The organism is Shivajiella indica (assembly GCF_042683085.1).
In the GTDB taxonomy this organism is placed as follows: Bacteria; Bacteroidota; Bacteroidia; order Cytophagales; family Cyclobacteriaceae; genus Shivajiella; species Shivajiella indica.
In genome coordinates this window covers 1-57,671 of sequence record NZ_JBHUIV010000003.1, presented here as the reverse complement: position 1 = coordinate 57,671, position 57,671 = coordinate 1, and the positions used below count along the sequence as shown (strand labels likewise).

Genomic DNA, 57,671 nt, shown 5'->3' with positions numbered 1-57,671 from the left:
AACCTTCCTTTCAAACAGGTATGCCCCTGATTTACCTCTGCATCGTAGGGTGCCTGTATGGACTTGATTTTCCTATCTTTCACCGCTACTTCCAGATTACATCCCACTCCGCAATAGGTACAGACAGTCCTGACTTTTTTCTGCGCTCCAACACTCTTGGATTCAAAAACATCGGATATGGCTGAGGTGGGGCAGGCTTGGGCACAGGCACCACAACTCACACAATCGGAATCAAAAAAGGTGGTGTTATCACTTTTGATAATATGGCTATCAAAACCACGGCCGGCCATGCTTAGTACAAATTCGCCCTGAACCTCATCACAGGCCCTGACGCAACGGAAGCAGTTGATGCATTTGGAAAAATCAGAAGTCATATAAGGATGACTGAGGTCCTTTTCCCTGTCCAGATGATTTTTGCCCTCCGGGTAACGTACCGATCTTATGCCTACCTGCGCAGCAACTGTCTGTAGCTCACAGTTGTTGTTTACTTCACAGGTCAGACAGTCCAAAGGATGGTCGGTTAGGACCAGTTCAATGATATTTTTGCGAAGTCTGGAGATTTTTTCTGTATCGGTATAGATATAGGAATCGCCAAGGGCAGGCGTATGACAGGAAGCTACTGTTTTGGTATTCCCGTTTGGCTGCAAGGCAACCTCCACACTGCAAACCCTACAGGAACCAAATGGCTCCAAATTGGGTGCATCACATAGGGTAGGCACATGGCTTCTTCCCAAATGCCTACGGACAAATGACAAGACAGTCTCTCCTTCCTGAAGGACATATGCCTTATCGTTAATGTAGGCTATTTTATTCTTCACCCCACCGTTTCCATTCAACCTGTGGCCCATACCAGTATCATTCTGTAACTTCTCCATGGTCCCCATTTTTAATTTTGATCATTTGTGAAATACACCCTTAACTCATCTTCAAAATACTCCAGCGCATTCTTTACCGGCAGAGGCAATCCTCCGCCCAACATACACAATGAACCTATTTCCAAGGTCTCCAGCAAATCATCCATAAGTTTCCTATCGATGGTATAATCTGAAGTCCTGGCTTTATGTAGCATTTCTTTCCCTCTGGTAGAACCCAATCTACAGGGGAAGCATTTCCCGCAACTTTCATGTGCCGTAAATTCAAACAAATGCTCGATGTACAAAATCATCGGGAAATTTTCCGGAATACAAATAATGGAAGCATGCCCCAAAAGAAAGCCCTCCTGACTGAAAGATTCAAAATCAATGCTGAGATCCTCTATCTTAGAAACAGGAACAAGACCTCCCAAAGGTCCACCGATATGCATGGCTTTCACCGCTTGCTTAAAACCACCTCCGAGTTCATGAACCAACACGGATAAAGGAGTCCCCATATCCACTTCATAAATTCCCGGATTTCTGAAATGCCCATCCAAGGACACCAACTTGGTTCCTTTGGATTTTTCTGTTCCGATAACCCCATAAGCATTTCCTCCTTTTGAAATGATAAAAGGCAGGTTGGCCAAAGTTTCCACATTATTAACCACCGTCGGCAAATTGAACAGACCTTTTTGCGCAGGATAAGGCGGTCTTACCCTGACTTCCGGCCGCTGACCTTCAATGGAGGAAAGTAAGGCAGTCTCTTCCCCACAGATGTAAGCCCCTTGGGCTTTGATGATTTTAAAGTGAAAAGAAAATCCAGAACCGAGAATATCTTCCCCTATCAATTGATGCTTTTCCATCTCGGAAATGGCACTTTCGATTATAGCAATGGATTCTGGATATTCACCCCTGATATACAAAACCCCAACTGTGGCATCTGCTATATATCCGGCGATGACCATACCCAGCAAAACTGAATTGGGGCGTTTTTCCAATAAATACCTATCCGAATAAGCTCCGGGATCCCCTTCATCTGCATTACAGACAATAAAACGTTGTTCTGCAGGAGTGTTGCGGCAGGAGTCCAACTTGATGGCTATCGGGAATCCTGCTCCTCCCCTTCCTCGCAAACCGGATTTTTTTAACTCTTCGGACAACTCAGCAATAGGTTTCTGAAAACAGGATTTCAAGATCTCTTCATAAGACGAAAAACCCTGAAATTGCAGGGTCAATACAGGAGTTCCATATACCCCAACTTGATAATTGTCCTCTAAACTGATCTCTTCATCCAGGATTCCCTCAATTTGATCAATGGCCTTTCCTGAAAAATTTTTACCTCCATAATGAAAAGCAGCATTTTCATGACATCTTCCCAGGCAGCACATTTCTCCGATTTCATGGGCTTCAAAATACCGGGATAACTTTTCCTTCAACTCAGGCTGCGTTCCTGCACAAAGACAGGCGCTTCCATTGCAGACATACACTTTTTTATGCTGATTTTCTGGTTTGAGAAAATCATAAAAAGAAACAGTGCCATGCAGTGTTGCCTTGCCCACCAGAAATTCCTGCCTGATGCGTTCCATATCCGTATCCTGTAGCAGACCTGTTTTTTGAACAGCATTACCCAATTCTTCAAAGAGATTGGTGGAAAGCCCTTTTCGGCCTGATAAATAACTTAAGTTTTTTGACATAAGCTGCTTTCTTTAACCCTGCCAGAAGCCACCAATTCGTTTGGATTAGGTATAACAAGCTGATGGGGATTGGAGTAAATGGTGAGTTTTTGATCACGGCAAAATGCCATGAGGGTGATACCTGCTTCTATGGCCATATCAACCGCCAGCGTGGATGGTGCAGATACTGAGGCCAAAAACGGAATACCTGCAGACCTCGCTTTATTCACGATTTCGTAGGAAATCCTGCCGCTTACGGTAAGGCACTTGGCATTTTCCAAAAGACCTATATTGAGCAGTTCTCCGATCACTTTATCTACGGCGTTATGCCTTCCTATATCTTCCTGAACACTTAACAATACCCCGTCAATCCCAAATGCTCCCGCAGCATGTGTACCTCCACTTTGTTTGAAATCCTTCTGATGTTGGTTCAATTTCAGGAACATCTCATTGACAAAATCAACATTTAATAAGTCCTGATTTTGAACCTTACCACAATCTAAATCTTCCAATGTCGTCTTACCGCAAAGCCCGCACGATGAGGAAGAAATCACATTCCTTTTTCCTGAAAAATCCGTCAAAACCAATTCCGGGGAAACGCAGACATTTACTGAAGTAATGCATCCTGATGTGTTTTTCTCAATGATTTCCAATTCCGGCTTACAGGAAATATCCCTGATGACATTTTCTGTAAAAAGCAGTCCACGAACCAGGTTCTTTTCATTACCTGGAGTTTGCATGGTAACTGTAAAAGGAATCCTGTTTATTGATATGCTCAAGGGAACTTCAACGGCAAGTGTGTCCTCAACCTGAGAAAAGCTGTTGTCCTGATAGAAAATACCGTGATATTTTTGAACACTCATAGCAAATTAGGATAATTTTCAGGTTACAGATTCTGGCTTCCAATTTTTTCATTCAATTATTATTGAATAAAACATAGAAATAGATCGAGTATAATCTGACCTACCTTTATATTCTGAACCTTAAGATAAGCAATTATGAGTGGTTTTGCAGGATAAAACTCAGCCCAAGGTCCATATTCTCAAAACTAGTTGCTCGAAACCAATTCAGCTGGTCTCAAGTTCACCTTCGCTTTTCCTTCCTTTGAAAGTATCAAAAAGGCCATGAGGAGTGAAGCTGCGAGATAAATACCCACTACTACTGTAGCTCCAGGAATATACTCCTGTAAACCAAACCAACCTCCATTCCAATAAATCAATCCCAAGCCTACCACAAATCGAATGATTTCTGCAGGAAGGGCTACTCTGGCCTTATCCATTAGACTGGTATAAGCAAAAATCGAAACCATCATAAAAATGGCATACAGCATCACTTCCAGGTATTGAAAATTGACAAAGGCTACCAAGACGTGGAATACCATTGCAAAATTTACTACCAATTGCAGCCATGACCAAGCAAATAATACTTTGGAAGGTTTGCTGTCATACTTGACCTGTTCATAAGCGTTTTTCCAATAATTCCAAGGATACTTTTCAGCTACATCCGCAGGCCTCCAACCAGTTGGCATAAACCAAATTCTCAGCTTGTCCCACCAACTTTGTGTTCTCCAGGCATCCTGAATCAAAGACCAGAGATGCACGTAATTTATGATCAAAGGATTCCAGGTATTGACAGGTTTTTTTACCCCATACACAGGTGGCTCTTCATCCAATTCCTCCTGAAATGTTCCAAACAGCTTGTCCCAGAAGATAAAAATCTGTGAAAGGTTTTTATCCAAATAGATATCATTGATGGCATGGTGTACCCTATGATGGGATGGCGTCACCAGGATATGCTCTAGGAAACCCATTTTACCAATCAGGCGGGTATGATACCAAAACTGGGCGAATAAATGAATTGGGGCAACTATGGCTACCACTTCTCCGGGTACACCCAAAAATGCTATAGGGATATAAAGGAAAAAATAAATACCCACAATAGCAGACACCGACTGCCTTAGCGCACAACTCAAATTAAACTCTTCACTGCTGTGGTGTACAATGTGCCTGTTCCAAAAGGCATTGATCTTATGGTCAAAACGATGACTCCAATATCCAACAAAGTCCATCCCAATAAATGCCACCACATATACTAACCAAGTACTTTCTATATGAAAAAGTGCCACTTTATCTACCATCCAGCCATAAGATACAATAGCTATTGAAAGGCCCATCAGATTTTTCAAAGTATTGGTCATCCCCGAACTTAGACTGGATATGGTGTCCATTCCATAGTTGATGTGTCGCTTCATCCTTCGCGCAGCGATTTCTTCAATGATAATCAAGATCAAAAAAAAGGGGATAGCGAAGGTTAGGGCTTTGGCATACAATTCCATAGACTCGGGGTTTATTGCTAATACAGATGTAAATTACGCTTGTTTGGCCTTTTTCACAAATTAATTAAAATTTGTATTACCAGTACAATCGGCAACAGGATTCCAAGGAATCTAATGCCTTTGTTGCCTGATTTTCTAAACTAATCCAGTTGGCTTCTATGGAAATATTTCCAGCATAATTTAATTCTATCAATTTTTTGATATAGGTACTATAACCTCCATCTGAGAATCCAGGAGGTTTCCTACCCTGTTTTTCGGACACATGGATATGTTTGATCAAATGGGCATGTTCCGAAAGTTCTTCTTCAGACTCATCTTCCATCATCATATGATAAATATCTGCCATTAATTGAAAATTCGGATGGTTGACCTTTTTAACAATTTCAGCACCTTCATGCAAGGTATTAATGAAATTGCATTCAGTTCTATTAAACGGTTCCAAAACAAGCATCATATGGTACTTTGAAGCCAATTTCCCCAAATCATGGCATAAAATTACCATTTGGTCCTCAGCTTCAGACTTTGAAAATCCTTCCGGTATTGATCTTGACCCCCTACTACCAAATGCTATCATTTCCACTTTGGCTTTCTTGGCCCTACCGAAAACCAAATCGGCATATTCCAGTATTTCATCATGATGGATAATAGGACCTACGGATTTCAGTTTGTCAGGTAAAAACCCTATACAATTCCTGACCGGAATCCTATTATGACTTATCCGGTCCAATAATTCATCGAATTCTCCCTCACTTCTATGGGGAATTAAAAGGTTTTTTACAGCCTCTTCAATAAAACTATAGCCATGTCCAGCCAAGAGATCTGCGTGGACAAAACTTGTACAAATACCAAATTGTGTTTTGAATTTCATATCCAAAAATAATAACCAGGGGCAAAAAAATAACCAAAGAATAATCCCCCGTAGGTATAAAAAAATAAGATTTCAAAAAGTTGCTTAATCACCCGCATGCTAAAGTATGGCAATAAACAACTTCTGGAAATACCTATTTTTAGGTATTTTTAAAGGGAATATTCAATTTATTCTTTTCATTTTTCTGTTAAAACCTCTAATTCACTGACATTCAGGGGAAGCCAATTCTATGAAGTAAAAGGGAAATCAGGTATCCTTTACACACCTAAACCCAACATTTGAAGTTCCACTGTCATATGCATGTCCTTGCCTGGCAGAAGGCCTGTAATTGATACAATAATCGTCAGCACAGAGAAAAGACCCCCCTTTGATCACTTTTTCCATAGCATATGGGTTGGTTGGATTATAGCATTTATTGATGGCACTGTCCAGAGCAGGTGCTTTTCCTGCAATCCTGCTGAACTTAATGGCATCAAACCAATCGTTGGTCAATTCCCAGACATTCCCAATAATATCATATAGGCCAAAAGCATTGGGGGGGAAATTTTTCACGGGAGCAGTTCCCAAAAATCCATCCATTCCTACATTATTATGGGGAAATTCTCCCTGAAAAGTATTGGCCATAATCATTCCATTGGGTTGAAATTCATTTCCCCAGGCATACCTTTGATGCTCTTTCCCTCCTTTTGCGGCAAATTCCCATTCGGCTTCAGTAGGTAATCTTTTGCCTGCCCATTTGGCAAAAGCCTCTGCATCTTCGAAAGCAATATGGACGACGGGATGGTTCTCTTTTCCTTTGATATCACTTTCTGGCCCCTCCGGATGTCTCCAGTTGGCACCATCCACCCATTTCCACCATTGGCTTATGTCATGATTGTGGGTAGGTACAGCATGAGATGGTGGAGAAAACACCAAAGAGCCCGGTTGCAACTCTTCTTCGGATAGCTGTGGGGTTCCCGGAGGCAACTGCTTTTTTATTTCTTCCCAGTCAATTTTTCTTTCAGCCACAGTGATGTAACCGGTTTCTTCCACAAATACCGCGAACTGGGCATTGGTCACTTCGGTCTCATCCATCCAGAAACCCTTGACTTGCATTTTAACGGCCGGTCTTTCAACAGGATAGGCTTCTGTTTCATCTGTACCCATGAAAAAAGAGCCTCCCGGTATCCAAACCATACCCTCAATTTTTTCAGATGGCACTTCTTCAGCTATTTCCTTAGCAGAATTTTCAGTATTTGAATTGCAAGCCAACAAGCTTAGAAGAAAAAATAATTGAATAATTGAAATAAAGGATAAATTTTTCATGATATTTTAAGACATTCCTAAAGGTAATTAGCTTATAAAAGAAGAACAAAATTATTTTATATGAAATCCAGAATGAATTCGGTCGACCGCCTTAGATTACTTTTTGAAGAACAAATTAATGTCATGCCCATTGCAGAAAATCTGGTTCTTCTTGATCTTTCCAATTACAGAGAGGAAATGGAAAAAAGGAACTTCCATACTGCTATTGTGAATGTGGATGGAAATTGGATGAAATATGACGCTGGGGATACAAATCCCACTCCACTGACCGAAGAGGACTTTATGGATGCTGAAACACCCTTATTAAAGGCGTTTCGCATGTTGGTGGAGAAGAGAAGGTATTTTATCAAAGATGATGAAGGACATCCCGCCTATATTGTTACTCGGACAGATCTGGATAAAATCCCTTTACGAATTGGTTTTTTTGGGGTAATCAGCCTTTTTGAAACCCATCTTAAAAATCTGATCCGAAAATACCTTCCCAATTGGGAAGAAAGCCTTTCTGAAAACAGGTTAAACCAGGCAAAAAGTCTTTATGAATGGAAAAAAGGCAGAAAAGAGGAAATTGACCTGGTCCAATGCCTACAATTCGGTGATCTCGGATCGGTTTTTTCAAAGAACAAGAGATTTAAAAAGTTTGACCCCTCCCTTAGCAGGGATAATTTTATCCAACAAATGAATGCCCTTGGGAAATTAAGGGATGCCTTGGCGCATTCCCAGTCCCACTTAGGTTTTAGCTGGAAAGAAATTGACGATCTGATCATTTTTGTCCGAACCATCATCGATAGAGAGGACCCTGTTTTTGAAGATTGATTATTCCCAGGCAACCCTTTTGGTTGATTCTGCATTTTTTAAATAAAAGCCCAAAAAAGATTGGTAGATAAAAGAATCATAGACAAAGCAGTCAAAGGCGACCATAAATCAGAAAGACAGATTTATGAGCTTCTAAGTAAACCTTTGTTTATGATGTGTTTGCGGTATCTCAAAAATCAAGAAGATGCTGAGGATGTGCTAACTCTTGCTTTTGTAAAGGTTTTTCAATCGCTTTCAGGCTTTGAATTTCAAGGTCCGGGTTCATTGGTAGCCTGGGCAAGGAAAGTAACCCTTAACGAGTGCCTGATGTACCTACGGAAACAAAAAAGGAGTCCAATGATGGTTGAGCCTGATGAGCATGTCAGGTCAATTGAAGAAGGTGTAATAGACAAATTATCGGCTGATGAGCTTTTTATTTTGATTCTACAGTTGCCGGAAGGATACAGGACGGTATTCAACCTTTACGAGATAGAAGGTTATGCTCATCATGAAATCGCGGAAAAACTAAATATCAGTCTGGGTACTTCAAAATCCCAATTGAGCAAATCAAAGGCCTATCTAAGGGAATTGATCAGAAAAAACGGAGGGGAAAATGCTACGAAAATCATTTGAAAATATAGACCAGAGAGCCAATATTCCGGAAGGTATTGAGTTCAGAAAGGAACTGATCTGGGAAAATATCCAAAAGAGTTCTTCAAAGAAACGTTCATGGAGATGGATTTGGTTGGCTGCCTCCTTGTTTCCTCTGCTGCTTTTGGGAATCTGGATGGTAATACCTTCACAAAAAATCGAAACTAATTATCTTTTGAGCCGGGTAATGCCGGAGAATTATATGGAAGTACCGGTTTATAAACCAACTTTCAAAGAGAAAAAACAGGGAGAAATAAGTATCGTCGCTAAAATCACCCTTAAGGATTCCATTCATATCCGGGAAAATAACCCAGTCGCCTTAGACAGTTCTGAAGCCATTCAGTCAAAGGAGAACTCCACAACATCAAGACCATCGATTGTATTTGAATACTCTTCAAATGAACCGGAAGTCAAAAAGTTAAGTCCTGCGGCTGAGGCACTCAAAAATGCTTTGGCAAAAACCAAGGTAGAAGGAAAAACCGAAGAAAGGATCGTGGTTGAAAAGTTAACTTTTGAACAACAGATTCAGGCAAGGAAACATTACCAACAAGAAAATGCTTCCAAACATAAAACCAAGCAATCCGATGAAAACTAGAATAATTTTGTTTTTTATAACTTTAGCTATGGGGGTATGCCATAAAAACTTTGGTCAAATTCCTTCGGATTTGTTGTCACTTCACCCTAATTCATGGAAGTTCCCCCATAAAGACCTTTCCTTTTTTTATGACCAGGAAAATTTAAGTTTGAAATATGGTCATGACACTTTGGAAGTGTTTATACTTGGTAACAAAAAAATTGCTTACAGGTGGCATGATATCCAAAGGCAGAAGGATTTTAATGGGTGGTACGGGTTTGAGGCTGACATTGATCTTTTAATGGAAATGTTAGAGAAATTAGAACTGAATTTCACGGCCAACAATTATGAAATTGTTTTCAGCCCAGAATCAGAAAGAATAAAGACTCGGGTCCTTCCTGAAGCAAGATATGCCATAGTCGGAGAAGAAATGCTTCCTGTTTTTCGGCATAAGATTACCCTTACTTATTATTCCTACTTGATGGAAATTGATTTTTTCCTTGGGGAAATTGATGAACTATTAATTCTAAAAAGTTCTGGTATTAATGATGTAATCAAATCCCATGCATCAGAAAATTATTGGTATAAAGAATATGTCAGAAAAAACTTCAACAAAGCTTTGATAATAGATGAGGAAGGTAATTTCAGGATAGACACTTTCCGTTCTCGGGAAAACCCCTACTATCCCCGAACAAACCTTGAACTTGGTGCAGGGTATGTTTTTGGGTATAGTGTAGGAATGAACTTTCAGCCAAGGGTCAATTTCAGGTTAAGGACAAAAAAGACAAATATAAATAAACACACTCTCTTTTTGGCATTCAATGGTCTTCTGTCCCATATTCCGGATGGCGAAAAACCATTTGAAATAGCCCAGGATTATTTTTTGGGTGTAGGGCAAGAGTCTGACCTGATAGGCAACAATGTTGCAGTCATGCTAGGTTTTCGGATTTTTGGGTATAATGGAATATTGGAGAATAATAATGTTATGTTCAAAATTGATTTTTCGGTGACACCAAAATTAAAGATTTTTTGGTCCCTTTACCAATCTCCCAATTTCTCTCAGGATATCCCAAGCGCTAATTTTTTAGGCCTCAATTATGTGATTTTTTAACTTACAAATCCTCCAATGAAAGACATCTGTATTCAATTTCAAAACCTTGGAATTTAAAAAGTAAATGCTCCGATTTTTTCATCAAGGAAGGTAAATTAAACTTTTCTTTGTTCAACTTCACTTCTGCAATCATTAGTTTCTTTTCAAACTCATTGACGGCAACAATATCGATCTCATTTTGGTTACCTTTTTCCCAATAGGTTCCAATCTTGGAATATGCTTTAGTTTCTTTAAGTTTTTGATAAAAATATTTCTCCAATACAAAGCCAGAATAACCTGAAAAATCTCTTTTTACAATCTGCTTGATCAAATCGAAATTCTCTATTTCAACGATACTTCTGTACTTGTAAATAAACCTGAACCAAAAATTCAGAAAATTATCCTCAATCCTGTATTTAATCCGGCGACTAGAAGGTTTGGATAGAATCGGCTTTATTTTTTTGATGATCCCAAATTCATTTTCAAGTCTTTCCAAATAGCCTCCTATGCTCATTTCCAAAATGGATTCGATTTCAGGTCTAGAGGTTTTGGAAGAAGCTATTAAACTCAGTATAGAGAAATAGGTAGAATAATCTCTCCCAAATTCCTCAATAAGGACATGCTTACCTTCTTCCACCATTAATGAATTGGATTGAAAAATTTCATCCAGCATATCATCTAAATTAAAGGCTGAAGCATTAACCATATTTTCAAGATATTTTGCAACTCCTCCAGTTAGCGTAAATAATGCAAATAAATCGGATGGGCTGTAACCAGGTTTGTGATCAGCTAAAATTTCTTTGATAGTTTTTGTACCAAATGGCTGAAGTCGAATTTTCCCTGTTGCACGGGAAAAAAGAGGTTCTTTGGCATCCTCAAATATTCTCTTCATCATAGAATAAATGGACCCACAGATAATTAAATTAATCTTTGACTCCTCCTTTTTACTGTCCCAGATATTTTGCATATCACTAAAAATTGTGGAATTGATATTCAAAAATTCCTGGAATTCATCAATGACTAAAGTAAATGGATCTTTTACAGCATGATCCATCAAAATCCCAAAGATGTCTTTGAAGGATTTCAACTCCCCATACCATGAAATATTCAAATTGGTCCTTATTATTTCTGAAAACTCCTCTACCAAAAGGGACTCTGATTTTTTGGCAACAAAAAAATACAAAGCTTTCTTCCCTTCTATACTTTTTTTGAGAAGTGAAGTCTTGCCAATTCTTCTCCTTCCAATGACTAAGGTAAGCTGAGCTGTAACTCTTGACCTTTGTTCCTGTTTTTCCAAGAAAACTAATTCTTCTTCTCTATCATAAAATCTCATAATTCAATATATTGCAATTTTCATTACTGTAATGCAAATTACAGTAATATTCTTTACAATAAAAAATTATCAATGAATCAGAGAAGTATTGGATTAAAATCTCCCCACCTCAAAAGCCTTGATATCCATAGGAGAAGTGTTGCCTTCATGAAGGTCGGCAAGGATTTTCCCGGTGGCAGGTGCCATACTTACCCCCATCATGCCATGACCGGTACCAAACCAAAGATTTTGGTAACCAGGCGCAGCTCCGATGTAAGGAATACCATCCGGTGAACAGGGTCTTAAACCTTTCCAGATCTGGTCTTTTTCAGGAAATTTTGATTCAAAATCAGGATAGTACCGGTTGATGGATTCAAAGATTCCTTTTACCCTGTTGATATTTATGGACTCATCGGTCCCAGCAATTTCCATAGTACCTCCAAATCTTACCTGCTTACCATAGGGACTGACAGCTACTTTCATTTCAGTAAGAATCGCTGCCTGTTTGATTTCAGGTTGGTTTTCCTGCATAAAGCTGTAGCCCTTTCCCCCCATCATGGGCAAATTAAATCCAAGTTTTTGGGCAAGTTCCGCAGACCAGGCACCACCACAAAGTATGAACTTTTCCGCAGGCATGCTCCCCTCTTCCGTGAGTACAGCGGTCACTTTACCAGCATTTTTCTCAAAGCCAAGTACTTTCCTGTTGGGCAGGAATTGTACACCTTTTTCCAGAAGGTATTTTTTTAGGAAATTATATAAGTTGGCAGGAGAAAGATGGGCATCTCCAGGAAACATCACTGCACCTCTGGCTTTCACTTCTAGATTGGGTTCAATTTTGGAAATATCAGATGGGCTGAGTACTTCTGCTTCCAGTCCATGCTTTTGGGCTAAATGGGCAAATTCTATTTCCTCCTTTTCTACCTCAGCTGTTTGGTAGAGCATCATCAATCCTTTTTCTGCCATTTCCAGGTCTACGGCATCGGAATGTTGCAACCTAAACTCCTGGTACAAAGCCTTACTGAGTAAGGAAATATTTTTTAAATAAGGAATGGATTTTTCAACGTGTCCGGCATTGGCAGAACGGTAAAAGAGCCAAGACCATTCTAAGAGCTTTCGGTCTAATTTCGGATGAATGTAAAAAGGACTTTTTGAGGAAAACATCCAGGCAATCCCCTTGGCAATCATACCAGGAGCAGAAAGTGGAATGATATGACTGGGCACAATCATACCGGCATTGCCCGTAGAAGTTGTAACTTTCATATCGCTTTGGTCGACAATGATGACTTCAACCCCTTGTTCAATTAGATAATATGCAGTAAAGAGGCCGATAATGCCCCCGCCGATGATGATGGTTGGTTTCATTTGATGTGATGTACCATGTGTCCAATACAAGGTCCAAATATAATCCGATAAGACAGACAATATGTACAATGTACCTAGTAAAATAAGAACCTGATTAACGGGAATAAGTTGTCCAAATTAGCAATTTGTTCATTGCTATTTTGGACTGTAAAGATAATATTTAGTGGGTAAGAAAAGTTAAGAAAAATTGACAGGTACTGATACTTTATTGACGCCTAATTACTTAACCAAAACTTTCTGATGGACAATGGTTTATTTCAAAAAAATTATTGGATGTTGTAAGGAGTACACTTGGCAATAATCTGATTATTAAATTCCCGATCGTTTTTTAAAATGTCAAAAAAGCTATTCAGGTAATTCTTCGCAATTTTGAAATCATTTGAACTTATTTCTTTTTGAAAAGAATTGAGGGTTTCCGTAAAAATCTGTTCATTCATTAAAAATTGGTTTTTAACATATTGAATGAGATCTGATTCCCGGCAAATCCCTCTATAAAGTCTTTCCGTAACCGACTTGATAGGAAGATAATCATAAGGTAGGGCATAAGGTGCATTAACAAAACCTGAAAGGTCAAAGTCATAGGGAACAGGCACTTTTTTTCCTCCTTTAATATCCATGATTTTGACGTTGTGCTGACTGGTATTTGACCAATCTGTATTCCCAATCATAAAAGCGAAAAAATCCTGCTGTAAAGATAAGGTGTCATTAATTGCGTTGGGCAAGGTCAACTTGGCTTTGGATATTTTTGCATCGAATCTTTTAGCCAAATTGTCATCATCCTCAATAATAAATGCCTTAAGATTATATGTTTTGCTTTTCCTGTTTTTATTGTCAGTCAAGGTGAGGTTAACCAATCTGGTCTTGAAATGATAGGGTGTGACTGACTCATAAAACTTATAACAAACATATTCCTTCATGATTAAGTCATTGAATGCAAAGCTGTATTGACAGGGAATCACAAGTTTCAAAGCCTTATCTTCCCTGAAAATTGTATGATTAGAATCTTTCTTTTTGATTTTCATCCTTATGGGAGGAAACTGACATTTTTCCCTTCTTGAATTTCCCCTTGCCCTGAGGCTTACTTCCAAAGAATCCCATTCCCCTTCTTCTGTTAGGTACCTGAGAAGAGTGGAAAAAAAAACCGTGTCTGACTTTGATAACTTTAATTCTTCAAGGGATGTTACCAATTCCAATTCCAAAGGCTTCTCACTTGAAAAAAGTGGCGAATCCTGAAAGGCGAAACCAATGAAAGTCTTACCGGACAAAAAAAATACCAGAGTAAAAACAAGGTAAAATCTATAATTCATAGAAACAGCATTAAATAATTAATCCTTTTTTTTACTGGCTACATTTCAATAATCTTTTTAGCTGAAATCATTTTTTCCACATTCGTGAAGTTTGTAGAGCAATTATCAATTGGTTCTACATTTTGACAAAATTTGTTCTGAAAATAATTTATCACTTTTGAGAATCGCGAAAAAATCCTCCATGTATTTCTTAATATCGGAAACCTCTTTAGGACCAAGTTCGGATTCAAATCCATTGACCACTTGCATGATATTGGATTCAGCTGCAAGGTATTCCTGTCTCACCTGTTGCATGGCTGCCTCTGACCTGCAAAATCCACGATATAGGCGTTCTCTGACACTTGATATATTTAACATTTCGCTTGTGGTTGAATAATAGGAATTCACAATCCCACTCATATCAAAATCATAAGCAACAGGAACAAAATCATTGGTTGGCATTTGTATAATCTTGATGTTATGCTGTGCAACAGCAGACCAATCTGTATTGGCAATCATAAACTGGAAAAAATCTACCTGGACTGCAGCAATTTCCTGTAACCTCCCTGGAAGGATTTGTCTTCCTCCTGCTATTTTCCCTCCAGCTCTTTCCGCTACCAGATCATCATCCTCAATTAAAAAAGCCTTTACTTCATAAGATTTTGGATTCTTTGTGCTTTCATCTGTCAAAATCAGATTTACCGCTCTTGTACTGAAAAAGAAAGGAGAAACCTGCTCGTTCATTTTATAGCACATGTATTCCTTGACAATCTGATCATTGTCAGCTTTGGCATTTTTACATGGAACCACAAGCTTGAGTGCCTTATTACCCTCAAAAACCGTCCCATTGCCATCTTTCTTTTTGATCTTGACCCTAATCGGAGGAAAAAAACATTGATTCCTTCTGAAATTTCCCCTAGCCCTAATATCTACCTTAATAGAGTCCCAGGATCCTCCAGGAATCTTATAATGCATGATTGAGGGAAAATAAACTGAATCTGCTTTTTCTTTTTTCAAATCCTTACTCGAAAAACTTAACCGCATTTCCAAAGGCTGACTCTCGGAAAATAAGGGCAATTCACTTTTTCCTTGCCCATTTGCATATCCCTGAAAAATCAATAACAGGAATAATATGAGGTTAATTCTGAGATGGTATTTCATAGAGGTGGTTTTTCTATTAAATATCGTAATTCGATCTTTATGAACCAACTCTAACCCGTAAAATTCAGTGACTAATTGAAAGAAAATGTGACACTTATAGTAAAAAGTTTGATCTTAATCTAACCTGCATTTTTTTAAAATATTCATTTCAAAAAGTCTTTCATTTTTAATGATAGCATAGAATTCTTCTAAGTATTGATGGGAATCTTTAAAGTGGCTTGGGGAAAGTCCCGAACTGAAATTATCAATTTCCTTTTTCAGTATATCCTCTTTCTCCAAAAATTCATTTCTTACCTTTTCAAAGAGTCCTTTATCCCTGCAATAACCTAGATAATACCTTTCTTGTACAGTTTTAACAGGTATTCTATCATTGGGAACGGCATAGGGAGCACTCACAAAACCTGAATTATCAAAATCATAAGGCAAAGGATAATATTTATTTCTTCCTATCTGTAAAATTTTAACATTATGCTGCACCCTGTTGGACCAATCGGTATTTCCAATCATAAACGCAAAAAAATCCTGCCTAACAGCGGTAGTATCTTCAACAGATTCCGGAAGTATTTCCCTGGGAGTCACAATATGACCCTGAAATCTTTTTGCCAAGTCATCATCATCTTCCAATAAAAATGCTTTCAAATGATAAGTATTGGTTTTTCTTTTCCCAACATCTATCAATGTCAGATCAACCATTCTTGTTCGGAAATGATAAGGACTGATATGTTCATATATTTTATAACATACATATTCTTTAACTATCAATTCGTTATACAATTCCATTGCCCGGCAGGGAAGAACGAGTTTTAAACTTTTATTCTGTTGAAAAATTGTGCCAAGGGCGGCTTCTTTATTTGTTTTTAATCTAATTGGAGGAACCGTACAGTTTTTTCTTCTAAAGTTCCCCCGAGCTCTGACTTCCACTGGTATGGAATCCCAAGGGAGTTGATTATTGAATCGGTAAAGGAGCATCGAACCAAAAAAGACGGTATCTGACTTTGAATTTTTCAGTTCGCTAATATTTATAGCCAAGGAAATCTGAATCGGATCTTCAGACTCAAATAAGGCCTGATTTTGAAAACCAAATGCGCCATGGCAAATAACTACCCATAAAAGAAACAGCCGATATATGGCATGCAATACCATCACATATGGTTTTTATCCAATTGAAATCCTTTCAACTGTATATCGTCTACCCCTATTTGGTCAAAAGGGTTTTCCAACTGTTCCTGAATATTAAACAAGGAAATAAGGATAAATGAGGTCAAAAAAGCCAGGGTATAAACTAAAATAGGCTCATGGAAATCATTTGATTGGTTCAGATTATAGTAAATAGCAGGAGTGTAAATCAAAGGAAAGATAAAGATAAAAATCAGGGTATAGGCCCTGATAACCAATGGCGTTCCATGAAGCTTTACTGCTGCTAAAAACTCAATGGACTGATGGACATCATTGAGATATCCATGACATCTCATGGCACTGGAATAACTGAATTTATCCGATCTGTTGTCTATAAATCTGAAAATTTTGACAATCTCTTCTTTTGTCCTATCCAAATTTAAAGATTCAGGTCCGAGGTACCCTAGAAAATAGGTATTGATATTATGGATCACCTGGAAAATTTCATCTTTTTCAGCTACCTCTAATTTACTGTTTTCATAAAAACTTGAATTCAGGGAAATCAACCCTGCTTTAAATTTGGCCAAATATTCCAAAGCCCTTTCTCTTCTTCTGAAAGCACCCCTTATGGTAAAAACCAAAGGAAAAACAATGGCAATACTGATAACAGTTAAATCAAAATTGTAGGAAAAATCATACTTCAGGGTGACGAAACTGACAATTATGGTAATCAGAACTACCAAATAAGTTCTATGATCAATAATTGATAAGTATTTTTTCATGAATTACATTCATTTCTTTATAGAAATTTAGGCTATTTCCTCTAATAAAAAAAAGGCCCTTTTTGTAATCTTTTAAATAATTCAGAGTCAAAAAAAGTGATTTGGCAGTGGAATGAGAGGAAAAAAAAATAATTTACCTGACCGATCAATTCATTTATTAAATAATATTTTGAAAAGGTATGAAGTAAATCAAAACGAGATAGAGATCTTGAAATTCAAAATTTCCAACCTCTTTAATCCACTACCTTTCTTTCATCATTTTGTCAAATTTTGTTTTCTCTCGTATCTAATCTCTTGCTTCTCTAAATAACCTGAAAACCATGCACATAAGGATCTTCATCATCTAAAAAAATTGTGTTATAACCCGTAATGATAGCCCATCCTTCAATACTTGGAATGATAGCAGGTTTTCCGCCAATCTCAGTTACCGCTTCAATCCTTCCAGTAAACTTGGAACCAATAAAACTTTCGTGAATAAAATCCTGTCCCGGTTTTAACCAACCTTTGGCATACCATTGGGCCATTCTGGCCGAGGTGCCGGTTCCACAAGGTGAACGGTCAATTGCCTTATCTCCATAAAACACCGCATTTCTTGCTGTACTGCCCTCGTCAATTATTTTCCCTGTCCACATCACATGGGAAAGGCCTCGAATTTTAGCATATTCCGGATGAACAAAATCGTATTTTTCATTCATTTTATTCCGGAGGTTCCTGGCCATTGAAATGAGTTGCTCTGCCCTAAAATGCTCTAATCCAGGAAAATTTACCTGTGGATCGACAATACAATAAAAATTTCCCCCATAGGCTACATCTACAGTCAGTCTGCCTAATTCTTCAATTTCTATCTCAAGGTTTTCAGCTGCCAAATAACTTTTGACATTGGTTAATTTGACAGATTTCACTCTCTTGCCTTCTTGTTTATATTCCACTAATACCAAACCAGCAGGTGCTTCCATCCTTAGAAAACCGGGCGTTTTGGGTTCTATGAGTCCCTCTTCTATGGCAATAGTTATCGTTCCGATGGTCCCATGTCCACACATAGGAAGACATCCTGACGTCTCTATAAAGAGTACTGCAAAATCATTTTGCGGATCATGGGGCGGAAACAACATGGAACCCGACATCATATCATGACCTCTGGGCTCAAACATTAGACCTGTCCTAATCCAGTCCAAATTATCCAAAAAATACTGACGCTTTTCCAACATATTGGTCCCCTTCAAAAAGGGAACACCTCCGGACACTAAGCGAACCGGGTTGCCACATGTATGGGCATCTATACATTGAAATGTTTTTTTCATGTCTAATTGATATTTGTAGATATTGGGATATTATGATATTGGCCTACTACAATTGAAAAATATCCGAAAATATCAATGAATATCCACCAATATCAATTTGTGATTAAGGTTAGGGCAGGTTTCTACATTAATTTTGAAAATTCCCATCAACAGTCCTCCAAATCCCAAGTGGATTTTCTTCCCTCAATGCATCAGGCAATAAGCTATTGGGCATATCCTGAAAGGCAATGGGCCGGGCAAAACGTTTGATTGCATAGACACCAACGGAAGTACTGCGGCTGTCAGTGGTAGAGGGATAAGGTCCTCCATGTTGCATGGCATAACCCACTTCAACACCGGTAGGTACTCCTTTAAAAAGCAATCTTCCACATTTCTCCTCCAGTTGGTTGATAAGGTCAACTTTCTTGGCCAATTCTTCCTCCTCACCCCATAAGGTAATGGTCAATTGGCCATGCAGTCTTTGGGCAATGGCATATAACTCATTGAAATGCTCATACACTACCATCAAAGCAAATGAACCAAATACTTCTTGTTGAAAATGGTCATCTTCCAACCAGTCTATGGCTTTGATTTTTGCCAAGGCCGGAAATGCTTTGATCAGATCCTTGGCTTCCACGATCTGAACCCACTCCAACTCCCTTCTTTCCTGCAAAATAGCAATGGCATTGTAGTATGCCGAAGCAATACCCTCATGCAGCATAGGTGCGGCAACGATTTGCTGAAGTTCCTGCTTCACAGCTTTGGCGAATTCTTCTGCATGAACCCCTGGAACCATTATCAAACCAGGATTGGTACAGAACTGCCCTGCCCCTAAGGTCAAAGAAGCAACAAATTGCTTGGCCAGTCCAGAGATATCTGATCCCAATTTTTCTTTCAAAGCAATGATGGGATTAACTGAACCCATTTCGGCAAATACAGGAATTGGTTCTGTCCTTTGATTTGCCGCATCAAATAGGGCTTTACCACCCGCAAAGGAACCTGTAAATGCCACAGCCTTAGCCAATGGATGCCTGACCAATGCCTGACCGGTATCTATGCCACCTTCTACATGGGTGAATATTCCTATTGGAAGGGAGGAATCTATTACTGCTTTATGGATGACCTGCCCTACCAATTTCGAGGTCTCTGGATGAGCCGGATGAGCTTTATATATCACAGGACATCCGGCAGCGAGAGCAGAAATCGTATCCCCTCCGGCTGTTGAAAATGCCAATGGAAAGTTACTTGCTCCAAAAACAACCACTGGGCCGAGCGGCGTCAGAAATCTTCTGATGTCCGGCTTTGGAACAGGTACACGTTCTGGATCCGCATGATCAATGGTAGCCTCCAACCAACTTCCTTCTTCAACCAAATGGGCAAATAGTCTAACCTGCCCTACTGTTCTTCCCAATTCACCGGTGATTCTTCCTTCAGGTAAATTGGATTCTTGAGAAGCAAGGCCAATCAATTCTACTTTTTCTGCTTCCAACCCATCTGCAATTCTCCTTAAAAAAGCTCCTTTTTCTTTGCCAGGAAGATTTTTATAGAATAGAAAGGCAGATTGGGCAGATTCAAATATTTGGTCAAAATTCATGGTTTTTGGTTATTAATGATTTAGAGCTTAAATGAAAAGAAAGCAGAAATATAAGAGAAATATAAACTGTGGGCTAGTCCTAATTATTTTTATTTCGCTATCCGGTCTTTAGGATAAGAGTATTTTTGCTTTCCTGCGACATGTAATAATTTCATTCATTTAATACACCATGGTATTTACAATATTTGGCCTATGTTCCAAACCCCTTTTGATAATATTCTCTATCTTTACCCTTTCTTCGCCAACCAATGTCAATCTTGGGGCACGTACCCATTCGGTACCAATACCTGCCATTTGTTCGGCCAATTTGATATACTGAACCAATTTCGGGTGAATATCCAGTTCCAATAAAGGCAAAAACCAACGGTAAATTTTTAAGGCTTCTTCGTAATTACCTTCCTTCACTAGATTATATACTGCAACAGTTTCTTTGGGAAATGCACAAACCAAGCCGGCCACCCAGCCATCAGCTCCCATGACCAGTTCTTCCATCGCCAGGGTGTCCACACCGCAAAGAATTTTGAATCGGTCCCCAAAGCGGTTCCTCATTCTGGTCACATTGGAAATATCACGGGTAGATTCTTTAATTGCTTGAATGTTGGGGCATTCGGCCAATTCCTCAAACATGGCCAAGGTCACCAAAGTCTTGTAATCTACTGGATTATTATAAATCATAATGGGAAGGTCCGTGCTATTGGCTACTGTTTTAAAATAAGTGACTACCTCTCTGTGATCTGCTGAATAGCGCATCGGAGGAAGCAACATTAAACCTGATGCCCCCATTTCTTTGGCCTTTTCTGCCCAGAAAACAGCATCCCTAGTGGCTCCTTCAGCTATATTTAAAATAACCGGGACCCTACCATTTATGTGCCTAACTGTTCCGCAGGTCAATTGGATTTTTTCTTCCAAAGAAAGCACCGATGATTCCCCTAAAGTCCCACCAAGAATTATCCCATGAACTCCGGATTCCAATTGAAAGTCCAGATTCTTAAAAAACATGTCCATATCCAAGCTGCCATCAGGATGAAACTTGGTAGTTACTGCCGGAAATACGCCTTGCCAATTCATAGTTATTGATTTTTCCCAAAGGTAAAGTTAAGACTAACTTTTTTCTTCCACACAATTAGTCTTTACTAATACTATATTGATTTTTTTGAAAATTATTTGCTCTCAAATTAATAATATTATATCAAATTAGCACTTAATAAAATCGCCAAAAGGCTATAAGAACAACAATTTATTCAAATTTCTGCATTCTATTTATGAAACGAAAAGTCATCCCCTTTAAAATCCCTAAGTCAAACAAAGAATTTGTCCGATTTCAAGTGGATGCAGCCAAGTATTTTTATGACAAATTGCACCAACATCCTGAGTGGCAGTTGACTCTAATTAAAAAAGGTAAAGGCCATCTTATGGTAGGAGATTATCTGGGCAGGTTTGAGCCAGGAGATATGTTTCTTTTTTCAGCCAACATGCCCCATGTGTTTAGGTCTGATCCTGAATTCTTTGACCTTACTTCTGATAAATTCTCTTTGGGATTTTCACTTTATTTTGATTTTCAGGTTTTGGGGAAAAGTCTACTGGAGGTAGAAGAATTTTCAGGATTACTCCAATGGAAGCAACATACCAAAGGATGCTTCAGGGTAGTAGGGGAAACCAAATCAAAAATCCTTGATTCCCTTAACGATATTGGTGAAAAAGAAGGTTTAAAAAGGATTTTATTGGCTCTTCAGATCCTCAATTATTTGCAAAAAAGGGAAGATATGCTATTACTCAATAAACTTATCCCATACAAAGATTATTCAGAAACCGAAGGAAAAAGAATGGGGAGAGTGATGTCATATATTCTTTCAGAAAGTCGCCAAAACATTTCATTACAGGAAGTCGCAGATATTGGCAACCTGAGTAAAGAGGCATTTTGCAGGTTTTTCAAAGAAAGAACAGGTAAGACTTTTACCGAATTCCTTACCCAGGTCCGTATCCATCAGTCATGCCAGTTATTACAGGACTCTGACCTTTCCGTTTCCCAGATAGCATTCCAATGCGGATTTCAGAATCTATCATATTTCAACAGGGCATTTAAGAAAGTACAAGGGGAAACTCCAAAGGAGTATAGATCAAAGTTATTATAGTGATTATGATGAGTTTGCCTTTGACATAACTTTTATGAAATTTATTTCTACATTATATCCTCCTAAATGTATTCAACACGTTTCAGTCATGAAAAAAAGTTTAGTTTCCTTACTACTTAGTATTTTAATTTTCGGAACTTCATTTGCCACAGAGCTCTATCCGGCTATCAGCAGCTATCTGGCAGACAAAGGAGCATTGGCCAGAAAGTACAGTAACCCACTATCCGATGAATATTTTCAGCGCTTAGACAAACTCTATAAAGACTGGTTAAAAGCCCTGGAAAACATGCCCTATGAGTCTTATTCTTTGGATGGAAAAATGGATTACCAACTTTTCAAAAACCATCTGGAAAAAGAACTTTTCTTCCATGGACTGGCCTATGAGGATTTCATGCAAGTAAGTCACGTAGTGGATTTCAAGGCTGATCTGGAAAAGTTCTACCAAAGCAGGAGGATGGCCATTAAGCCAAATGCCCAAGAACTTGCTGCTTCCTTCACTAAAACCGAAGATACAATTAAATCCAATTGGGAATCTTTAAAAAAGTCAAAGCCTTATGATTCCTGGCAAAAGGCTGATCTGGCCTCCCAAACCGTGGATGCTTTACGGAAAAGTACAGAGGAAGCCTACAATTTTTATAATGACTATGATCCGGAATTCACCTGGTGGATGAAAAAACCCATGGAAAGCATGAATGAAACACTTCAGGGATATGCAGCCTTTTTGAAAAATCACTTTGAAAATACTGTGGTGAAGGACGATGGATCTGGAATCATCGGAAAACCAGTTGGCAAACTGGCTATTGAAAAAGAATTGGCCTATAATATGATTCCATACACTGCAGAAGAATTACTCAAAGAAGGGGAAAAGCAATATGCCTGGTGCGAAGCGGAAATGATCAAAGCTTCAGAAGAACTAGGATTTGGCAAGGATTGGAAAGCAGCCCTCGAATATGTGAAAAACACGTATGTGCCAGCCGGGGAATGGCCCCAAATGGTCGCAGAGATGGCAGAGGAAGCCATTGAGTTTTTGGAGTCAAGAGATCTTTTGACCATTCCGGATATGGCCAAGGAAACCTGGAGAACGACCATGATGTCTGCTGAAAGGCAAAAGGTAAGTCCTTTCTTCCTTGGCGGGGAAACCATCATCATCTCCTATCCCACCTCCACCATGACGCATGAAGAAAAGATGATGAGTATGCGTGGCAACAACCCGCATTTTTCCAGGGCAACCGTTCAACATGAACTGATACCTGGACATCATATGCAACAATTTATGAATCAACGCCACTTTCCGCACAGAAGGGTATTCAATACGCCATTTTGGGTGGAGGGCTGGACCTTATATTGGGAATTCAATCTTTGGGATAAAAATTTTCCTAGAAACGCCGAAGATAGGGTTGGAATGTTATTCTGGAGAATGCACCGGGCTGCCAGGATCGTATTCTCGCTCAATTACCATCTTGGCAAATGGACACCTCAGCAATGCATAGACTTCCTGGTGGACAGGGTTGGTCATGAACGTGCCAATGCAGAAGCTGAAGTCAGAAGGTCCTTTGAAGGAAGCTATGGTCCCTTATACCAATTGGCATACATGATTGGAGGCTTACAGGTGTATGGATTAAGAAAGGAAATGGTAGAAGGTGGCAATATGAGCGAAAAAGAATTTCACGATTTCTTTATTACCCAAAATTATACCCCTATAGAGCTGCTCAGGGCAAGAATGAAGGGTGATATTCCAAAGGATTTCAAAAGTAGTTGGAGGTTTTTGGATTGATAATCATTTATTAAACTACAAGAGCCTTTTCTCATGTATAAGAAAAGGCTCTTCTCTTTTTGTCCAGATCATTACTCAAAAATGTTCGGTTTTTTCCAAACCAGTTTCAATTACCTCATCTTTCATGACGTACCTTTGCAAACTTTCTCTAAGCTTCTGATATTCATCAATTCTTCCCTTAATGAGATAGCTGTCTTTTCCCGAACTCTGCATAGCCCCATAAGCAGCAAGAATAGCCGTAAGGCCTACAGTTGCAGCAATAAAGCCACCAATTTCACTGCCGGCATCTTCCGATTTTTCACCACTGAATAGATAAACTACCCCTCCTATAACAGCTCCTGCCAAACCTAGCGCTCCTCCCCTCATCGCCCCTTTCTTAGCTGCGTCCTTTTCATTAAACTTAAGAGTTCGAATTTCCTTAACCGGAATTACAAGGTAAGTACCTCCTTCAGTCCGCATAATAATTTGATCTTCTCCCAAATCCAGCAAATTACCCATTATGGTTTCACTTTTGTCCATTTTATTAACCCATACTAAATAAATATCCTTCGGTTTTTGCTTTGCTTTTTGGGAAAAAGCAAGGGAAGGAGAAGTGAGCATAATGATTAAAAGGATTATAAATTTGTCCATTCTTTATATAGTTGAAAATGCCAGCTAAATAAAAAATCTAGTTTTCTTATCACCTTAATTTTTCAAGGTTGAACCTCCCAACTCCTAGCAGGAATCAACCTAAATTTAAAAAAATTACCACCTTCATATTTAGAATATTATCTCCTATAGAGATGATTTTTATCACAAAAAAAGACCATACCAAAACAAAGTCCAATTAATCAAAACACAATTACCAAATGTCAAAATTTCAATGTTTTGAACTTTGCAAGTTGGATTTTGAAAATTGAAAATTAGAAATTGGTAATTGGTAATTGGTAATTTATCAAACCCCAAACTGCCTTAAGTGGTGGTCTAAATGCATCCAGACAAACTTGCCCCAATACTTGTGGTTCAGAGGGCCCAATCTTGGATGTACAGCTTCCATTTGGCTTTCCAGGTTGGAGAATTTTTTGACAATATGAAAAAACTTGGATTTTTCTTCTTCAAATAATAGAGCATCCACTTTACCCCTCATATCAAACTTTTCAGGTCCTTTTGCATAGCGGGGGAATTCTTTTTTGTAATAGAAAAAATATAGCTTCGCAAGCTTTTGTTTGAATGTTGCTTTAACAGAGGCTTTGGGGGCTTTTAAAATCGATTGATGCGCCAAATTACAATGGGACAGCATCTCTGTTACATTCATTTTGCCCCACAATGCCTGACTTTGTGGCTGAAGTTGATCTGCCCTTTCAAGGATTTCCCTTACCACTAAAGGGTTTAAAATAGTTTTCTTCATTGTTAAAAATTATTCACATCGCGAATAAACCTCCAACATAGCAAAAGATAGGCCAACTTCAACACTGAATTCCGTATTAAATTATCCCATTTGCTATAAAATATCTTAACTTTGCGCCTGCATTTCTGAGAAAGAGCCACTTGTCCCATAGAGAGGCAATCTTTATCTGATCTGCTTGTTTTTGAAAAGGTAAGTTGCCTGTTCAAAATTTAAAAAAAGCAAGGAATACCGTGAAAAAATACCAGGAGTACAAACAAGTTGATTATCCACAGATAGGAGAAAGCATCCTGCAATACTGGAAAGAAAACGATATTTTCAATAAATCCGTAGCCAACAGGGAAGGAGCGGAAACATTTACCTTTTTTGAGGGTCCCCCGTCGGCAAACGGAACACCGGGTATCCACCATGTAATGGCAAGGACTTTGAAAGATATTTTCTGCCGGTATAAAACCCTAAAAGGTTTTCAGGTGAAAAGAAAAGGAGGATGGGATACCCATGGACTTCCTGTGGAGCTGCAGGTTGAAAAGGAGCTGGGAATTACTAAAGAGGATATCGGAAAAAAAATCTCTGTTGAAGAATACAACCAAAAATGCCGGGAGACAGTAATGCGGTTCAAAAACGAGTGGGATGACCTTACTGAAAAAATCGGCTATTGGGTTGATTTGGATGATCCCTATATCACTTTTGACTCTAATTACATTGAAAGTCTTTGGTATTTATTGAAGAAGCTCTACGAAAAAGGGTTGCTCTATAAAGGTTACACCATTCAGCCATACTCCCCGGCAGCCGGTACGGGATTAAGTTCCCATGAACTTAACCAACCTGGTTGTTACAGAGATGTCAAAGACACTTCCATCACCGCTCAATTCAAGCTTAAAGGGCAGGAAAACACCTATATTTTGGCTTGGACAACTACTCCATGGACATTACCTTCCAACTCTGCCTTGGCTATAGGGGAAAATCTGGATTATGTAAAAGTGAAAACTTTTAATCCTTACACCTATGAACCAATGACAGCTATTCTTGCCAAAGCAAGAATGGGGGCTTACTTTAATCCAAAAGCAAAAGATCTCACCCTGGAAGATTTCAAAGCCGGAGATAAATTAATCCCTTATGAAATAATTTCTGAATTCAAAGGAAAAGATATGTTGGGTTGGGAATACGAACAATTGTTCCCAATTCAAGGAATCGCTTTGCCCTATCCGGCTTTCACTGTTGTTTCGGGAGATTATGTCACTACTGAGGATGGTACGGGGATTGTTCATTTGGCGAAGGCCTTTGGTGCAGATGATTTTAGAACTTTGGTGCAGAATAACGTCCCCGGAGTTTTTGTAAAGGATGAACTGGGCAATGAGGTACCAGTGGTGGATAAACAGGGAAAATTCCTCCCTGTAGTAGGAGAATATCTCGCCGCCAAAATGAAGGAACATGGTATACATGCCCACAAGAATTTTGGTGAAAATGATTTTTATGTTAAAAATTACACCGATGATGATGAGCAGGCTGCTGAATATAAAAACACAGACATCATCATATCCATCATCCTGAAAAATGAAAACAAGGCCTTTAAGGTTGAAAAATACGAACACAGCTATCCACATTGCTGGAGAACAGATAAACCTATCCTTTACTATCCTTTAGAAAGCTGGTTTATAAAAACCACTGCTTACAAAGACCGGTTGGTGGAACTCAATAAAACCATCAACTGGAAACCGGAGGCAACCGGTACAGGAAGATTTGGCAATTGGTTGGAAAATCTGGTTGATTGGAACCTGAGCCGATCGAGATTCTGGGGTACACCTTTACCAATTTGGAGAACCGAGGATAGTTCAGAAGAAAAATGCATAGGGTCAATTGCAGAACTAAATGAAGAAATTTCCAAGTCAATTTCAAAAGGTTTTATGAAGGACTCTCCTTTTGAAGGAAAAGAAGTTGATCTTCACAGGCCTTATGTGGATGAGGTGGTTTTGGTGTCCAGCAAAGGAGAAAAGATGTTCAGAGAATCTGACCTCATAGATGTTTGGTTTGATTCCGGGGCCATGCCCTATGCCCAATGGCACTATCCTTTTGAAAATGAGGATATTTTCAAAGCGAACTATCCTGCAGATTATATAGCAGAAGGAGTAGACCAGACCAGAGGTTGGTTTTTTACACTTCACGCCATAGCGGGAATGCTGTTCGATTCTGTCGCTTTTAAAAATGTCATTGCCAACGGCCTGGTATTGGATAAAAATGGCAATAAGATGTCCAAAAGGCTGGGCAATGCCATTGATCCTTTTAAGACGCTGAAAGAATATGGCCCGGATGCCCTGAGGTGGTATATGTTAAGCAATGCCAATCCATGGGACAACCTGAAATTCAACCTGGAAGGAGTGGCTGAAGTGCAGAGAAGGTTTTTCGGAACTTTACAAAACACTTATAATTTCTTCGCCCTATATGCCAATTTGGATGCTTTTGTTTATGCCATGGACAAATCGGTTCCAGTGGCAGAAAGAGCTGAATTGGACCAATGGATCATTTCCAAGCTTCAATCTTTGATTGCAGAGGTGGAATCTGCTATGGACAACTACGATGCCACCAAGGCAACCAGAGCGATCATGAATTTTACGGTGGATCAATTGTCCAATTGGTATGTTCGCTTGGCAAGGAAACGATTCTGGAGAGGAGATATGAGTCTGGACAAACAGGCCGCTTACGAAACATTGTATGAATGTTTGCTGAGCCTGACCCAATTGATGTCCTCGTTTGCACCATTCTACGCTGACTGGTTATATAAAAGCCTGACGGCATCCTCTAAAAATCACAAAGAATCTATCCACCTTACGGATTGGAGAAAGGCTGATTATAGCCTCATCAATAAAGATCTGGAAGAAAGCATGGATTTGGCCCAAAGGATTTCCTCTTTGGTGCATTCCTTGAGGAAAAATCCAAAAATCGGTATCAAGGTGCGTCAACCACTTCAACGCATTTTAATCCCGGTGTTGAATGAAAAGACAAAGAAGCAAATCCAACACGTGGAAGAGCTTATCAAATCAGAAGTGAATATCAAAGCGGTCGAATATATCGATGACGCTTCTGATATATTGGTCAAAAGTGTGAAGCCAAATCTACCGGTTTTGGGAAAAAAATTGGGCCCGAAAATGCGCTTTGTAGTTGCGGCTATCAATAGTTGGGGCAAGAAAGAAATTGCTGAAATAGAAAGAAACGGGAAGATTTCAGTAAATGTGGAAGGTGAAAATATTGATCTGCTTTTAGATGAGGTTTTGATCAGTTCCCAGGATATCCCGGGATGGTCCGTGGCCTCAGATCAGGGGGTGACTGTCGCATTGGATGTGACATTGACTGAAAATCTGAAGCAGGAAGGCATTGCCAGGGATCTGGTCAACAGGATTCAAAATCTCCGTAAAGACATGGGGCTCGAAGTACAGGACAAAATAAATATCAAAGTTGCCAGACATGATGATTTGGTCGATGCAGCTCTGAAAAATTTTGCCTCCTATATCCAAACTGAAACCCAGGCACTGACATTGGAGGTCAATGGTACCCTCAGCGAGGGAACGGTTTTAGATATGGATGATTTTGAACTGACCGTTAAAGTCGAAAAAGTATAATAAATAAAATAATCAGCCACAATTGGGGAATTTGACGTAAAAAATCCTTAATCTGTGGCTTTGAATTGAAATCAATGAAATATTTCAGATATTTTGGAATTGCCCTTTTGGTCATCATCATTGACCAAGCTGTGAAAATGGTCGTTCATTACCAAATGGATTTCGGTACACCCGGGCAAATAAAAGTCTTTGGTGAATGGTTTAAACTGCATTACACCACCAATCCAGGAATGGCTTTTGGCATGCAGCTGGGTACTGAATATGGCAAACTGATCCTGACTACCTTCCGTTTGGTAGCCATGGTTGGAATAGGATACTACCTGTACCATATTATCAATAAAAAAATGTCCAAAGGGTATATCATTTGCATTTCCATGATTCTGGGAGGTGCCATTGGTAATTTAATTGACAGTATTTTTTATGGGGTTTGGCTGAATAACGCTCCTTTCAATGCCCCTACGCCTTGGTTTCACGGTCAGGTAATAGATATGTTTTATATTGATATATGGGAGGGTTTTCTTCCTGAATGGATACCAATATGGGGGGGAAGTTATACAGCCCTTTGGCCGATTTTCAATATTGCGGATGCATCCATTTTTGTTGGGGTGGCTATCATTCTTATATTTCAGGGAAGGTTTTTCAATGAAGGGCTGAAACAGGAAAAACCCGAGGAAATTGATGAAATCCAAAGACAATTTATAGAGGGTGAGGAAAATGCTTCTTCATCCAATTCATAAATTATCCACTAATTTCATAATAATGAGTATCTTGGTGAGATGAAGCCCACTTCCTGGTTTATCTTTTTGTTTTGCCTCTTGCTTTCCTGTAGTATTAGGGAAGAGGAACCATCAATTCAGGAAGAGATTATCACGCCTCCTCCAGTAAATAGGTTTAATGTATGCGCATTCGACCTAAGCGATAAGGAAGGAGAATTCCCTTTTATAAGTTCCTGGGAATATATCGGTTTCTGGGATTCAGAATTACGACATATGGATAATGGCACCTGCTTAGGAAGATTTGCTTCATTTTACTTCATGGGCGAAGATCCTGAAAATCCGCCCAAAATGATGCTTGAATTCCTTCCCAAATCATCTGACCCAAATCAATATGGTTGCGAAAATGGGATGAATTTTAATGCCTATGGTCTCCTTTCTAAAGTTACAGGATGCTATTCAGTGGAGATGCCTTCGATTGACATGGCAATAATAGAAAAAGAGGACTACCATCCAGGGGCCGCCATTACTTTAGAAGAAGCATATGCCGATAAGTATTATTTTGAGGGATTGGAAAAAGCTACACATTTTGAAATCCATTCCAATAAACTCTTTATTTTTACTACAGGCCCCACTTCAAGAATGGTGTTTTTGGCAGTGGAAGATTAAAGCTGTTCCCCGCAATATTTGCAATAATTGGAATCTTCATCGAGATTACTGGTTTTACAGGTTTTGCAGAATTTTTTTGTGATTTGTTTAGACTCTCTTTTCACAGCAGTTAATTCTGAGGAAACTATTCCTGTTGGAACAGCAATGATTGCATAGCCCAACAACATGATGACAGCAGAAAGAAATTTTCCGATAGGGGTAAGAGGAGTGATATCACCGTATCCGACAGTAGTCAATGTTACTATTGCCCAATACATGGAAACCCCGATACTGGTAAATCCACTTTCAGGCCCTTCCACAATAAACATGACTGTTCCCGTTATTAACACTACAGTCAAAATAGTCCCAACGAAAAGCTGGATTTTGGTTCGGCTATTTATAAGTGCTTTTTTGAGCGTATCGGCCTCCCTCATATAACGGGCCAGCTTAAATATCCTTACCACCCGCAATAATCTCAAGCCTCTTATAACAACTAAAAATTGGGTGTTGATTAGAAATAAACTCAAGTAGGTTGGGATAATTGCCAATAAATCAACCATTCCATAAAAACTAAAAACATAGCCTAATTTCCTATTGCTCAGCCATAATCTCAAAAAGTACTCTATTGTAAATAAAAGAGTGAAAATCCATTCTAGAAGATAAAATTCCTGATGATACTTCTCATTAAGGGAAGGTTCTGAATCTAAAATAACCACCAACAAGGAGGCTAAGATCAAAACAAGTACCCATAAATCGAAATTCTTTGATGCCTTATCATCATGCTCAAATACAATATGGGCAAGGCGGGATTTGGAAGGAATTAATGACATTTTTTTTCAAGTGATTTAAAATGTAATTTAACAAAAACCATTTAATCCTCATCCCCAAAAACCCATTCATTCCAAAGTAAATCAAGGTTGTCATTGATGGCATCTATATCTACATAATCAAAATCAATCTTCTTTCTTCCTTTGATTCCCAGCCATTCCCTGAAATTTTTGTATTCCGGATGTTTTGGCTCATTAATAGCTTCTGCCAATTGGGCAAAACCCCAGGGACCTCCACAGTCCTCAGGTGGACAAAGTCCTGCCGCTTCAGTACATAAAGGGGTATCGTCAAAATCAGCCAATTCCTTTTTTGTGACTTTTTGAATGGAAATTTTGTGCCACCAATCATCTCCGAAGTCATACCAATACCAGAAGGTTTTTCCATCTGTATAGTTAAGAAACTCCATAAGAGACAACTCCTCTGCTTCAAATGAATCGGAATGATGCCCCGATAAATCGTCTTCATCTATATCATGTTGGACCCTAATTTTAGGTTTCTTTTTCTTGTCACCAAACTGAAATAAATGACAATTTTCCCAGCCCATAGCTACCTGAATGATCAGATGAAGTTCATACATGTCTATATCAGTTGGTACCAAAACCTTTCTGTGAATATTGAAAGGCATATTTTCAAGGTTGATCTTGAGCTTGAATAGTTTTGGGAATAATGGAATTATTTTCGACATATACCTTTAATTTAGGAACAAACAAAAGTAAAAATTAAATCAAGGGAAAGGTTGAATTAAATCCAACCCTTATATTCATTGTAATCGTGGAAATATTAATCATCTCCCTTTCAGCTTTTCTTGTCGCCACCCTGACATTTTTCTCAGGTTTTGGCTTGGGAACGATATTGACGCCTGTTTTTATGGTTTTTTTCCCTGTGGATTTGGCCATCGCATTGACAGGAGTGGTTCATTTTTTCAATAACCTGTTCAAACTGGCCTTAGTGGGTAAAAATGCAAACAAAGATGTACTGATCCGTTTTGGCATTCCTGCGGTAATTTCCGCATTTGCGGGCTCTTGGGTATTGCTCAACATCACGGATTTGGATCCCCTTTTTAGTTATGATATGTTCGGAAAAACTTTTATTGTCGAACCGGTAAAATTTCTCATTTCCATTCTCCTGATCATTTTTGCTTTGATGGACTTGATCCCTTATTTCCAAAAGTTGCAATTCGGTAAAGAAAAACTCCCGATTGGAGGTGCATTGAGCGGTTTCTTCGGGGGCCTCTCAGGCAATCAGGGGGCTTTGCGTTCTGCATTTTTGATCAAGGCAGGACTTTCAAAGGAAGCTTTTATCGGTACAGCAGTAGTGGTTTCCACTTTTGTAGACTTCACCCGTTTGAGTGTATATGCTACAAGATTTCTATCAACCGATCTGATCGATAATATCCAATTGGTTTTGATTACCACTTTATCGGCTATAGCTGGCGCCTATATCGGCAATAAATTATTGAAAAAAGTCACGCTCAAATTTCTCCAAATCACTGTGGCCACTATGTTGATTTTAATTTCAATTGCTTTAGGGGCTGGTTGGATTTAAAATACTTATCTTATTTTTATGTGCTTATTAAAACTTGAATCTAATGAAAATAGAAAAAAATAAAGTTGTTGCCCTTTCCTATGAACTTCATATAGACGACGGGGAAAATGGTAAGGAATTTTTTGAAAAGGTGACCAAAGACCATCCCTTTTATTTCCTTTTTGGTACAGGGCATATATTGCCTGCTTTGGAAGCGGCCTTGGAAGGAAAAGAAGTTGGGGATAAATTTGAGGTATTTATCGATTATGAAAATGCCTATGGTGATTATGATGAAAGTAAAAAAGTAATCCTCCCAAAGGCCAATTTCAAGGAAGACGGTAAAAAACAAAAAGACTTATTAAAGGTGGGAAAGGTTATACCCATGCAGGATGATCGGGGAAATCAATTAAGAGGAGAAATCATAAAAATTGACTACAAGGGAGTTCATATGGATTTCAATTCCCCTTTGGCGGGTTTAGACCTTTATTTTTCAGGAGAAGTAGTATCCATCAGGGATGCAGAACCAGAGGAGATTGACCATGGGCACGTTCATGGTCCTGGCGGGCATCACCATTAATGAAGAATGAAAAATTAAGAATGAAATGATGAAAAAAATCAGAACAGCATTGGTGGGGTACGGATCAGTGGGAGAAAAAATTCATGCACCTTTAATCAGCGCATGTGAGGACCTGGATTTGGTGGCAGTAGTGGAAAGGAAACAGGAAAAGTCAAAAGAAAAATATCCCAAAATCCGCATCTTCAGAAGTCTGGAAGAATTGCTGAAGGCCAACTTTGCTGATCTGATTGTTATCGTTACACCAAATGAGTTTCATTTCCCCTATGCAAAAATGGCCTTAGAAGCCGGAAAGCATGTGGTGGTGGACAAACCTGTGACAATCCATTCTCACGAAGCTGAAGAACTCAAACGCTTGGCAGAAGATAAAAATCTGGTGCTATCAGTTTTTCAAAACAGGCGTTGGGATGGGGACATCCAGACCATCAAAAAGATTCTGCATGAGGGTATTCTTGGCAGGATTGTCCACTTTGAGTCTCATTTTGATAGATTCAGACCTTCCTTGACAGATAATTGGAGGGAAAAGGATGTCCCTGGAAACGGGATAACCTATGATCTTGGTACCCATTTGATTGACCAAACCGTCATGTTATTTGGAAAACCCAAATGGGTCTATGCCGAAATACTCAAACAAAGAACAGGAGCCATTGCAGATGATTTTTTTGACATTTCACTGATGTATGAAAATGTCAAAGTCAGATTGACTGCAAGTGTACTGGTGAATGCTCCTTTACCTAAATTTTTGGTTTTAGGTGAAAAGGGATCTTATGTCAAATACGGTTTGGATGTTCAGGAAAAAGCTTTTAAAGCTGGCCAAAAACCTGAAGGGGCAAATTGGGGATTGGAAAATTCTGATGCCTGGGGAATCATACATTTGGAAAATGCATCAACTTCCTATCCAACAGAACGTGGGGATTATCGGAATTTTTACAGCAATATTGCAGAAACTATACTCGGTCAATCGGAATTGGAAGTTAAAATGGAAGAAGCAATTTTGGTCTTAAAAATCATAGAAGCTGCCTTTTTAAGTAATGAGGCGGGTAGAAGAATAGAACTTTAAATTTTCATTTTTAAGTTCCAGGCAATGAAATCCCTTTAACCCTTCTATACAAAGAAAGGGCAGATTTGTCGGTCATCCCGGAAATAAAATCCACTAAGGCCCTAAGTAAAGGATAAGGATTGACCTGTTCGCCCCAGCCTTCCAAAGGGAAATCCTCAGGAAGTAACCTTAATATGCTCTTATCTTTCCCTGAATATAATTCTGTTTGATAGAATTTGTGGTTCAAAGCTTTTGAAAAGACTTCCAGTAATCCTTCCAAAACCTGGAATCCTGCAGCTTCTTTTTCCAAAACCGGCTTGGAACGGTAAATTTTTTGAATGGATATATTTGAAATCTGGGAAAGCGCTGCGGCTGAAGGTATAATATCCGTCAGGGCCTGATCGAATTCACCTATCAACATTTCTTCCTCTTTATCCTGGAATGCCACGACACATTCCTCTACCAGTTTCCCGATGGCCAAAGCCCTTAAAATAGCCAGCTTCTGTGAATTGGAATTATATTTTTCAAGTTTTCCTGGTTGAAAGGTATCTCCAAGTATTTCAGCCAATAAGGCTATCGTTTCCTCTAAACTTACAAGGCCTAAAGTACATCCATCCTCCAGATCAATGATGCTATAACAAATATCATCTGCTGCCTCCACCAAAAAGGCCAGAGGATGCCTTAACCAGCATTCAGAATTGATCTTGGTAATACCTAGCACCATGGCCAGATGTGAATAATCTATAATCTGATCGGAAAAAAAACCATATTTTTTTTGACTTCTTCTACCTTTAATTCTTTCAAAAATATGGGCTGGTCTTGGGTATTTGGTAAATGCTGCCAAAGTAGCATATGAAAGCTGCAGTCCATTGTCCTGTGAAACAAGCATTCTAAATCCCTGGGCATTCCCTTCAAAATTACAGAGGTCATCCCATTCATTTATTTTAACATGGGGTTGCCAAACATGTCCATATTCATGGTATCTAAAAAAATCTGATATTGCTTCCTCACCGGCATGCCCGAATGGCGGGTTGCCGATGTCATGGGTCAGAGCGGCTGCCGCAACAATTGCCCCAATGTCAGAACTTTGGATTCCACTCTCCTTGATTTCAGGGTACTTTTCCAACAGAAATTCCCCTGCTGATTTTCCTAATGACCTTCCCACACTGGATACTTCCAAACTATGAGTCAGCCTAGTATGAACAAAATGGTGCTCAGGAAGTGGAAAAACCTGCGTTTTATCCTGAAGATTTCTGAAAGGCGATGAAAAAATTATTCTATCATAGTCTTTTTCAAATTCCGATCTAAGAGATTTTTTAACATCCAAATGTTTCTTGGATGGATCAAAACGGCCAGAAGCCAATAACTTTTCCCAATGCATCATAGTCAAAATTACTAAAGCTCTGAGTAATCTTTCCAAAAAATGGTAAAAAAAGAATATTGTGAATTTTTTGGCATAAGCCTTGCTAAACCTTCCCTGTTAAATCATCGCCCTAATTTTATGAAAAATTTAATTAAATCTGCTCTTTTAGCCCTAGTTTCTGTGTTTTTGATTACTGCTTGTGATATGGAAAAGAATTCTGATTCCTCCATAAAAGCAGGTCATGCAAAAGTGAATTTTTATCTTATCGATGCTCCGGCAAATTACGATGAGGTATGGATAGAAGTCCTAAGTGTGGAAGTCCTAATGAAAGGTAACAATGAGGACAATGGAAGCGCTTGGATCAATTTACCTTATGAAAGTCAAGATCAAAAAATTAATTTACTTTCACTTACCGGAGGAACATCTGAATATTTAGGTGAAATGGAAATACCTGCTGGAGAAATTTCCCAGATCCGTTTAATCCTTGGGGATGATAATTACATCATGCAGGGAGGAGAAAGGCTTGACCTGAAAACACCTAGTGCGCAACAAAGTGGATTGAAACTTAAAGTTGACAAACCTTTAAATGAAGGCATTTCCTACGATTTGGTCATTGACTTTGATGCATCCAGATCAATTGTAAAAGCAGGAAATTCAGGTCAGTATATCCTAAAACCTGTTTTAAGGGTTATTGCTGAAGAGTCTGCCACAATCGAAGGTACAGTTTTACCGCTTGAAGCTAGTCCGGTTGCCGTTTCGGCTTTGATTGATGAAGATTCCGTTGGAACTTTTGCAGACGAAAATGGCAAATTTGTAATCAGAGGATTGAAAGGTGGAAATTATACCTTAATTTTCACGCCTAACGAAGGATATCAAGAAAAAGAATTGAAAGACATTATAACAGAACTAGGAAAGGTCACCAATATTGGGTCTGTCGAACTTGAAGAAGTTGTAGAAGAAGTCCCTGCAGAAAGTGAAGAAGGGGAATAAAAAAATCCAGCCCGGTTTTTAAGCCGGGCTTTTTTATTCCTTTTCTTTTAACTCATTTTTGATTGATCTTTTCTATTTTTGGGAGTGAAAAAATCCTTACTGCTTACAATCCTCACACTTTTCATATCCTTTTCCTGTACTGAGGATAATCCTTCAAACCGGGCATTGGTAAATATCTTCATAATTGGCTCTCCGGGGGAATTTGATGAAGTCTGGTTGGAAATTTTGGGTGCTGAGGTCAAAACTACCGGTACCAGAGGCTCTGATAATGCTTCACCGGTGTTTCTTCCGAATATCCAGGGTGACAAAAGAGTGAATGTTGGTAGCTTGGTCAACACCTCACAGTATTTAGTAGGAAGAGGTGAATTTTCTGAAGGCGCCGTTATTGAAATGACATTGAAGTTGGGTAATGACAATTTTGTCATTGTTGGAGGAGAACGTTTCCCATTGACCTTTGCCTCCCAAGAGTCTTCGAGTCCCACTTTTGAAGTTAGCTTTCCATTGATAGGAGGAATCAGCCATGACCTTTTTTTTGACTTTAATACCTTCCAATCAATACAAATCAATCAGGGTCCTGAGATCAGATTAACTCTTGACCCGGTTTTACGAACTTTCACTTCCTTAACCAGAGGAAATATTTCAGGAAACCTCTTACCTGTAGGGCAACGTGCCACTATTCTTGCTGTTCTTGATGACCAAATCAAGGCCTCTACCGAAACACTGCCCAGTTCCGGAAATTTCTCCCTACGTGGACTGGAGGAAGATTCATTATATACGGTTTTTATTTTCCCATTTAACGAATCTTATTTACAGGATACCTTGGACAGTATTCCAGTTTCTGTTTGGCAGACCACGCCATTGGGAAACATCAACTTAAGGCTTAGAGAATAATCAAATGGGAAAGGAAGAACGGTTTATGTTGAGAGCAATAGAGCTTGCTGAATTCGGAAGAGGAAAGGTAAGCCCGAATCCAATGGTTGGCTGTGTCATTGTCCATAATGGACAGATTATTGGGGAAGGATACCATGAAATCTATGGAGGGCCACACGCAGAACCCAACGCGATTTCATCAGTAAAAAATAAAGATTTGATCTCCGAATCAACTGCCTATGTCAGCCTGGAACCCTGTGCCCATTGGGGAAAAACTCCCCCCTGTGCCGATCTGCTTGTCGAAAAAGGGATCAAAAAAGTAGTAATAGGAGCAGTGGATTCTAACCCTTTGGTGGGAGGTAAAGGGATAGAAATCCTAAAAAATGCAGGTGTTGAAGTAATTGCTCATATATTGGAATCAAAGGTAAGGGCCCAAAATAGCAGATTTTTTACCTTCATGGAGAAAAATAGACCCTATATAATCCTTAAATGGGCTCAAACTCAGGATAATTTTATAGCAAGAGAGAATTACGATTCAAAATGGATCAGCAATGTGTATAGTAGACAGTTGGTTCACAAATGGAGGACGCAGGAAGATGCGATTATGGTGGGAACCCAAACTGCTAAATATGATAATCCAAAGCTCAATGTAAGGGATTGGATTGGAAAGAACCCTATCAGAATTGTGGTCGACAGAGAATTAATTCTTGACAGCAATCTTCATTTATTTGATAAAAGCCAAGCCACGCTCCGTTATAACCAGATAAAATCCGGTAATCAAAATAATTTAGAATGGATAAAACTACGGGAAGGCTTTGAAATATCGGATATTTTGGAGGACCTCCACGTGAGAAAAATCCAAAGTATTATTATTGAAGGGGGCGCTCAGTTACTCAATAAATTTATCCAATTGGAACTTTGGGATGAAGCTAGGGTTTTTATTGGGAAGAAGAAATTTGGTGCCGGAATTCAGGCTCCTAACATTAATGGTATTATTAAAGAAGAAATTGACATTCAGGGAGATCTATTAAGGCTAATCTCCCCACATTAAAAAATAATCGTCAATCCGAAAAACTTTATGGCAGAATCAATTTTTATCCCTGAGGGAGCAACAAAAAAAGAAAAATATGAATCCATATTGCCCCAAATTGAATCTCTGATTTCCTCTGAAACGGACAGTTATGCCAATCTTGCCAATGTAACTGCTGTGCTAAAAGAGGCTTTTGATTTCTTTTGGGTTGGATTTTATTTGGTTAAAAAAGACCAGTTGGTATTAGGCCCTTTCCAGGGTCCCTTGGCATGTACAAGAATTGGGCTTGGAAAAGGTGTTTGTGGAACCGCTTGGAAGGAGGGTAAGACCCAACTGGTCCCCGATGTTGATGCTTTTCCCGGACACATTGCCTGTAGTTCCGCCTCCAAATCAGAAATCGTAGTTCCTGGGTTTAAAAATGGTCTTGTCTGGATAGTGTTGGATGTGGACAGTGACCAACTGGATGATTTTGATTTAGAAGACGCTTATTTTCTTGAAAAACTCATGGAATTGGTCAGCAAACACTGTTGAAATCCTAAAAATACATTCTTTTAATCAGACCAATTGGTAATTGGCAATTGGTAATTGGCAATTGGTAATTGGCAATTGGTAATTCCACTTGAATTTTGGAGCTTGAAGTTTGTATTTTTCCAATTCACTTGACTTCCCATTTATCAATATGTTTGGGTTCAAAAGCTATCATTTTGTCCAAAATGTCAGCAGGATTATCCCCAACAATCAATAAATCCAATTGTGCCTGGTGTAAAAACCCTTCTTTCGCAGCATGCTTTAAAAATAATAATAGACCATCATAATAGCCATTCACATTATACAGGGCCAATGGTTTCTGAATATAGGCCAATTGGTTCAAGGTCATAATTTCAAACAATTCTTCAAATGTACCTATCCCTCCTGGCATGGCAATAAATCCATCTCCTTTTTCCGCCATTAGCCATTTTCTGTCCCTCATAGTTTCCACCACAGTCAACTCTGTACATCCCCTGTGGGCAACTTCAATATCAACCAATTTCTTAGGAATTACACCAAATACTTCCATTCCTGCCCCTAGCATAGCATCTGCAATTACCCCCATCAAACCCACATTTCCAGCCCCATAAACCAAGGCTAGTTTCCTCTTGACCATTTCATTTGCCAATGCTCTGGCGGCTTCCGCATACGCTGAGTCTTTTCCTTTATTGGACCCACAGTAAACTGTAATTTTTTTCATAAAGATAAAGTTATAAAAAAAGACTGTATCATAAATGCAATTGAATCCCATAGAATTTATTTGATCTTTCTTTCAGGACATTCCAAATAAAAAAGGCCGTCTCACATTGGAGACAGCCTTTCACATTTCTTTAATTTGAATACTTTATATTGTTTTCTGATTAAGTGCATCGACCAATTCCCTTTTTAATTTCCTCTCCCTTTCTAAAGTATTTTTCCTATGTTGATCAAATTCCTCTCTCGTCTCTTCCAAATCTTTCCTGGCCTTGGAAATCACCTTATGACTTTGACTGTACTGGTAGAGGAAAAACAGGAATGCTCCCAATAAACCAAAAACGATTGTCCACATCAAACTGCTATAGGCAGATTTATGAATAGGCATACCTAAAAATGCAAAGCTGTCCCTGGCCTCTTCAGCCTTCTGCAATTGATCCTGAACTTCCTCAATTTGAGCTTCCATTTTTGCAATCTGATCCTGCTTCTGTTTTAGGTCGATACTGATATTGGCTATTTCTTCCTTAAAAACGTTCAAAGAATCTGTAACATTTTTCCTTAGTTTATCAAGATTTGATTTTTTAATTACCTTGAATTCCTGGTAATTGTTTGAAATGGAATTTATGTAATCAAACTGGCTTGATATGGTCCCGCTGTTCAAGGAACCCCCTTCTTGGGCAAATGAAGCTGTATTCAGACTAAAAAAGGTAATAATTACAACAATTAAGAGATTTTTCATTAGCAATAAGCGGGTTTTGTAATACAGAGCTATTATTTCATTTAGGTTTTTGCCTATTTTTATAAGCTTATCAATAAATATGCCTTTTTTGAATGAGATTAACAAAAATATGACTAGAAAAAATGCATTTTTTAAAGAAATAATAATAAAATTCAATTTAATGTTTATAAAAAAACAATTTTAATATTTGTAATTCAGGGAATTAACAGCAGCCCAACAATTCTATTTAAAGCATAATTTTCAGAAAAAAAACCTTAAATTCAGTCATAAAAAATCTTCCAATACAATAATGAATAATACCTTATTTTTAGAGATTGCAGATTATTTTTTTCTGATCTTCCATTCCTTTTTGATTATTTTCAATTTATTCGCATGGATTTGGATACCATTAAGAAAATGGCATCTTTTCACCATTTCTTTAACTTTTGCCTCGTGGATTATTTTGGGTATCCGTTATGGCTGGGGGTATTGTCCCTTGACTGATTGGCATTGGGAGATACTTAGGAAAAAAGGGCTGACTGATTTGCCAAATTCTTACATCAGCTATTTACTGGAAAGGCTGTTGGGCTTAAATTTTTCCACCCATTTAGTTGATTTTTTGACTTTGGGATTGGCTTTTATCGCTTTGCTTATTTCTTTATTTGTCAATTTCCGGAAAAAGAACGTCTGACTTGGATTTCTGAAAACAATGGAACTTAATCCTGTTTTTAATTTATATTTAAATCATGAGAGCTGTACTATTGATTGGGATTCTTTGTTTGATTCAATTCAATGCAGTAGCCCAATATCAAAAGATTGATAAACAAATTGAAGGAGCCCTCAAAATTTGGGAATCAGGAGATGATCTTGAGGCATATTTGATATTAAGCGAAATTATTAGAGAAAGGCCATTTTATGCGGAAGCATATTACTATAGGGCCATGGTCAGTGAAGATGCCGGAGATTTTCAGGGAGCTTTAATGGATTATAACATTCAACTGGAACTTGACCCAAACAATAAGGAAGGAACATTTGCAAGAGGGCTTTTAAGGTACAAATTACAGCTTTATGAACAGGCAAAAGCTGATTTTAAAAAGCTACTTTTCCTGCCGAAAGGTGAAACCAATACCATATTATATAAAAGGCCATCCTATCAAACCGGGATCAACAAACTTCTAACCCAACAAAGTACTCAGGATGACCTCATTTATTTTCACTTAGGTTTATGCAGTATAGGTTCAGGAGATTATGAGGATGCTATCCAAAGTTTCAATCAAGCACTTAAATTTGATCAATTCAACCCTGACTATTTACTTAATAGGGGAATAGCAAAAAAAATGGCTGGGATGACCCAATCTGCGGAAGAGGATTATTTGCTGGCTCTCGCGATTGACCCCTACCATCCTATGGGACATCAATTACTAGGAGAACTGGCAAGAGAAAGTGGAAATTTTCAAAAAGCGGAAGAATTTTATTCAAAATCAATAGAAGAAGAACCAGAATTTATTCTTCCGTATAAGCAAAGGGGATATCAACGTTTTATAGGGGGCCAATTTGAAGAGGCTTTGGAAGACTTTGAAAAAGTGATTTCACTCCAGCCCAATGATGTTGAAACACTTATTTTGAGAGGAGATGTCCAGGTAAAATTAGAGAATTGGGAATCTGCTATGGATGATTATATGAAGGTTATAGAATTGGAACCTACCCATGCTAAGGCTTATTTTGGAAAAGGAAATGTGCATTACCACAATAATGAATTTCTGGAAGCAAGTGGTGCATATACGCTGGCCATTTATTATCAGGAGGACTTTGGAGAAGCATTTTACCAAAGAGGCATTTCAAATTACAGATTGGACAAAAAAAATTTGGCATGCCAGGATTTAATGGAAGCTATACGCTTTGGTATTGATGCAGCAGAAACAGCTTTAGACAAAATTTGCCGGTAAATCCTGTTTTTTTAAAACAAGCCCCATTTATTCCAAAAAATTCATTTCCGATTTATCAATCAAAGCACTATTTGAAAGTTTAATTTTTACTAATTAATAATTTTATAATCTATTTATTAAATTATATGTATTTTTTTAATTATTTATTTACAAATATTTTAAAGAAAGGAATGTTTTATTAACTTTGAATCATCAACAAAGACAAAAGGTCTTCATACACTGTAGGATGTTGAAACTGGCAGACAAGCCCTCCTGTCTCGGGGGTGGGGATTCCAGCAGAAAGCAAACATGGAGCTCGTGTTTCGCCTAACTGCCCCGTGGAGGTTCGAATCCTTCTCCTACAGCTTAGCTATTAAAAGAAAAAAGGCAGATGGCCTTTCTCTACTCTTGAAAAATTTTATACTGTAGGATGTTGAAACTGGCAGACATGCCCTCCTGTCTCGGGGGTGGGGATTCCAGCAGAAAGCAAACATGGAGCTCGTGTTTCGCCTAACTGCCCCGTGGAGGTTCGAATCCTTCTCCTACAGCTGGTTATTTTGGGTTTATTGTTAATTGACTAAAGCTGTGAGATATTGTTTCGCAGCTTTTTTTATTGTTTAAACCCTACAAATCACTGGGTTTTACCCTTGATGCAATCAATGCAGGCCTATACGAAGCTAAAAATGTTATAGCTATTACAGCTAAACTTGTCCATAAAAAATCAGTCCAGATCATTTTTACAGGATAATTTTCAATGACCGAAGAGGCAATGCCTAAAGAAATCAATCCAAAACTATCCTGAAGCCAGACCAAAACAAATCCTAACACCAAACCAATGATCGCTCCTGTAAAAGCTATGATCCCTCCCTGTTTGACATAAATTTTCCGGACCAAATTTTCCCTGGCCCCCATGGCAAAAAGTATAGCTGTATCTTTTTTCTTTTCAATAGCCATCATGGAAAGGGAAAAGAAAATATTAAATGACGCCACAGCCAAAATAAAGGTCAAAGTGATAAATACAAAAAGCTTTTCAATTTTGATCGTTCTCAATAAACCTTCATGCTGCTCATCGGTATCCTTGACAGAGAATTTATCCCCAAGATGAGCCCTGATTCTAGATTTTACCTTTTGGATATTTTCACCCTCCTTCACTTTGATTTCCAATGAAGTCCTTTTGTTTCCGTAATTGAGTAATTGTTTAACAAACTGAATTGGCGCAATGATGTAATTGTCATCAAATTCTTTATCAACACTGAAAAATGCCGCTGGCTTTAGAAAATTCCTGCTATATAATTGATTGGGGTCAATAGTGCCTGCACTCCTTGGAGCTTTTGGATAAAAAACAGAAAGAAGTTCAAATTCATTCTCAAGATCTATGGACAAAAAGAATCCAACCCCTCTTCCAACAATGGCTTTTGGCTGCATATCGGAGCCCAAATCCAAATTACCCCATACATATCCTCTTTCAAACCTTCCATGATCCAGATAATTTTCAGAAACCCCCTTTAGTCTTGCCAAATGCTGATAATCTTTATATTTGAACAAAGCATTATCCTCAATAACTTCCGTAACAATTTCCACTCCCTCTATTTCCTGAATTGCAAGCAACCATTCGGGATCGACTGGAAATGACTTTCCCTGAACTGATTCAATTTTAAGTTCCGCATCAAACGAAGCATATAGTGACCTCACCAGGTCTTCCAGACCATTAAAAACTGAAAGCACCACTACCAAGGCCATCGTTCCCACCGCTACCCCGATCATGGATATCCGGGATAGGATAGTAATAAAATTCCGCTTCTTTTTGCTTCGGAAATATCGGGATGCTATGAAAAAAGACAGGTTCAATTTGAAATAGAAAATTAATTTTCTTCCTCCTCATCCTCTTCATCTGAAGCTTCGGGAATTTCTAATGAGGAGATTACCTTATCCATATGTTGGGCATAGGAAGCAGAATCGTCCATAAATAGAGCCAATTCTGGAATAATCCTTACACTTTTCCCTATTCTATTACCCAGATGTTTGCGAAGTTCATTCTTTTTGTCATTTATTTTATCAAACACAGGTTTATCTTTTTCGAGTAAAAAACTTAAATAAACTTTTGCCACTCCCAAATCAGGACTAACCAATACCCTTGAAACGGTAACAAAACTGTTTCCTAGCAAATGCTTTGCCTCCTTTTGAAAAATTTCTCCAATTTCTTTCTGTATAAGTTTACTGTATTTCTGTTGTCTTTTGCTTTCCATATTTGATTTTAGTTGCCACAAATTTAGTGAATTAAATGAGTAACCTTTAATTTCGTGGGTCCAGTTTGTAATACCTTAGACTCCTATAAAAATTTTGATCAGTTTTTTTAGAATAAATGATCCTTTTAGGCTATTTGCCCTACTCGGGCTGATGATTTTTCTCAGTGCTATTTATTTATGGGTTTTAAGAATTCCATTACTACAACCCGAACTTACTTGGATGCTCCTTGGGGAAAGGCTTGCAGATGGAAAGTTAATGTACAGAGATGTCCTTGACGACAGTGGGCCTTTTTCAGCAGGTGTTTATTGGCTACTTCATATGCTTTTCGGCAAGAGTTTTTTGATTTATAAAATATCTGCGGGAGTACTCATCTTTGTACAGATAATCTATCTCAACAGCCTTTTCATCAGGTACAAATCTTTTGATGAAATCACCTATATCCCAGCTTTTGTGTTGTCGATTTTGGTACATTTATCCTTTGATATCCTTACCCTGTCTCCTGCCTTAATGGGTTGTACTTTTATTGTTTTTGCACTAGGTCAACTCTTTTCCCAAACCGTGCTGCAAAAAGAAGGAGCCGACTCGGTCCTTCTTCTGGGAATTTATGGAGGTATTGCGGCATGTTTTCACTTTCCATTGATCTTTTTTTTACCCTACATGCTTTTGGCGGGAATTGTGGTCAGTGGATTTACATTAAGACAATTTTTGCTTTCTATTATTGGTTATATTATACCCCTTTTGATATGTTCTGTTTATTTTTTTTGGTTTGACTCCCTTCCTGAATTTTTGAATGAATATATTTTGACTTCCAGGTCATTGGAAGTTTACGTTCATGTTAGATTAAGAGAAATAGTACTGCTTTACTTTACTCCTTTAATGTTTGGAGTAATTGGAATATTGTACAGCACCGTTTTTAAATCATTTAATGTCAATCAGCAGAAACAAATGCAGCTGATGTTAATTTATCTGATCTTTGGGGCGGCCTCAATTTTTCTAGCAAACCGTCGGGCTCCTTACCAATGGATAATACTTATACCTGGTATAGCTTATTTTATTTCCCTGTTGTTTATTTCAATCAAAACAGGGGTTATTTTACAGGTACTGAGCACTGCCTATGTCATTCTGGTACCTTTGACTGGTTATACCTGGACATTCATCAAAACCAATAATGAGGATATTAATTCCTATATAGTCAATCAAACCGAGCAACATCAATTTACAAAAGGGAAAAAAGTTTTGGTCCTTGGGAATGACCTGGCCTATTATTTAAACGCAAAACAAGTAACCCCTTTTTTGAACTACCACTTGTCAAAGGAAATTCTTACTGACCTGGACAATTTTGAAAACCTTGCTTTTATGTATAAAAACTTTACGGAAGAAATTCCGGAAATTATCATTGACGAAGAAGGGGTATTTGCCGGTTTTCTGGAAAAGGCTCCCTTATTACAAAAAAAATATAAAAAATCCGGAAACTACTTTTTATTGGAATAATAAAATAGCTGTCCTTTATCCTTAGGACAGCTTTCCTTACTCATTAATTACAGGAAATTTTATCGACTCTTACCTGATGTCTTCCTCCTTCAAATCCTGTATTGATAAATTTCATTACCATTTTTTCGGCCAATTCATATTCAACAAATCTTGCGGGAATTGCAATTACATTGGCATTATTATGGAGCCTGGCCAAAGAAGCCACTTCTTCATTCCAACATAAAGCAGCCCTGATACATTGATGTTTGTTCGCGGTGATGGCCACCCCATTACCACTTCCACAAATCAAAATCCCCAAATCAAATTCACCCTTATCTATGGCATTACATAAAGGATGAACATGATCAGGATAATCTACAGATGCATCGCTATAGGGCCCAAAGTCCTTTACGTCAAACCCATCATTCTTAAGTTTGTCAATGAGCTTATTTTTGTAGGTAAAACCTGCATGATCCCCACCTATGGCTATCCTCTTAATCATGGTCTTTATATTTCAAATTGTCTTCTAATTCTTTTTGCGCTCTTTTCTTTTCCAATCTTTTGGCTATCTGAATTCCTGCCTCATACAATACCAAAATAGGCATAGCAATCAGAATCTGACTAATGACATCCGGAGGTGTAATAATGGCAGCCAATATCAAAATGACCACGATAGCATGCCTTCTGTAAGTTCTCAGCATTGCCGCTGTGACCAATCCCGACATGGAAAGGAAATAGATAACCACAGGAAGCTGAAACATAATTGCAGAAGCCAAGACCAACATTGTAAGTGTACTCACATAGGAGGTGATGTCAAACTCATTCAGGATAGTTGGGTCCAATTGGTAATTGGCCAAAAAATTAATCGAAAGTGGGGCAAGGATAAAATAACCAAATCCGGCTCCTGCAAAAAAGAGCAAACTTACAAAAAACACTGCTCCTCTGGCCGCTTCCCTTTCTTTCTTATATAATCCCGGACTGATAAATCTCCAGGTCTCCCAAAACAAATAAGGAAAGGCCACCACCAAACCAACAACCACAGATGAGGTCAGGTGCATGGAAAACTGTCCTGTCATTTGCCTGCTTTGAATGGTAAATGGCAGACTATCTATGCAAAGGGCAGGAACGGATAATAAATCAGAAATCTTACAAAGAGTTCTGTAGGTTATGAAATCAATTTTGGATGGTCCTAAAATGACTTTTCCAAATACAATACTTTTTGCAAGAAAGGCTGCCACGGTTAAAATTAATACCGCAGCTACAGAACGAAGCAAATGCCAGCGCAATTGCTCCAAATGGTCCAAAAAGGACATGCCCTCTTCTTCCTCTTCTTCTCTATACTGATCTAAGGCCACGCTTTCAGAAAATTTTTAATACAATGGAAACTGTACCATCCAGTTGTTGACTTCTTTTTTGATCTGACCCAATTCAGATTCATTATCATGGTTGACCAGAGCTCTGTCAATCAAGGATACAATCTTTTTCATGTCTTCTTCTTTAAGACCACGGGTAGTTACAGCTGCTGTTCCAACCCGCATGCCTGAAGTTACGAAAGGAGAGCGGGTATCAAAAGGCACCATGTTTTTGTTGATGGTAATATCCACTTTACCAAGGGTTTCTTCAGCCAGCTTTCCTGTAATATCCTTGTTCCTTAGGTCAATCAACATCATATGGTTGTCTGTTCCTCCGGAAATAATCTTATAGCCCTTTTCAATAAATGAAGATGCCATTACAGCAGCGTTTTTCTTTACCTGTAAAACATAGGCCATATATTCATCAGACAAGGCCTCTTGAAAGGCCACAGCTTTGGCTGCGATGATATGCTCCAATGGACCTCCCTGGGTACCTGGGAAAACCCCGGAATCCAACAATGAGGACATCTTTCTCAATTCTCCCTTAGGGGTTTTCAAGCCAAAAGGATTGTCAAAATCTTCCCTCATCAAAATCAGCCCACCTCTTGGACCTCTTAAGGTCTTGTGGGTCGTTGTAGTCACAATATGGCAATATTCCAATGGATCATTTAATAGCCCTCTGGCAATCAATCCTGATGGGTGTGAAATGTCTGCCAATAAAATCGCTCCTACCTGGTCTGCTATATCTCTTAATCTTTCGTAATTCCAGTCCCTACTATAAGCAGAGGCTCCACAAATCAATAACTTCGGTTTTACTTCCAGTGCTTTAGCCTCCACTTTATCATAATCAATAACACCTGTCTCTTCCTCCACCCCATAAAAATGAGGTTGATATAGCTTTCCTGAGAAATTGACAGGAGATCCATGGGTAAGGTGTCCTCCATGAGAAAGATCAAAACCTAAAATTGAATCACCGGCATTCAAACAAGCTAAAAATACAGCTGCATTGGCCTGAGCCCCGGAATGAGGTTGAACATTTGCCCAAGTTGCCCCGAAAAGCTCTTTTGCCCTGTCAATTGCCAATTGCTCAACCTGATCAACTATCTCACAACCCCCATAGTAACGTTTACCTGGAAGTCCTTCTGCATATTTATTGGTCAAAACACTTCCTGCAGCCTCCATCACCTGCTTGCTTGCGAAATTCTCTGAAGCAATCAATTCAATGCCTACTTTCTGACGGTTTTCTTCATTTGCAATAAGGTCAAAAATGACTTGGTCTCTTTTCATGTGGGATTTGTATTAAGTGCCCAAAAATAGTTTGATTCAATGGATTATCCAATTGAATCTTTTAGGTAAATAAGGGATTTTTGAATTAATCCAACCTGGGTAAGCTTAGCTTATACTTTACTGCAACTAACCGGATTGAAATTATGACAGATATGGAAACCAACATATTGTAGTCTCTTTCCAAACCCAAATAATCCAGAAGCAAATAAAGAATTGCCCCGGTCAAACATGCTGAAGCATAAATTTCTTTACTGAAAAGCACGGGGATCTGATTGACCAAAGTATCCCTGATGACACCTCCCATTACCGCAGTAAACATACCCATTATGGCCGCAATTTCTGGCCTAACGCCTAATGAAAGCGCTTTTTCGACCCCTAATACGGTAAAAAATCCTATACCTAATGTATCGAATAAAAAAAAAGTCTTTCTCAATTTCAAAAGGAATCTAGGGAAAACAAAAGCAGCCAATACTCCCAGAAGAATCGCATATAAAAAATTCACATCCCCTATCCAAACCAAAGGATAAGAACCTAACAGCACATCCCTTAACGTTCCTCCACCAATGGCAGTAATAAAACCGGTAAAGCCTGCCCCAAATAAGTCGTGCTCTTTATCCCTTACAGCCAATGCACCGGATATGGCAAAAACCAAGGTTCCAACTAGTTCAAGGGGATATTGTAAGTCCATGTTGAAATTTTAAATGACCAATTTCCAATTTTAAATTTCCAATTGATCATTGTTAATTAGTAATTGATAATTTTCACTGAAAGCTTTCTCTCAAATACTTCGCTGTAAAATTCCCCTCCGCTTCCATTAAAGCCTCCGGGGTCCCTTCAAAGGTAATATTCCCACCATTTTCTCCTCCCTCAGGCCCAAGGTCTATGACCCAATCTGATGCCTTTATGACTTCGGTATTGTGCTCAATAATGATCACGGAATGGCCCTGTTCAATCAGTGCGTTGATGGAATGAAGAAGTTTTTTGATATCATGAAAATGGAGACCTGTGGTCGGTTCGTCAAAAATGAACAACACGTGATCTCCGGGCTTTGTACCCCCTTTTACAAGGAAAGATGCCAATTTTACCCTTTGGGCCTCTCCTCCGGATAGTGTATTTGAAGATTGACCCATACCTATATACCCTAATCCCACTTCCTGTAAAGGCTGAAGTTTATTGATAATCGCCGGCTTACCTTTGAAAAAATCCATCGCTTCATCAATGGTCATATCCAGAATTTCCGAAATATCTTTGTCTTTAAATTTAATATCAAGAATTTCATTTTTAAACCTTTTCCCTTTACATGATTCACAGGTTAGATGGATATCTGCCATAAATTGCATTTCCACTGTGACAGTTCCTTCTCCCTGACAGGCTTCACATCTTCCTCCATCTACGTTGAAACTAAAAAATGCAGGTTTATAACCCCTTTGCTTGGCCAAAGTTTGGTCTGCATACAAGGTCCTAATAGCATCATAGGCCTTGACATAGGTTACTGGATTGGAACGTGATGATTTACCAATTGGATTTTGGTCAACAAATTCCACTTGCGTGATTTTCTTATAATCACCTTCCAGTTTATCAAATTTTCCTGTTTCATCAATGACGGTACCAAGCATTTTCCCTAGTGCAGGATAAAGTACCTTTTTGATCAAGGTTGATTTCCCCGAGCCACTTACCCCAGAGATTACTGTCAAGGTATGTAAGGGGAATTTGACGCTTAGGTTCTTGAGATTATTTTCCCTTGCTCCTTTAATTACTATGCTGTCCCGCCATTTCCTGTTTTGCTTTTTATCCTGGATTTTTTCTTCTCCTTTTAGGTATTTTGCCGTATAACTATTGCCCCTGAACATCATCTCCTCTAAGTTCCCCTGAAAAACCAATTCCCCTCCCAAAACTCCCGCATCCGGACCGATATCAATAATCTGATCTGCGGCTTTCATGATTTTTTCTTCATGTTCTACTACAATAACCGTATTACCCAAATCCCTAAGGGATTTCAAGACTTCTATCAGCCGGTCAGAATCTCTGGGATGTAAACCAATACTAGGTTCATCAAGAATATACATAGAACCAACAAGGGCAGAGCCCAAAGATGTCGCCAGTTTGATCCTCTGGTATTCACCTCCAGATAGGGTGGAAGTCAGTCTGTTTAATGTCAAATATCCCAACCCCACTTTATCAATATATTCCAGGCGATTTAGAATTTCTTTCAAAAGACGGTTTGCTACTTTTTTCTCATTGTCCAAGAGTTCGAGTTCCTGGAAAAACCTAAAGGCCTTATCAATTGGCATCAAAACAATATCTGTGATGGATTTACCTCCTAATTTCACATAAGAGGCATCTTTTCTCAATCTTGTCCCTTTACAATCCGGACAGGTGGTTCTGCCCCTAAACCTCGACAACATGACCCGATATTGAATTTTATGTGTCTTGGTCTCTAAATCTGCAAAGAATTCATTCAATCCTTTAAAATGGGAATTGCCTGTCCAAAGGAGTTCCTTTTCCGAATCACTTAGGTCTTCATAGGCCCTGTGGATTGGAAAATCAAAGTAAATTCCTTTTTTCAATAGCGGTTCCAGCCATTTTCCAGAAGTCTCTCCTCTCCATGGCGCAATGGCCCCCTCATATACTGAGAGACTCTTATCGGGTATCACCAAATCAGGATCAATTCCCAAAACTGAACCAAAACCCTCACAGGTTTTACAGGCTCCATAGGGGTTGTTGAAACTGAAAAAATTAACAGAAGGCAGCTCAAAACTCATTCCGTCCAACTCAAACCTGTCAGAAAATGTACGTTTATCCTTTCCAGGAATCAATACCGTACAATCTCCGTGCCCCTCAAAAAAGGCCGTCTGTACTGAATCTGCTATCCTGAAAATATTGTCTTCATCCTGATGCCGGATGGAGGCACGGTCAATCAAAATTTCAAAATCACCACTTGGAAGAACTTCAGATCCGACCATGTCTTCCACAAAATAAGGATCCCCTTCCACCAAAATTCTTGTAAATCCCTTTTGAAGCAACAGTTCTAGTTCCTGATTCATTGACCTTCCTTTCATGAGATGAAGTGGACAGGTAATCATGACTTTATCATCTTCGTCAAACTCATGGATAAAATCTACCACATCCGTTACGCTGTGGTGCTTTACCTCCTCACCACTAACCGGTGAAATGGTTTTTCCAATCCTACTGAACAATAACTTCAGGTAATCATATATCTCTGTAGTGGTCCCAACCGTAGACCTTGGATTTTTGGTGGTAACTTTCTGTTGAATGGCTATTGCCGGAGAAACCCCTTTGATATACTCCACATCAGGCTTCTCCATCCTTCCCAAAAACTGCCTGGCATAGGAACTTAGACTTTCAACATACATTCTCTGCCCTTCAGCAAAAAGGGTGTCGAAAGCCAGCGAGGATTTCCCTGAACCTGAAAGACCGGTTATGACAATTAATTTATTTCTGGGAATTGCTACGCTTAGGTTTTTCAGGTTATTCACCCTAGCGTTTTTGATGATGATAAATTCCTTTGGGTCAAGGTTATCTATGGATGGTAAGGTCATTTCTTCAGTCAAACTCATAAACGGCAAAGATACCCATTCAACCGCTCAAATGATAATTTGTTGGAAATATTAAGTCTCAATCTTCCAAATAATATAGGCATAAACAAAAAACCTAAGGATCCTCCATAAGCTGTACAAGAGATATTCTCTTCGTGACATCCCGCCTGCACCTCCAAGGAGTGCTATGGCTGAAAAAGGGATTGGGCTAACACTGGCCACAACTACTAAATAAGATCCATATTTTGAAAACATGGATCTGTACTTTGACATATACTTATTTTTACTTTGCATAAAGGAACTGTGGTGATTGATCAATTGACCAATCGTAAAATTGAAAAATCCCGCACAATAGGAAATTACTGAGAGTATTCCGATGCTTGTAAAATAGGGGCCTATCCAACCTGTTTCCAAAGACCAAAGCATGAAAACTTCAGGTGGAACAATGCCAAATAGGATCTCTGAACCAACAAAAACCGTCATGACCAACTTGGGGTTATTGTAAATTGATCCGAACCATTCCAACCTTTGTTCCTCTGTAAAATTTTGTCGAATCAAAAAAAACAAGGCCACCAATATCCCCAAATAAAGAAGGCCTTTGAGTATGTTTTCAATTAGGAACTTTCCTTTCTCACCTATCAATGGCTTTTTCACCGCTGTTCTTTTTAAAGATTGTACTTCGAGGCAACTATTTGTAAAATTAATTGCTGAACTTAGTTATTCCATCTAACGCTACAATTAAATTTTGGACAAAAAAATACAATTGGGTCTGAAAGAAAACTGGAAACAGTTTACACTCCTGGTCATAATCAATGCGTTCGTTGGGGGGATGGTGGGACTGGAGCGAAGTATTCTCCCACAGATCGCCGAAGTGGAATTTGCCATAGCGGCGAAAACCGCCATCTTGTCATTTATCATTGTATTCGGCATAGTCAAAGCCTTCACCAATTACTTCGCAGGGGCATTCGCCAATAAAATTGGCAGAAAAAATCTGTTGATAATAGGTTGGCTGTTTGGACTTCCTGTTCCTTTTATCCTCATGTATGCCCCAAGCTGGGATTGGATTGTCGCTGCCAATTTACTCCTGGGCATCAATCAGGGTCTGGCTTGGAGCAGTACTGTAGTGATGAAAATTGATCTGGTAGGAGAAAAGCAAAGAGGTTTTGCCATGGGGCTAAATGAGTTTGCAGGTTACCTCGCTGTGGCAGTCGTAGCTTTCCTGACAGGCTATATTGCAGGCGAACAAGGCTTAAGGCCTTATCCCTTCATTTTGGGAATTGCATTGGCTGTTTTGGGTTTGCTGGGCACTGTGTTTCTGATCAAGGACACCAGAAAACATGTAGCAGCAGAAAACACCATCTCTGAAGTACCGAAATTGAGGAATATCTTTTGGGAAACAACCTGGAAACACCCCAATTTGGGTTCTGTCACACAGGCAGGCTTGGTGAACAACCTAAATGATGGAATGGCTTGGGGGATTTTTCCCATACTTCTTGCCAGTAAAGGGTTCAATTTAGAACAAATAGGCATTGTCACAGCAGTTTACCCTGCAGTATGGGGTACTGGACAATTGTTTACCGGTCGGATGGCAGACATCTTTATTAAAAAGCATTTGCTATTTATTGGGATGACCCTTCAGGGCATCGCTTTGATTTTATTCCTATTTGCCCATTCTATGATACATTATTTGGCTCTTTCTGCTGTATTAGGTTGGGGTACTGCAATGGTATATCCAACTTTCCTTGCCACTGTGGCAGAAAATACACATCCCAATGACAGAGCTAAGAGCATTGGGGTTTTTCGGCTTTGGAGGGATCTGGGTTATGCTTTAGGAGCTATTTTAACAGGATTAATTGCAGATATAGTAGGAATAGATGCTTCTATCGCTTTCATTGGAGGCCTAACTTTGGTATCTGCAATAATCATTGCTATAAGAATGGAAAAAAAACGAGTGTAGAAACTGTTCCCTGATAAAGACTTATTCAATTGTTATCCCTTTTTTGACACTTGAAAAAGGACCATCTAATTCTTTCCCATCTCTCCTCATCAATTTTACTGTCAGCAAATAATCCCCTTTTGGCAAATTAGTCACTCTTACGGGAGTGACCTGTCGTAATTCATAATGAAATTCATTTAACTGAATATCCACTTTCAATTTATCCAAATCTATATCTCCACCGACTACAAGAAAATCAATGGTAACTTCCTCCTGTTCTTTAAACTTCTGATTGTTTAGAGGCATATTCAAAACAATATAGGGTTCTGCCTGGTAAGGGAAAGGACGGGTATCCCCTACCATAAAATCCCTATCCACAAAGTTGCCGAATTCCTTTAAAGCCAACCCTTCAGCATCAACCAAATAGGCTACCGCCCGATAGGTACCTTCATTAAGGTCTCTTTGGAAAATAGGAGAATTATACCCAACCGGATCGCCGGAATTCAGAATCATGTTCAATTGAAAACCGCTTAGTCCGGCATCAAAGGGGTAATTCTTTATATTAAACTCGAAAGGAACTTTGCCGGGCCTAAAAATCTGATTTCCCAATGGACTGTACATCTCAATAATCGCATCAGGATAATCATTTTTTTCTTCATAAATGAAAAAACTGATTTCCGGCTTTTGATTTTGTAGACTATCCTCGCTTTGGGTAAGAATCACCATCTCATCTCTTTTTTCCCTAGGGCTATCACAACTCCAGACAAGAAAAAAGGAAAACAGGAAAATCAATAAACAGGAATTCTTCATAGGGTTTAAAGGCTAGAAAGCTAAATTATTTAAATTTATGTGAAAATGACTTACCTTTCAGGATAATTTAATTCCAAATATGACTGAGATTTTATATGATGAAATTCCATCTCTGGATTTATCCGACTTCACTTCCGGGGATAAGGAAAAAAAATCGGCTTTTGTGAAAAAGTTGGGAGATGCATACCAAAATATTGGTTTTGTAGCTATTAAAAATCATGGACTGAGCAAAGACCTGCAGGATAAACTGTATGCAGTTATCAAAAAATTCTTTGATTTGCCAGATGCTGTGAAAACAAAATATGAAAAACCCGAAATCGGCTTCCAAAGGGGCTATACCGGAAAAGGTAAGGAACATGCCAAGGGAAGAAATACCGGAGATCTGAAGGAGTTTTACCATGTTGGACAGGAACTCACAACCATCCCCGATTCTGATCCAATCAAATCAGAATATCCTGAAAATATCTGGCCTGATGAAATTCCCGAATTCGAATCCATTGCCCTGGAAGTTTACAGAACTTTAGAAAATGCCGGCAAAAATATGCTCCGGGCAATTGCCCTGCATCTTGGTCTTGATGAAGAATATTTTGAGGACAAAGTGGTTTACGGCAATTCAATCCTAAGACAGATTCATTATTTCCCCATCGAAAATCCGGATTCTGTACCCGCTGATGCAGTTCGTGCTGCGGAACACGGAGACATCAACCTGATCACCCTGCTCATGGGCGCCTCAGCTGACGGTTTGCAAGTACTGAGAAGAGATGGCAAATGGATCCCCATTACGGCTCTTCCCGATCAATTAGTGGTAAACGTGGGGGATATGTTGGAAAGGCTGACAAACAAAAAACTCAAATCCACCATCCATCGTGTCGTAAACCCTCCAAGGGAACTGATGCATACCAGTAGGTACTCTATCCCCTTTTTCATGCACCCAAGGTCGGAAATGGATCTGACCTGCCTGGACAACTGTATTGATGAGAATAATCCGAAGCAATTCGAGGATGCTACCGCAGGGGAATTCCTGGAAGAGCGGTTAAGAGAATTGGGACTTAAAAAATAAATGGTGTCAGTCCGGAAAGTTCGATATTACCTCTACCTGAAGGATGTATTGCTGCTTTCTGTTACTGCATTTGGCGGCCCTCAAGTCTTTCTCGCCATGGTGCTGGACCTTATGGTGAGAAAGCGGGCCTATATAAAGGAAGAAGAACTCTGGGAGTTGAATGCACTTTGCCTAATCCTTCCAGGACCTACCTCTACCCAGACTATTTCAGCCATAGGTTACCGTATAGGAGGACCGAACTTGGCCTATCTATCACTTTTTGTCTGGATTTTGCCCGCTACCGTTTTGATGATAGCAGCAGCTTTTTTGATTGATTTTCTTCAGGAAAACACGCCTGGTGCTTTAAACTTTGCAAAGTTTATACAACCCATGGCTATTGGTTTCATCATCTATGCCGCACAAAAGACCATATTTAAAATGGTAAAAACACCTGAAGCAACTGTCCTCATGATGTTTTCTGCTTTTGTGTCATTTTTTTACAATTCCCCCTTTGTATTCCCATTGCTGCTTGTGGTAGGAGGAGTCAGTACCTCCTTGAAATTTAGGGAACAACCTAAGGATGAAGGGGATAAAAAACTGGTGATTTCCTGGTCCAATTTTTTCTTATGGGGAGGCGTCTTAGTGGTTGCTGCTGTTGTAGGAGCCATTACCAAAAACCAATCTGTTCTTTTATTCGAAAATTTTTACCGTAATGGTTCCTTGATTTTCGGAGGTGGACAGGTACTCGTCCCTTATCTTTACACGGAATTTGTTGAATTCAAAAAGTTCCTTTCCTCTCAGGAGTTTTTAACTGGATACGGAATCTCACAAGGTATTCCTGGACCTACTTTTAGTATTAGCTCTTATGTAGGTGCATTATCCATGAGAGAATATGGTATCCCAGGTTTACTTACCGGAGGCTTTATTGCAGCTGCAGGTATATTCCTTCCCGGCACTTTCCTAATTTTCTTTGTAATAAGGTTTTGGGATCAATTAAAAAAATACCGGCCGGTAAAAGCAGCTTTGGAAGGAATCAATGCCGTAAGCTGTGGTATGTTGATTGCGGCTGCCTATCTCCTCTTTGAACCCTTAGATGCCAACTTGTTCAATATTTTGGCAATTTTCGGAACTTATTTGTTACTCCAATTTTCCAAGTTAAGTTCTCCGGTAATTATTATTATCGGTATTGTGGCAGGAATAGTTTACAATTGGATCTTTTAGTTTAGGGAATTCAAACCATCTCAATATTCTTTACCAACCAATTTTTGGAATTTTTGTTACCATTTCGCATTTTAGCGGTCCGTAAATGGGATCTTAGCTCAGTTGGTTTAGAGCGCTGCCTTGACAGGGCAGAGGTCATGGGTTCGAATCCCCTAGATCCCACTTTTTTTAAGATCCAATATTTTAATTCCTAAACCTAAATAATTAACCTAAACCTTCCTAGCTTTCAAAAAAACTACCCCAACTAAGTCGGTTTAGAGCGTCCCGACGGAGGTCGGGAAGGTCATGGGCCTGTCTACTGACAGGTAGATTCGAATCCCCTAGATCCCACTTTTTTTAAGATCCAATATTTTAATTCCTAAACCTAAAT

The 57,671-nt window shown here is 38.9% G+C and carries 53 protein-coding genes and 1 tRNA gene (1 of these 54 running past the window's edge); 23 read left to right on the top strand and 31 right to left on the bottom strand.

Going from position 1 to position 57,671, the window contains the following annotated elements; genetic code table 11:
- The 6 genes from fdhF to ACFSKV_RS01230 form a co-directional block, all read right to left on the bottom strand.
- On the bottom strand, positions 1-875 hold the 5' portion of the coding sequence (gene fdhF, locus ACFSKV_RS01255; RefSeq protein WP_380799760.1) for a formate dehydrogenase subunit alpha. It extends 1,903 nt beyond the left edge of the window; 875 of the gene's 2,778 nt are visible here — the first part of the coding sequence; it begins with the start codon at positions 873-875; the stop codon falls past the left edge of the window.
- 11 nt (positions 876-886) lie between these two features.
- A complete protein-coding gene (locus ACFSKV_RS01250; RefSeq protein WP_380799758.1) occupies positions 887-2,548 on the bottom strand; it encodes an NADH-ubiquinone oxidoreductase-F iron-sulfur binding region domain-containing protein in 1,662 nt (553 codons plus the stop codon).
- The gene (gene fdhD, locus ACFSKV_RS01245; protein ID WP_380799756.1) at positions 2,533-3,390 is read right to left on the bottom strand and encodes a formate dehydrogenase accessory sulfurtransferase FdhD; all 858 of its coding nucleotides are present in this window, start codon (positions 3,388-3,390) and stop codon (positions 2,533-2,535) included. Before fdhD ends, ACFSKV_RS01250 begins: the two co-directional genes overlap by 16 nt.
- Before the next feature lie 185 nt (positions 3,391-3,575).
- Positions 3,576-4,862 carry a sterol desaturase family protein gene (locus ACFSKV_RS01240; RefSeq protein ID WP_380799755.1) on the bottom strand — a complete coding sequence of 429 codons (1,287 nt, stop codon included), beginning with the start codon at positions 4,860-4,862 and terminating at the stop codon, positions 3,576-3,578.
- A 76-nt stretch (positions 4,863-4,938) separates the two neighbouring features.
- Entirely contained in the window at positions 4,939-5,730 is a 792-nt protein-coding gene (locus ACFSKV_RS01235; RefSeq protein ID WP_380799754.1) for a sugar phosphate isomerase/epimerase family protein, read from the bottom strand.
- Positions 5,731-5,976: 246 nt separating this feature from the next.
- A complete protein-coding gene (locus ACFSKV_RS01230; RefSeq protein ID WP_380799753.1) occupies positions 5,977-7,035 on the bottom strand; it encodes a formylglycine-generating enzyme family protein in 1,059 nt (352 codons plus the stop codon).
- 60 nt (positions 7,036-7,095) lie between these two features.
- On the opposite strand from ACFSKV_RS01230, the gene ACFSKV_RS01225 reads away from it, so the two are divergent.
- The 4 genes from ACFSKV_RS01225 to ACFSKV_RS01210 are packed head-to-tail and all read left to right on the top strand — an operon-like array spanning position 7,096 to position 10,163.
- The gene (locus ACFSKV_RS01225; RefSeq protein ID WP_380799752.1) at positions 7,096-7,848 is read left to right on the top strand and encodes a CBS domain-containing protein; all 753 of its coding nucleotides are present in this window, start codon (positions 7,096-7,098) and stop codon (positions 7,846-7,848) included.
- A 60-nt stretch (positions 7,849-7,908) separates the two neighbouring features.
- Positions 7,909-8,460, top strand: coding sequence for an RNA polymerase sigma factor (locus tag ACFSKV_RS01220; protein ID WP_380799750.1), 552 nt, complete (start codon positions 7,909-7,911; stop codon positions 8,458-8,460).
- Positions 8,441-9,073 (top strand): hypothetical protein, encoded by a 633-nt coding sequence (locus ACFSKV_RS01215; protein ID WP_380799748.1) that lies wholly within the window; start codon positions 8,441-8,443, stop codon positions 9,071-9,073. The genes ACFSKV_RS01220 and ACFSKV_RS01215 overlap by 20 nt, the downstream gene beginning before the upstream one ends.
- The gene (locus ACFSKV_RS01210) at positions 9,063-10,163 is read left to right on the top strand and encodes a hypothetical protein (protein WP_380799747.1); all 1,101 of its coding nucleotides are present in this window, start codon (positions 9,063-9,065) and stop codon (positions 10,161-10,163) included. The genes ACFSKV_RS01215 and ACFSKV_RS01210 overlap by 11 nt, the downstream gene beginning before the upstream one ends.
- A 1-nt stretch (position 10,164) precedes the next feature.
- Here ACFSKV_RS01210 and ACFSKV_RS01205 read toward each other — a convergent pair whose 3' ends face one another.
- From ACFSKV_RS01205 to ACFSKV_RS01165, 9 genes are all read right to left on the bottom strand, one after another.
- Entirely contained in the window at positions 10,165-11,475 is a 1,311-nt protein-coding gene (locus tag ACFSKV_RS01205; protein ID WP_380799746.1) for an ATP-binding protein, read from the bottom strand.
- Between the two features lie 93 nt (positions 11,476-11,568).
- On the bottom strand, positions 11,569-12,816 hold the full coding sequence (locus tag ACFSKV_RS01200) for an NAD(P)/FAD-dependent oxidoreductase (RefSeq protein ID WP_380799745.1): 1,248 nt from the start codon (positions 12,814-12,816) through the stop codon (positions 11,569-11,571).
- A 266-nt stretch (positions 12,817-13,082) separates the two neighbouring features.
- Entirely contained in the window at positions 13,083-14,123 is a 1,041-nt protein-coding gene (locus tag ACFSKV_RS01195) for a hypothetical protein (protein WP_380799744.1), read from the bottom strand.
- A gap of 105 nt (positions 14,124-14,228) precedes the next feature.
- A complete protein-coding gene (locus ACFSKV_RS01190) occupies positions 14,229-15,263 on the bottom strand; it encodes a hypothetical protein (protein ID WP_380799743.1) in 1,035 nt (344 codons plus the stop codon).
- Between the two features lie 114 nt (positions 15,264-15,377).
- Positions 15,378-16,406: a hypothetical protein gene (locus ACFSKV_RS01185; RefSeq protein WP_380799742.1), complete on the bottom strand. Its 1,029-nt coding sequence runs from the start codon at positions 16,404-16,406 to the stop codon at positions 15,378-15,380.
- Positions 16,406-17,161, bottom strand: coding sequence for a hypothetical protein (locus ACFSKV_RS01180; RefSeq protein ID WP_380799741.1), 756 nt, complete (start codon positions 17,159-17,161; stop codon positions 16,406-16,408). The genes ACFSKV_RS01185 and ACFSKV_RS01180 overlap by 1 nt, the downstream gene beginning before the upstream one ends.
- Before the next feature lie 302 nt (positions 17,162-17,463).
- On the bottom strand, positions 17,464-18,462 hold the full coding sequence (locus tag ACFSKV_RS01175; protein ID WP_380799740.1) for a 4-hydroxyproline epimerase: 999 nt from the start codon (positions 18,460-18,462) through the stop codon (positions 17,464-17,466).
- Between the two features lie 127 nt (positions 18,463-18,589).
- Complete coding sequence (locus tag ACFSKV_RS01170; RefSeq protein WP_380799739.1) at positions 18,590-20,035, bottom strand: aldehyde dehydrogenase (NADP(+)); 1,446 nt, start codon at positions 20,033-20,035, stop codon at positions 18,590-18,592.
- 159 nt (positions 20,036-20,194) lie between these two features.
- Positions 20,195-21,103 carry a dihydrodipicolinate synthase family protein gene (locus ACFSKV_RS01165; protein ID WP_380799738.1) on the bottom strand — a complete coding sequence of 303 codons (909 nt, stop codon included), beginning with the start codon at positions 21,101-21,103 and terminating at the stop codon, positions 20,195-20,197.
- A 194-nt stretch (positions 21,104-21,297) separates the two neighbouring features.
- Here ACFSKV_RS01165 and ACFSKV_RS01160 point away from each other — a divergent pair, with 194 nt between their 5' ends.
- Positions 21,298-22,167 (top strand): helix-turn-helix domain-containing protein, encoded by an 870-nt coding sequence (locus ACFSKV_RS01160; protein WP_380799736.1) that lies wholly within the window; start codon positions 21,298-21,300, stop codon positions 22,165-22,167.
- Positions 22,168-22,255: 88 nt separating this feature from the next.
- Positions 22,256-23,941 (top strand): DUF885 family protein, encoded by a 1,686-nt coding sequence (locus ACFSKV_RS01155; RefSeq protein WP_380799734.1) that lies wholly within the window; start codon positions 22,256-22,258, stop codon positions 23,939-23,941.
- 75 nt (positions 23,942-24,016) lie between these two features.
- Here ACFSKV_RS01155 and ACFSKV_RS01150 read toward each other — a convergent pair whose 3' ends face one another.
- Together ACFSKV_RS01150 and ACFSKV_RS01145 are read right to left on the bottom strand one after the other, a co-directional pair.
- Positions 24,017-24,571 (bottom strand): hypothetical protein, encoded by a 555-nt coding sequence (locus tag ACFSKV_RS01150; protein WP_380799733.1) that lies wholly within the window; start codon positions 24,569-24,571, stop codon positions 24,017-24,019.
- Between the two features lie 304 nt (positions 24,572-24,875).
- On the bottom strand, positions 24,876-25,328 hold the full coding sequence (locus ACFSKV_RS01145; RefSeq protein WP_380799731.1) for a DUF1569 domain-containing protein: 453 nt from the start codon (positions 25,326-25,328) through the stop codon (positions 24,876-24,878).
- Positions 25,329-25,558: 230 nt separating this feature from the next.
- On the opposite strand from ACFSKV_RS01145, the gene ileS reads away from it, so the two are divergent.
- From ileS to ACFSKV_RS01130, 3 genes are all read left to right on the top strand, one after another.
- The gene (gene ileS, locus ACFSKV_RS01140; RefSeq protein WP_380799729.1) at positions 25,559-28,939 is read left to right on the top strand and encodes an isoleucine--tRNA ligase; all 3,381 of its coding nucleotides are present in this window, start codon (positions 25,559-25,561) and stop codon (positions 28,937-28,939) included.
- Positions 28,940-29,013: 74 nt separating this feature from the next.
- Positions 29,014-29,676 carry a lipoprotein signal peptidase gene (locus ACFSKV_RS01135; RefSeq protein WP_380799728.1) on the top strand — a complete coding sequence of 221 codons (663 nt, stop codon included), beginning with the start codon at positions 29,014-29,016 and terminating at the stop codon, positions 29,674-29,676.
- A 39-nt stretch (positions 29,677-29,715) separates the two neighbouring features.
- A complete protein-coding gene (locus ACFSKV_RS01130; RefSeq protein ID WP_380799727.1) occupies positions 29,716-30,321 on the top strand; it encodes a hypothetical protein in 606 nt (201 codons plus the stop codon).
- Here the strand turns inward: ACFSKV_RS01130 and ACFSKV_RS01125 are convergent.
- A complete protein-coding gene (locus tag ACFSKV_RS01125; RefSeq protein ID WP_380799726.1) occupies positions 30,318-31,130 on the bottom strand; it encodes an ion transporter in 813 nt (270 codons plus the stop codon). The two genes, ACFSKV_RS01130 and ACFSKV_RS01125, sit on opposite strands and share 4 nt — an antisense overlap.
- A 41-nt stretch (positions 31,131-31,171) precedes the next feature.
- Positions 31,172-31,813: a plasmid pRiA4b ORF-3 family protein gene (locus ACFSKV_RS01120; RefSeq protein WP_380799725.1), complete on the bottom strand. Its 642-nt coding sequence runs from the start codon at positions 31,811-31,813 to the stop codon at positions 31,172-31,174.
- 86 nt (positions 31,814-31,899) lie between these two features.
- Here ACFSKV_RS01120 and ACFSKV_RS01115 point away from each other — a divergent pair, with 86 nt between their 5' ends.
- From ACFSKV_RS01115 to ACFSKV_RS01105, 3 genes are read left to right on the top strand one after another with little or no spacing between them, the layout of a single operon-like run.
- Positions 31,900-32,673: a sulfite exporter TauE/SafE family protein gene (locus ACFSKV_RS01115; RefSeq protein ID WP_380799724.1), complete on the top strand. Its 774-nt coding sequence runs from the start codon at positions 31,900-31,902 to the stop codon at positions 32,671-32,673.
- Between the two features lie 43 nt (positions 32,674-32,716).
- Complete coding sequence (locus tag ACFSKV_RS01110) at positions 32,717-33,229, top strand: FKBP-type peptidyl-prolyl cis-trans isomerase (protein WP_380799722.1); 513 nt, start codon at positions 32,717-32,719, stop codon at positions 33,227-33,229.
- A 28-nt stretch (positions 33,230-33,257) separates the two neighbouring features.
- Entirely contained in the window at positions 33,258-34,286 is a 1,029-nt protein-coding gene (locus ACFSKV_RS01105) for an oxidoreductase (RefSeq protein ID WP_380799848.1), read from the top strand.
- A gap of 10 nt (positions 34,287-34,296) precedes the next feature.
- Here ACFSKV_RS01105 and dgt read toward each other — a convergent pair whose 3' ends face one another.
- Complete coding sequence (gene dgt, locus ACFSKV_RS01100; RefSeq protein ID WP_380799721.1) at positions 34,297-35,649, bottom strand: dGTP triphosphohydrolase; 1,353 nt, start codon at positions 35,647-35,649, stop codon at positions 34,297-34,299.
- A gap of 117 nt (positions 35,650-35,766) precedes the next feature.
- Between dgt and ACFSKV_RS01095 the strand changes: the two genes are divergently transcribed.
- The 4 genes from ACFSKV_RS01095 to ACFSKV_RS01080 all read left to right on the top strand — a co-directional run bounded on the left by ACFSKV_RS01095 (position 35,767) and on the right by ACFSKV_RS01080 (position 39,049).
- On the top strand, positions 35,767-36,618 hold the full coding sequence (locus ACFSKV_RS01095) for a DUF4382 domain-containing protein (RefSeq protein WP_380799720.1): 852 nt from the start codon (positions 35,767-35,769) through the stop codon (positions 36,616-36,618).
- 84 nt (positions 36,619-36,702) lie between these two features.
- A complete protein-coding gene (locus ACFSKV_RS01090; RefSeq protein WP_380799718.1) occupies positions 36,703-37,509 on the top strand; it encodes a DUF4382 domain-containing protein in 807 nt (268 codons plus the stop codon).
- A gap of 4 nt (positions 37,510-37,513) precedes the next feature.
- Positions 37,514-38,539, top strand: a complete 1,026-nt coding sequence (gene ribD / locus ACFSKV_RS01085) for a bifunctional diaminohydroxyphosphoribosylaminopyrimidine deaminase/5-amino-6-(5-phosphoribosylamino)uracil reductase RibD (protein WP_380799717.1) — start codon at positions 37,514-37,516, stop codon at positions 38,537-38,539.
- 27 nt (positions 38,540-38,566) lie between these two features.
- The gene (locus tag ACFSKV_RS01080) at positions 38,567-39,049 is read left to right on the top strand and encodes a GAF domain-containing protein (RefSeq protein ID WP_380799715.1); all 483 of its coding nucleotides are present in this window, start codon (positions 38,567-38,569) and stop codon (positions 39,047-39,049) included.
- Between the two features lie 124 nt (positions 39,050-39,173).
- Here ACFSKV_RS01080 and ACFSKV_RS01075 read toward each other — a convergent pair whose 3' ends face one another.
- Positions 39,174-39,746 carry an LOG family protein gene (locus ACFSKV_RS01075; RefSeq protein WP_380799713.1) on the bottom strand — a complete coding sequence of 191 codons (573 nt, stop codon included), beginning with the start codon at positions 39,744-39,746 and terminating at the stop codon, positions 39,174-39,176.
- A 144-nt stretch (positions 39,747-39,890) separates the two neighbouring features.
- Positions 39,891-40,478 (bottom strand): coiled-coil domain-containing protein, encoded by a 588-nt coding sequence (locus ACFSKV_RS01070; RefSeq protein WP_380799711.1) that lies wholly within the window; start codon positions 40,476-40,478, stop codon positions 39,891-39,893.
- 289 nt (positions 40,479-40,767) lie between these two features.
- Here ACFSKV_RS01070 and ACFSKV_RS01065 point away from each other — a divergent pair, with 289 nt between their 5' ends.
- Positions 40,768-41,148, top strand: coding sequence for a DUF2784 domain-containing protein (locus ACFSKV_RS01065; RefSeq protein WP_380799710.1), 381 nt, complete (start codon positions 40,768-40,770; stop codon positions 41,146-41,148).
- A 55-nt stretch (positions 41,149-41,203) separates the two neighbouring features.
- Positions 41,204-42,403, top strand: coding sequence for a tetratricopeptide repeat protein (locus tag ACFSKV_RS01060; RefSeq protein ID WP_380799709.1), 1,200 nt, complete (start codon positions 41,204-41,206; stop codon positions 42,401-42,403).
- Between the two features lie 603 nt (positions 42,404-43,006).
- On the opposite strand, the gene ACFSKV_RS01055 is transcribed toward ACFSKV_RS01060, so the two are convergent.
- The gene (locus ACFSKV_RS01055; RefSeq protein WP_380799708.1) at positions 43,007-44,230 is read right to left on the bottom strand and encodes an ABC transporter permease; all 1,224 of its coding nucleotides are present in this window, start codon (positions 44,228-44,230) and stop codon (positions 43,007-43,009) included.
- Positions 44,231-44,244: 14 nt separating this feature from the next.
- The gene (gene rbfA, locus ACFSKV_RS01050) at positions 44,245-44,628 is read right to left on the bottom strand and encodes a 30S ribosome-binding factor RbfA (protein WP_380799707.1); all 384 of its coding nucleotides are present in this window, start codon (positions 44,626-44,628) and stop codon (positions 44,245-44,247) included.
- A 94-nt stretch (positions 44,629-44,722) separates the two neighbouring features.
- Here rbfA and ACFSKV_RS01045 point away from each other — a divergent pair, with 94 nt between their 5' ends.
- Positions 44,723-46,120 carry a hypothetical protein gene (locus tag ACFSKV_RS01045; protein ID WP_380799706.1) on the top strand — a complete coding sequence of 466 codons (1,398 nt, stop codon included), beginning with the start codon at positions 44,723-44,725 and terminating at the stop codon, positions 46,118-46,120.
- Positions 46,121-46,163: 43 nt separating this feature from the next.
- Here ACFSKV_RS01045 and rpiB read toward each other — a convergent pair whose 3' ends face one another.
- From rpiB to ACFSKV_RS01015, 6 genes are all read right to left on the bottom strand, one after another.
- Entirely contained in the window at positions 46,164-46,601 is a 438-nt protein-coding gene (rpiB, locus tag ACFSKV_RS01040; RefSeq protein WP_380799704.1) for a ribose 5-phosphate isomerase B, read from the bottom strand.
- Positions 46,594-47,454 (bottom strand): twin-arginine translocase subunit TatC, encoded by an 861-nt coding sequence (gene tatC / locus ACFSKV_RS01035; protein ID WP_380799703.1) that lies wholly within the window; start codon positions 47,452-47,454, stop codon positions 46,594-46,596. The genes rpiB and tatC overlap by 8 nt, the downstream gene beginning before the upstream one ends.
- Positions 47,455-47,469: 15 nt before the next feature.
- Positions 47,470-48,738, bottom strand: coding sequence for a serine hydroxymethyltransferase (locus ACFSKV_RS01030; protein ID WP_380799701.1), 1,269 nt, complete (start codon positions 48,736-48,738; stop codon positions 47,470-47,472).
- Positions 48,739-48,823: 85 nt separating this feature from the next.
- The gene (locus ACFSKV_RS01025) at positions 48,824-49,426 is read right to left on the bottom strand and encodes a trimeric intracellular cation channel family protein (RefSeq protein WP_380799699.1); all 603 of its coding nucleotides are present in this window, start codon (positions 49,424-49,426) and stop codon (positions 48,824-48,826) included.
- Between the two features lie 73 nt (positions 49,427-49,499).
- Positions 49,500-52,316: an excinuclease ABC subunit UvrA gene (gene uvrA, locus ACFSKV_RS01020; protein ID WP_380799698.1), complete on the bottom strand. Its 2,817-nt coding sequence runs from the start codon at positions 52,314-52,316 to the stop codon at positions 49,500-49,502.
- Between the two features lie 51 nt (positions 52,317-52,367).
- A complete protein-coding gene (locus tag ACFSKV_RS01015; RefSeq protein ID WP_380799696.1) occupies positions 52,368-52,949 on the bottom strand; it encodes a VTT domain-containing protein in 582 nt (193 codons plus the stop codon).
- A gap of 91 nt (positions 52,950-53,040) precedes the next feature.
- Here ACFSKV_RS01015 and ACFSKV_RS01010 point away from each other — a divergent pair, with 91 nt between their 5' ends.
- Positions 53,041-54,252 carry an MFS transporter gene (locus ACFSKV_RS01010; RefSeq protein WP_380799695.1) on the top strand — a complete coding sequence of 404 codons (1,212 nt, stop codon included), beginning with the start codon at positions 53,041-53,043 and terminating at the stop codon, positions 54,250-54,252.
- A gap of 21 nt (positions 54,253-54,273) precedes the next feature.
- On the opposite strand, the gene ACFSKV_RS01005 is transcribed toward ACFSKV_RS01010, so the two are convergent.
- Positions 54,274-55,041: a hypothetical protein gene (locus tag ACFSKV_RS01005; protein ID WP_380799694.1), complete on the bottom strand. Its 768-nt coding sequence runs from the start codon at positions 55,039-55,041 to the stop codon at positions 54,274-54,276.
- A 79-nt stretch (positions 55,042-55,120) separates the two neighbouring features.
- Here ACFSKV_RS01005 and ACFSKV_RS01000 point away from each other — a divergent pair, with 79 nt between their 5' ends.
- The 3 genes from ACFSKV_RS01000 (at position 55,121) to ACFSKV_RS00990 (ending at position 57,463) form a co-directional block, all read left to right on the top strand.
- Complete coding sequence (locus ACFSKV_RS01000; RefSeq protein WP_380799692.1) at positions 55,121-56,101, top strand: isopenicillin N synthase family dioxygenase; 981 nt, start codon at positions 55,121-55,123, stop codon at positions 56,099-56,101.
- A 3-nt stretch (positions 56,102-56,104) separates the two neighbouring features.
- Positions 56,105-57,301, top strand: coding sequence for a chromate efflux transporter (gene chrA, locus ACFSKV_RS00995; RefSeq protein ID WP_380799847.1), 1,197 nt, complete (start codon positions 56,105-56,107; stop codon positions 57,299-57,301).
- Between the two features lie 87 nt (positions 57,302-57,388).
- Positions 57,389-57,463: transfer RNA gene (locus ACFSKV_RS00990), tRNA-Val, on the top strand.
- The last annotated feature ends 208 nt before the right edge of the window (positions 57,464-57,671 follow it).

Coding starts and splice junctions, on each gene's coding strand:
- ACFSKV_RS01250 (WP_380799758.1), bottom strand. CDS start 2,548: ATGTCAAAAAACTTAAGTTATTTATCAGGCCGAAAAGGGCTTTCCACC.
- fdhD (WP_380799756.1), bottom strand. CDS start 3,390: ATGAGTGTTCAAAAATATCACGGTATTTTCTATCAGGACAACAGCTTT.
- ACFSKV_RS01240 (WP_380799755.1), bottom strand. CDS start 4,862: ATGGAATTGTATGCCAAAGCCCTAACCTTCGCTATCCCCTTTTTTTTG.
- ACFSKV_RS01235 (WP_380799754.1), bottom strand. CDS start 5,730: ATGAAATTCAAAACACAATTTGGTATTTGTACAAGTTTTGTCCACGCA.
- ACFSKV_RS01230 (WP_380799753.1), bottom strand. CDS start 7,035: ATGAAAAATTTATCCTTTATTTCAATTATTCAATTATTTTTTCTTCTA.
- ACFSKV_RS01225 (WP_380799752.1), top strand. CDS start 7,096: ATGAAATCCAGAATGAATTCGGTCGACCGCCTTAGATTACTTTTTGAA.
- ACFSKV_RS01215 (WP_380799748.1), top strand. CDS start 8,441: ATGCTACGAAAATCATTTGAAAATATAGACCAGAGAGCCAATATTCCG.
- ACFSKV_RS01210 (WP_380799747.1), top strand. CDS start 9,063: ATGAAAACTAGAATAATTTTGTTTTTTATAACTTTAGCTATGGGGGTA.
- ACFSKV_RS01205 (WP_380799746.1), bottom strand. CDS start 11,475: ATGAGATTTTATGATAGAGAAGAAGAATTAGTTTTCTTGGAAAAACAG.
- ACFSKV_RS01200 (WP_380799745.1), bottom strand. CDS start 12,816: ATGAAACCAACCATCATCATCGGCGGGGGCATTATCGGCCTCTTTACT.
- ACFSKV_RS01195 (WP_380799744.1), bottom strand. CDS start 14,123: ATGAATTATAGATTTTACCTTGTTTTTACTCTGGTATTTTTTTTGTCC.
- ACFSKV_RS01190 (WP_380799743.1), bottom strand. CDS start 15,263: ATGAAATACCATCTCAGAATTAACCTCATATTATTCCTGTTATTGATT.
- ACFSKV_RS01185 (WP_380799742.1), bottom strand. CDS start 16,406: ATGGTATTGCATGCCATATATCGGCTGTTTCTTTTATGGGTAGTTATT.
- ACFSKV_RS01180 (WP_380799741.1), bottom strand. CDS start 17,161: ATGAAAAAATACTTATCAATTATTGATCATAGAACTTATTTGGTAGTT.
- ACFSKV_RS01175 (WP_380799740.1), bottom strand. CDS start 18,462: ATGAAAAAAACATTTCAATGTATAGATGCCCATACATGTGGCAACCCG.
- ACFSKV_RS01170 (WP_380799739.1), bottom strand. CDS start 20,035: ATGAATTTTGACCAAATATTTGAATCTGCCCAATCTGCCTTTCTATTC.
- ACFSKV_RS01165 (WP_380799738.1), bottom strand. CDS start 21,103: ATGAATTGGCAAGGCGTATTTCCGGCAGTAACTACCAAGTTTCATCCT.
- ACFSKV_RS01160 (WP_380799736.1), top strand. CDS start 21,298: ATGAAACGAAAAGTCATCCCCTTTAAAATCCCTAAGTCAAACAAAGAA.
- ACFSKV_RS01155 (WP_380799734.1), top strand. CDS start 22,256: ATGAAAAAAAGTTTAGTTTCCTTACTACTTAGTATTTTAATTTTCGGA.
- ACFSKV_RS01150 (WP_380799733.1), bottom strand. CDS start 24,571: ATGGACAAATTTATAATCCTTTTAATCATTATGCTCACTTCTCCTTCC.
- ACFSKV_RS01145 (WP_380799731.1), bottom strand. CDS start 25,328: ATGAAGAAAACTATTTTAAACCCTTTAGTGGTAAGGGAAATCCTTGAA.
- ACFSKV_RS01135 (WP_380799728.1), top strand. CDS start 29,014: ATGAAATATTTCAGATATTTTGGAATTGCCCTTTTGGTCATCATCATT.
- ACFSKV_RS01130 (WP_380799727.1), top strand. CDS start 29,716: ATGAAGCCCACTTCCTGGTTTATCTTTTTGTTTTGCCTCTTGCTTTCC.
- ACFSKV_RS01125 (WP_380799726.1), bottom strand. CDS start 31,130: ATGTCATTAATTCCTTCCAAATCCCGCCTTGCCCATATTGTATTTGAG.
- ACFSKV_RS01120 (WP_380799725.1), bottom strand. CDS start 31,813: ATGTCGAAAATAATTCCATTATTCCCAAAACTATTCAAGCTCAAGATC.
- ACFSKV_RS01110 (WP_380799722.1), top strand. CDS start 32,717: ATGAAAATAGAAAAAAATAAAGTTGTTGCCCTTTCCTATGAACTTCAT.
- ACFSKV_RS01105 (WP_380799848.1), top strand. CDS start 33,258: ATGAAAAAAATCAGAACAGCATTGGTGGGGTACGGATCAGTGGGAGAA.
- dgt (WP_380799721.1), bottom strand. CDS start 35,649: ATGATGCATTGGGAAAAGTTATTGGCTTCTGGCCGTTTTGATCCATCC.
- ACFSKV_RS01095 (WP_380799720.1), top strand. CDS start 35,767: ATGAAAAATTTAATTAAATCTGCTCTTTTAGCCCTAGTTTCTGTGTTT.
- ribD (WP_380799717.1), top strand. CDS start 37,514: ATGGGAAAGGAAGAACGGTTTATGTTGAGAGCAATAGAGCTTGCTGAA.
- ACFSKV_RS01080 (WP_380799715.1), top strand. CDS start 38,567: ATGGCAGAATCAATTTTTATCCCTGAGGGAGCAACAAAAAAAGAAAAA.
- ACFSKV_RS01075 (WP_380799713.1), bottom strand. CDS start 39,746: ATGAAAAAAATTACAGTTTACTGTGGGTCCAATAAAGGAAAAGACTCA.
- ACFSKV_RS01070 (WP_380799711.1), bottom strand. CDS start 40,478: ATGAAAAATCTCTTAATTGTTGTAATTATTACCTTTTTTAGTCTGAAT.
- ACFSKV_RS01065 (WP_380799710.1), top strand. CDS start 40,768: ATGAATAATACCTTATTTTTAGAGATTGCAGATTATTTTTTTCTGATC.
- ACFSKV_RS01060 (WP_380799709.1), top strand. CDS start 41,204: ATGAGAGCTGTACTATTGATTGGGATTCTTTGTTTGATTCAATTCAAT.
- rbfA (WP_380799707.1), bottom strand. CDS start 44,628: ATGGAAAGCAAAAGACAACAGAAATACAGTAAACTTATACAGAAAGAA.
- rpiB (WP_380799704.1), bottom strand. CDS start 46,601: ATGATTAAGAGGATAGCCATAGGTGGGGATCATGCAGGTTTTACCTAC.
- ACFSKV_RS01030 (WP_380799701.1), bottom strand. CDS start 48,738: ATGAAAAGAGACCAAGTCATTTTTGACCTTATTGCAAATGAAGAAAAC.
- ACFSKV_RS01025 (WP_380799699.1), bottom strand. CDS start 49,426: ATGGACTTACAATATCCCCTTGAACTAGTTGGAACCTTGGTTTTTGCC.
- uvrA (WP_380799698.1), bottom strand. CDS start 52,316: ATGAGTTTGACTGAAGAAATGACCTTACCATCCATAGATAACCTTGAC.
- ACFSKV_RS01005 (WP_380799694.1), bottom strand. CDS start 55,041: ATGAAGAATTCCTGTTTATTGATTTTCCTGTTTTCCTTTTTTCTTGTC.
- ACFSKV_RS01000 (WP_380799692.1), top strand. CDS start 55,121: ATGACTGAGATTTTATATGATGAAATTCCATCTCTGGATTTATCCGAC.